Here is a 55459-nt window from a genome sequence, read left to right as displayed (position 1 = left end):
TCAGTGGTGAGGAGCGTTGCCCGATCACCTGTTCCGTAAGGAGTGCGGCGCATTCTAGCGAATCGCCCGGAATTGTCAATCGATGATTTGGAAGCGGACTTCAAAAACATCAAACAAAACAATCACCTGCAAACCTCTTTCACCGCTGGTAACGCCATGCGTCCCCGGCAGCGGATGCGTACTTTACGCATTCACCGGCCTGATTTCAAGGCCCTGTGGATAAAAGATTCATCCACATGCCCTCCAGGACGACTCCCCTTCTGACCCCGTGACAAAACTGGCCACCTTGCAGCCGCCTCGGCGCGGCTGATCTTGTCAGGCGACACGCGCTTCGCGCTCTGAGGAATGTGCCATGGCCGCAGCCATCACGAGGTCTCGCCCCGCTGCCATCTCGCATACGCTGCCCACGATGATCAGGCAGGGTGTCGGCAGCGGGCATTCTGCCAGACGAGCCACCATGTCACCCAGGGTGCCGTGCAAGGCCTGCTGCTCGGGGAGGCTCGCATTGGCCACCAGCATCATCGGCCAGTCTGACGGCAGACCATGGCGCTGCAGCTCATCACAGATGGTGTCGAGGCGATTCAGCCCCATATAGAAGAGCAACGTTTCATCCCGGCGTGCCAGCTGCTGCCATTCGGGCTGGTCATTCCGGTTGCACAGCTGGGCGGTCACGAATCGCAGCCGCTGAGCATGAGTCCTGTCGGTGAGCGGCATGCCCAGCGAAGCTGCCGCACCGGCGGCCGCGGTGATGCCGGGAACGACATGACGGGTGATGCCAGCCTCATCAAGTGCCGCCAGCTCTTCTCCCATGCGACCGAAGATACCGGGATCCCCGCCCTTGAGCCTGACCACACGCATACCCTCCTTGGCCAGACGCACCATCAGCGCGCCGATCTCGTCCTGGGGTACGCTGTGATTGCCGCAGGCCTTGCCGACGTAATAGCGCTCACAGTGCATCGGGAGCTGAGCCAGAATCTCGTCACCGACCAGGCGATCATAGACCACGGCATCCGCTGCATTGAGCATTCTCCAGGCCTTGAGCGTCATCAGATCCGGATCCCCCGGCCCGGCTCCGACCAACGCGACCTGCCCCGGAAGAAGCCCGTCCCAGGCAGGCGTGATGGCCCCGGCATCAGCCCGTGATGGTGCCTGTCCGCCAATGGCACGCCACTCGCGACGCGACAGCAAGCCTTCCGTCAGCCGTGCCATGGAGATGCCGAGGGTTGCTGAATTGATGCTCGACGCCATCAGGTCACGCCATTTCCAACGAATCAGTCCGCTCATCGGATCGCTCCTCTTCCACAAGACGTTTGAGTTCAGGCAGGCAGGAGCCACAGCGAGTGCCGCAGGCCAATCGCGCCCCCAATGCTTCCACGCAACGGTCACCCGACTGGATGGCCTGCCGAATCGTGAGTTCGCCGACCTGATGGCAGGCGCATACCATCGTCCCGACATCCGCCTGACCAGAGAGGCGTCCGGCGAGGAGACTGCGACGCTCAAGTGCAGAAAGCTGGTCAGAGGCGAAACATTCCCCCAGCCAGGCAATGTTGGGCTGTCGGTCGGAGCGTGCCGCGCCAGCGGTGACCCTCAACCACCAGATCAGCCGTCCCTCACGAAAACCTGCGGCACTGATGCCTCCCTGTGCCATATCCTGTGCCCAGAGCCCCGCCTGAACACTCAGATGCCTTTCACACCAGAGCGCCCAATCCGGCTGCCCTTCTCCTGCCAGCTGACAGCGCACCAATGTCGCCTGCGGGATGCGCGCCCAATAGCATCCCTCGAGCTCTGTCATCGCGCCTGCAAGATCTTCATGCCCACCCCATATGCCAGGGGCGATCAGCAAGGTGGCCTGCCATTCACAGGGCAATGGCATGACATCGACCGCGCCATGCTTGGATTCCGGCTGACCGGAGAAAGGATCGACCAGGCCGGCCAGCAACGCCCCGGCACGCCCGTGACTGGCGAAGTGATCATTCCAGTGCATGGGGATGAACACCTCACCCTGACGCTGGCCATGACTGATACGCACACGCGCACGATAGTCGCCACGCACGCTCCCCTGCTCATCACGCCCTGCAAGCTGCGCCAGAGCCCCGTCCTGCAGGCCGCGAGCCGCGGCATCCTGCGGGTGAAGCTCCACGAAGGGTTCGGCGCGATGATTCATCAGGCGCGCGCTGCGCGCAGTCCGTGTCATGGTGTGCCACTGATCACGAATGCGACCGGTATTGAGGCGCAGCGGTGTCGCATCACTCAGCGCCTGATGCGGCAATTGCGGGGTCACGGGCACCAGCCGTGCGCGACCATTGGGCGTATTGAAGGTGGCATCCTCGAACAACCGCAATGTGCCGATGAGCTCCCCCTTCTCACCACGCCGTACCGGCCATTGAATCGGTCTGAGCGCGTCATAGCCCTCGCGATCCAGCTCGGCCAGCGGCGCGATGTTGAACAGCCGCCTGATCGAGGAAGCCGCCAGAGGCTTGCTGCCCGCCTTGTGACGTGGCGCGACGTTGCGGAAGCCGGACAACCTGGCGTGCTCACGGAAGATCGCGTGGGGCCCCGAGTAGCCAAATGCCGCCTGGTACCCCATGCGCTTGCCGACCTCCGCCAGCTGCCACCAGTCGTGACGTGCCTCGCCCGGCGGTGCGAGCAACCCACGCTGACGCGAGATGCAGCGCTCGGAATTGGTGACGGTGCCATCCTTCTCGCTCCAGCTGCTGGCCGGCAACACCACATCGGCATACGCCAGGGTGTCGCTGTCCGCCATGCACTCGGAGACGATCACCAGCGGACAGGCCGCCAGCGCCGCACGTACGCGCGTACTGTCCGGCAGACTGACCGCCGGATTGGTCGCCATGATCCATAGCGCCTGTATCTCTCCACGCTCGATCGCCGCGAACAGTTCGACTGCCTTGTGCCCCGGCCCCTGAGGGATATTTGGGGCGTTCCAGAATTCACCGACCAGCTCCCGCGCGCCCGGCGTCTCGTAGTCCATGTGTGCCGCCAGCTGATTGGCCAGCCCACCGACTTCCCGGCCGCCCATCGCGTTGGGCTGTCCGGTGATCGAGAACGGTCCCGCCCCCGGCAGCCCGAGCTTGCCCCCGGCCAGATGGCAATTGATGATCGCATTGCCCTTGTCGGTACCGCTGGTCGATTGGTTCACGCCCTGGGAGAACAGCGTCACCACATGCAACTGGGTCGCGAACCAGTAATAGAAAGTCTCGAGACGCTCCACATCGACATCACAGTCACGCGCGATTGCCGCCAGCGAGCAGTCTTCCCGCCTTGCCGCCTTGAGCGCCGCATCGAAGCCCTGGGTGTGCGCTTTCAGATAGAGGCGATCCAGGCGTCCGCGATCTGCCATGTAGGCCAGCAGACCATTGAAGAGACGCGCATCACTGCCGGGACGCAGGCCAAGATAGAGATCGGCGATCTCGCAGCTGTCGGTCACCCGGGGGTCGATCACCACGATTCGCAGCAATGGATTGTCGATACGCGCCTGCTTGAGCCGCTGAAACAGCACCGGATGGTTCCAGGCCAGATTGCTGCCGACCAGCACGACCAGCTCGGCACGCTCGAGGTCCTCGTAACTGCAGGGCACGGCGTCCGCTCCGAAGGCACGCTTGTGAGCCACGACGGCCGAGGCCATGCACAGTCGCGAATTGGTATCCAGATGAGGGGTACCGATGAAGCCCTTGAACAGCTTGTTGGCGACGTAATAGTCCTCGGTCAGCAGCTGCCCCGAGAGATAGGCGGCGATGCTTTCTCCGCCATGCGTCCTGCTCAGATCAGCAAAGCGTGCGGCGATCAGGTCCAGTGCCGTCTCCCAGCTCACCTCTCGCAATACCCCGGCCTCATCACGCACCTGCGGCATCGTCAGACGCCCATCGGCCGACAGCGTCTCGGCAAGCGCGGAGCCCTTGACGCAGAGCCGGCCATGATTGGCCGGATGCGCGACATCACCACTCAACGACACGATGCGCACACTGTCCTGGTCCTGCTCAAGCTCGACCGCCACACCACATCCGACACCGCAATACGGGCAGGTGGTGGTGGCACGACATCTAGCAGGTTGCGGGGCGTCTGGGGGATTCCTGACTTGCATCGACATCACTCCCTGGTGCATTGAGCACAGAACGTTGACCACGAAAAAGGCGCCTGACGACCGAGCACGAAGCGTGCGGTCATCAGGCGCCTTTGCCTGTTGCTGATATCTGTTCACTGACTAGGTATCTGACCCGGTTCGGGTCATCGCGCGGACTGACTGATCAAGCCGCCATTGGCCGGATGTAATGCCCGACGTCATTGCTGACGCGAACATGGATCCCTCAGTCATGTCTGCACATGAATGCGGTAAAAGAGGCAGATACCAGACCAATCATTTCTCTTTCTCTTTGATAACAGCAACTTGCACCATTCATCCTCACCAGTCTGTCGACAGGAGCCGCAAGACCCTGCCGCTCACTCCGCCTTGTCGCACCAGCCCTGTGCATCCTTGAGACTTCCTGCACCATTCCCTCACGACAGGCGGCTCCCATGGCGCCTCAAGCCACTCGAAAACACCTGACCCTCGACATCGAAATACTCACAAACCAATGAAAGTTGGTGGTTTTTCCTCAGACGGCACCAAATTCGCTGTATTCCTGACAGGTTGGGTCAATGACGACCCCGAATCGCAGGTCTCGCCGCGCATCCATGCGGATGCACGGCAGCCAACGGTCCGCCAGACCTGCCGCAGTCCCGAGTGACAGCCGTATCGTCGCGCAGCACTGCAACTCGCTATCCAATGCTTAGCCCTCATCTTCCAGGCAAAGGCGCCTGCTTGACGTCGTGAACTTCACGGCGGCAAGCAGGCGCTTTTTTTTGCACTCGATATCCCATCGCAAGGAGGCAGCATGCATCCGTCATCTTCCACCGGCGACACGACCCCGCCCCTGATCATCATCGGTCATGGCATGGCGGCGCAGAAGCTGCTGGAGCAACTGGTCGCGCTGTCACCTGATCGCCAGCTCCCCTGGGCAGTCACGGTGATCGGTGAAGAGCCTCACCTGCCCTACAACCGCATTCAGCTCTCCCCACTATTGGCGGGCGAGACGCAAGCCGATGACCTGATCAGCCAGCAGGCCGACTGGTTCTCGCTGCATGGCATCACACGGATCAGCGGTGATCCCGCCTGTCAGATCGACCGCGCCGCCCGCTGTGTCGAGACCGTCAGCGGTCGCCGCATTCCCTATCAGCGTCTGGTGATCGCCACGGGGTCACGCCCGGCGCTGCCACTGCCGCTCCCCGCTCACCTGCCTCAGGCACTGGATGCCAATGACTGGCCACCGGGACTGATGGGCTTTCGTGACCTCAGGGATGTCGAGCAGATGCAGGCCGCCTGTCGCACCGGAGCCGGTCACGACGGCAATGCCCTGGTGATCGGCGGCGGCCTGCTGGGGCTCGAAGCCGCCGAGGGCCTGCGCAAGGGTGGCCTTGAGGTGACGCTACTACAGCGCAGCGAGCGCCTGATGAACCGTCAGCTGGATGACGTGGCCGCTGGCTTGCTGGAGCAGGAGCTGAGCGAGCGCGGCCTCGAGATCATCACCGACGCGCATCTTGAGCAATGGCTCGAGACGCCGGCGGGCCGCATCACTGGCGTGCGTCTCAAGGATGGCCGTGAACTGCACGCCGGACTGACCATCGCCGCCACTGGCATCCGCCCCGAGATCACGCTTGCGCGTGCTGCCGGCCTGGCCTGCCAGCGCGCTGTCCAGGTCGATGGCCACCTGCTCACGAGCGATCCGCACATTCACGCGCTGGGCGAATGCTGTGAGGTGGAGGGCGAGACCTTCGGTCTGATCGAGCCCATCTGGGCACAGATCGAGGTGCTCGCACGCCATCTTCTTGAGCAAGCGACCCCGCCCTATCGCAATGCCCCCCTGGCGACGCGTCTCAAGGTCAGCGGTATCGACCTCTACAGCTGCGGCGAGCTGATGCCACATCCCACTGACGAGGTGCTGGTCTATCAGGACCACGCCCTGGGTGACTACCGCCGCCTGCTGCTGCGCGATGAGCGTCTGGTCGGGGTGGTGCTCTACGGCGATGTCAGTGCCGGCAACGCGCTGTTCGAAGCCCTCAAGGCAGGCACACCACTGACAGCGATTCGTGACGACCTGCTGCTTATGCCCGCACAAGCGCTGGCACAACTGGACGAGACACCCTCTGGCCCACCGAATGACCCCGGCGGCAGAGCGACCCACCAGAACACTGCATCTCAACATCCTGATCGCGACACCACCCCTGACACCTTCGAGGAGGCCGCATGAAACACCTGATCATCATCGGCAATGGCATGGTAGGCCATCATTGCGTCGAGCAGCTGATCGCGCTGGGCGCCACCGCGCACTACCAGATTCATGTCTTCGGCGAAGAGCGCCACATCGCCTACGACCGCGTACATCTCTCGGAGTACTTCACCGGACGCGATGCCGATTCTCTCGCGCTCGGCAGCGTGGAGGATTACGCCAGCGCCGGTATCACGCTGCACCTCGACGAGTGCGTCACGGCGATCGATCGCGACGGCGGCCATGTCACCACTCCCCAAGGGCGCTATCCCTACGACAGCCTGGTGCTGGCCACCGGCTCCACGCCTTTCGTGCCGCCCATCCAGGGCCTTGGCGAGTCAGGCAGCGAGGCTGCCGCCAGCAATCGGCTGGTCTACCGCACCCTGGAAGACCTCGACCAGATACGCGCCGCTGCCGACGGCAAGACACGAGGCGTGGTGGTCGGTGGCGGCCTGCTGGGACTTGAGGCCGCCAACGCCCTCAAGTCACTCGGTCTGGAGGCGCATGTGGTCGAATTCGCGCCGCGCCTGATGCCGGTGCAGCTGGATGAGGATGGCGGCCTGGCACTCAAGCAACACATCACTGCGCTGGGCGTGGGAGTGCACCTCAATCGCGCCACCACCGACATCGTGCCCGGCGAGGAGTACCAGTGGCGGATGAATTTCTCCGACGGTGAGCATCTGGAAGCGGATCTGATCGTGTTTTCCGCCGGCATCCGTCCTCAGGATGCACTGGCACGCAGCGCCAGCCTCGAGATCGGCGAGCGCGGCGGCATCATCATCGATGACGAATGCCGCACCTCGGACCCGGAAATCTTCGCCATCGGCGAGTGCGCCCTGTGGCAATCGCGCATCTTCGGGCTGGTCGCGCCCGGCTATCAGATGGCACGCGGCGTGGCGTCCCTGCTGGCCGCCAGCACAGGCGATGCCACAAGCGATGCGCAGGAGCGCTTCCGCTTCCAGGGCGCCGACATGTCCACCAAGCTCAAGCTGCTGGGGGTGGATGTCGGCTCCATCGGTGACGCCCACGGCAAGAGCGAAGGCGCGATCAGCTATCGTTACTGCGATGAAGCCGAAGGTGTCTATCGACGCCTTGTCGTCTCGCAGGACCGCAAGCAGGTACTGGGCGCGGTGCTGATCGGTGACAACTCGCGCTATGACACCCTACTGCAGTACGTCACCAATGGCATCGCGGCGCCCAAGGACCCGGCGGCACTCATCCTGCCGAATGCCAGTGGCGAGTCCATCACCCTGGGCGCGGATGCCCTGCCTGACAGCGCCACCCTGTGCTCCTGCCACAACGTTTCCAAGGGGGATGTGTGCAGCGCCATCGACGCCGGCAACAGCGATCTGGGCGCCATCAAGGCCTGCACCAAGGCCAGTACCGGCTGCGGGGGCTGTGCGGCGCTGCTCAAGAAGGTGGTGGATGCCGAGCTGGAAAGTCGTGGCGTCGAGGTCGATCGCTCGCTGTGCGAGCACTTCGCGCATACCCGTCAGGAGCTCTACTCGCTGGTGCGCGTCGAAGGCATCCAGACCTTCGCCGAGCTGATGGCCAGCCACGGTCGCCATCCCGATGCCCTGGGCTGCGAGGTCTGCAAGCCCGCGGTGGGCTCGATTCTGGCCTCGTGCTGGAATGCGCCGATCACCGAGGCCTCGCACATTCCGCTGCAGGACACCAATGACACCTTCATGGCCAACATGCAGAAGAACGGCACCTACTCCGTGGTGCCACGCATTCCCGGCGGCGAGATCACGCCGGACAAGCTGATCGCCATCGGCGAGATCGGCAAGCGCTACAATCTCTATACCAAGATCACCGGCGGGCAACGCATCGACCTCTTCGGCGCCCAGCTGCATGAACTGCCGGATATCTGGGGTGAATTGATCGCCGCCGGCTTCGAGACCGGCCACGCCTACGGCAAGTCCACCCGTACGGTGAAATCCTGCATCGGCAGCACCTGGTGTCGCTATGGCGTGCAGGACAGCATGGCGATGGCGCTGACGCTGGAAGACCGCTACAAGGGCCTGCGTTCACCGCACAAGCTCAAGTTCGCCGTCTCCGGCTGTACCCGCGAATGCGCCGAGGCCCAGAGCAAGGATGTCGGCGTGATCGCCACCGAGAACGGCTGGAACCTCTACGTCTGCGGCAACGGCGGCATGCGCCCGCGTCACGCGGAGCTGTTCGCGACCGATCTGGATGACGAGACACTGATCCGCACCATCGACCGCTTCCTGATGTTCTACATTCGCACCGCCGATCGCCTGCAGCGCACCTCTGTCTGGCGCGAGGGCCTCGAAGGCGGGCTCGACTATCTGAAGGAGGTGATTCTCGAGGACAGTCTGGGGCTTGGCGAGACCCTCGAGGAGCAGATGCAACAGGTGGTGGACCGCTACGAGTGCGAATGGGCCAATGCCCTCAAGAGTCCCGAGAAGCTCAAGCGCTTCCGCCACTACGTGAATGACCAGCGACCCGACCCGGCCGTGGTCAACATCATCGAGCGTGACCAGATACGCCCGGCAAGCCGCGGCGAGCTGATCACCAGTGACGGCGGCTCTCTCGATGAGGGAACGGACTCAGGCATCAGCCTGGCAACAGAACTGACGGCCAACCTGGCCACGGAGGTGCGCTCATGACATCGCCTGCACTCGCTTCCACACCGCTCTCCACAGCGTGCCACACGGCACAGGACACGGCACCTGACACCTCAACCAAGGAGGAGTCGCCACTTCGCTGGGTGACACTCTGTCAGCGCGGGGACCTGGTGCCGGGCTCCGGGGTGGCCGCCTGGCTGGAACAGGCCGGCCAGAACTTCCAGATCGCGCTGTTCACGCTACCCTCCAGCGCGGACAGCAACGCCCTCACGCTGTTCGCCATCGACCATCATGATCCGGTATCCGGCGCCAACGTGATCGCCCGCGGTCTGCTGGGCGATCATGCCGGTGAGCCACTGGTGATCTCGCCGCTCTACAAGCAGCGCTATCGACTCAAAGATGGCCAATGCCTGGATGACGAGACGCTCTCGCTTCAGGTGTGGCCGGTTCGCCTCGAGGGGGATGCCGTGCAGATACAGTGCTAGCGGACAGGCCGATGCCTGAAAAGCACATAAGCTATTGATGACGTACGGATATGCTCGAAAAATGGCACATATTTGGTGCACAACCATGCTGCAACGCACCATGATCCGCCCGGCAATGCGCATGCCTCGACTCGCCTGACCGCTACCTGGCAGGCATCTGGCGAAGAGAAAACACTCAAGCTATTGTTTTTGAATGACTTGATAGAAAGCTGGCACCAGGTATGCAATCTATAAAGCGAGATGGCAAATGGCGGCTATCTCGCATGGCGTGCTCATTGCTGAGTCGAGGATCCGGGACCGGCGTATCCCCCTCGATATACAATGGCATTTAAGTCCACCCACTTGGGTGGACTTTTTTTATGCCTGAAGTCATCGGCAAGCCATTGATTTTCTTTGCTTAAGAGCAAAACGCGCCACCCGCACCTTCTTGCTGACCTCGCTTCTCATCCCCACCCTCGCCGCTCATTTTTCTTCCCGCTGCTGACGACGCGCGATCCAGCGTTGGCATTCCCCGATGATGCCGCTGCGGAAGCTGAGCACGCAGACCACGAAGATGGCGCCCAGTATCACGCTGACCCAATCCCCCAGCGCGGACTGCGCCAGCTGATGCTGAAGCCCGATGACCAGCCCGGAACCCACCAGCGGCCCGAGCAGCGTGCCGACACCGCCCAGCAGTGTCATCAGGATCACCTCCCCCGACATGTGCCAGCTGGCATCGCCCAGCGAGGCGAGCTGGAACACCAGCGTCTTGGTCGCTCCCGCAAGGCCCGCCAGCCCCGCCGACAGCACGAAGGCGACCAGCTTGTAGGCATCGGTGTGATAGCCCAGCGAGATGGCACGCGGCTCGTTCTCGCGAATCGCCTTCAGCACCTGACCGAAGGGGGAATGCACCACACGGCGGATCAGGGCAAAGGCCGCCACGAAGATCGCGAACACGACGTAATAGAGCGTGTGGTTGTCCGCCAGATCGAACACGCCGAACAGCTCACCGCGCGGCACGCCATGCAGGCCATCTTCCCCATGGGTGAACGGCGCCTGGATGAAGAAGAAGAACATCATCTGTGCCAGGGCCAGCGTGATCATCGCGAAGTAGATGCCCTGCCGCCGGATGGCCAGCGCGCCGAACAGCGTGCCGAGCACCACGGCCCCCAAGGTGCCGGCCACGATGCCCAGCGCGGGACTCAGGCCCGGATACTCCGCGAGCAGAAAGCCGGTGATGTAGGCACCCGTGGCCAGGAAGGCGGCATGCCCGAAGGACAGTAGCCCCACGAAGCCGAGCAGCAGATTGAAGGCGCTCGCGAACAGCGCGAAGCACAGAATCTTCATCAGAAAGACGGGATAGGCGACCCAGGGCGCCAGCAACCCGAGCAGGAACAGCACGAGATACAGCACGCCCAGCGGGGTGATTCTGCGCGGCGCGCTGCCTGCACGCGCGGCCTGGTGGTCCTGTTGCAGTACGGCCATGTCAGGCCTCCTTTCCGAACAGCCCGGCGGGGCGAAGCATCAAGACCATCACCATCACCACGAAGATCACGGTATTGGCGGCCTCGGGATAGAACACCTTGGTCAGCCCCTCGATCAGCCCCATCGCGAGCCCGGTGAGGATGGCACCGAGAATCGAGCCCATTCCACCGATGACCACCACCGCGAACACCACGATCAGCAGGCTCGAGCCCATGGTCGGCGAGACGGGATACAAGGGTGCGGCCAGCACGCCGGCGAAGGCGGCCAGCGCCACGCCCAGTCCGTAGGTCAGTGACACCATCAAGGGCACATTGATGCCGAAGGCCTGCACCAGCTCAGGATTCTCGGTTCCCGCGCGCAGATAGGCACCGAGACGCGTGCGCTCGATCAGGAACCAGACTCCGAAGCAGACCACCAGTGCCGCCACCAGCACCCAGGCGCGATAGGTGGGCAGGAACATGAAGCTCAGCTTGAAGCCGCCACTCAGCGCCTCGGGAATCGGGTAGCTCGACCCCGAGACACCGAACAGATTCACCAGCGTGCCCTCGAGGATCAGCGCCAGCCCGAAGGTCAGCAGCAGGCCATAGAGGTGATCAAGATGCTGGATGCGGCGCAGCAGGAAGCGCTCGACAACAATGCCCAGCGCACCCACCACCAGCGGCACCACGATCAGCGCCGTCCAGTAATTGAGCCCCAGATACTGCGCCCCCAGCAGCGCCGCGAAGGCCCCCAGCATGTACTGGGCACCATGCGCGAAGTTGATGATGCGCAACAGACCGAAGATCACCGCCAGCCCCAGACTCAGCAATGCATAGAAGGCACCATTGATCAGCCCCAGCATCAGCTGGCCGAACAGTACCATCAGGGGTATTCCAAGAATCATCGTCATCCGCTCAGTCCTTTTCAGCGCCCACTTGCGTCAGCCGTTCGGCGCTGCCGATCCCGTGATCAGCAGCGCCATGCAACGCGTTTCGCGGCTCGACTGACGTTCGCCTTCAGCCCTTGACCAGCTCGCACTGGCTGTCCGCCAGCGGTCGGTAGGCCTCAGCGCCGGGAATGGTGCGGATCACGTCATAGACGTCCCACTCGCCTTGGGACTCGGCGGGCGTCTTGACCTTGACCAGGTACATGTCGTGCACCATGCGCCCATCGGCACGGATGGTGCCGTTGTTGGCGAACATGTCATTGACCGGCGTCTCGCCCATCTTCGCCCGCACGGTGGCGGTGTCATCACTGCCGGTGGCTGCCACCGCATTCAGGTAATGCAGGGTGCTTGAGTAGATGCCGGCCTGGACCATGGTCGGCATGCGCGCATTGCGCTCGTGATAGCGCTGGGACCAGGCACGCGTCTCGTCATTGAGGTCCCAGTACCAGCCGGTGGTGAGCTGCAGCCCCTGCGCGACCTCAAGCCCCAGCGCGTGCACGTCGTTGAGGAAGATCAACAGCCCGGCCAGCGACTGCCCCGACTGCACCACGCCGAACTGACTCGCCGTGGTCAACGCATTGACGGTGTCCGCCCCGGCGTTGGCCAGCCCGACGATCTTGGCGCCGGAACCCTGCGCCTGCAGGATGTAGGAGGAGAAATCACTGGTCGGGAACGGATGACGCACCTTGCCGACGATGCTCCCGCCGTTCTCGGTCACCACCTTTTCCACATCCCCTTCCAGGGCATGACCGAAGGCATAATCCGCAGTCAGCAGGAACCAGCTGTCGCCGCCTTCATCGACGATGGCCTTGGCCGTGCCATGCGCCAGCGGATAAGTGTCATACACCCAGTGGACATGATTGGGCGTGCAATGCTCATTGGTGATGCTGGAGGCCGCCGAGCCGGAGACGATTCCCAGCGTGTCCTGTTCGGCGAGAATCCGCGTCACCGCGATGCTCACCGATGAGGCCACCAGGCCTGCGACCATGTCGACATTCTGCTGATCGATCCAGCCGCGCACCGTATTGGCACCGACATCGGCGCTGTTGCGGTCATCGGCACTCAATACCTCGATCGGCATGCCGTTGACGCTGCCGCCGAAGTCCTCGACCGCCATCTTGAGCGCATCCAGGCCGCCCGGGCCTGCCAGGTCACGATAGGTACCCGACATGTCGGCCAGATAGCCGATCTTGATCACGCCGTCACTGATATCGGCCTGCGCGATTCCCGCCGACAGCAGTGACCCCATCATGAGCGCGGACAGCGGCCACAGGCGCCGGCGTGTGGCCGCCGTGATGCGGCGTGACAACGGTGATGCGACAGGGGTGGCGTTGGATGAAACGGTGGCGTGCATGACATCTCCAGACCGGTTTACCCGGCAATATTGTGATTGTTGTGGTGAGACGTACGGACTTCAGATTGGCGAATGCAACGGCGGTGCATGGCGGCAAGCGCGGTGCAGCTCACCCCGACCGGGAGTTCAGACCCCCAGTACCTTGTGCAGATATTCGTGGCGTGCCGGCAGCTCAGCGGCGGTGATCTCCTCAAGAATGGTGCCGTGCTCCATCAGGTAATGGCGGTCGGCCAGCGGTGCGGCAAAGCGGAAATTCTGCTCGACCAGCACGATGGTCATGCCGCGCGCCTTCAGCAGCATCAGCACCTCACCCAGCTTCTGATTGATGACCGGCGCGAGACCCTCGGTGATCTCATCCAGCAACAGCAGGTCGGCCCCGGTTCTCAGGATGCGCGCCAGCGCCAGCATCTGCTGCTCGCCACCGGAGAGGCGCGTGCCCTGGCTGTTGCGCCGCTCATGCAGATTGGGAAACAGCGCGTAGAGCTCATCCAGCGACATGCCCTGATTCTGACCCTGACCCTGACCCTGACCCTGACCTTGACGCTGGCTCTGGCTCTGGCCATGCCCTGCGCCCTTGACCATCGGTGGCAACAGCAGGTTTTCCTCGACGCTCAGACTCGAGAAGATGCCACGCTCCTCGGGGCAGTAGCCCACACCGAGATGGGCGATGTGATGCGGGGCCAGCTTCATGGTGTCGCGACCCTTGAGAAAGATCCCGCCACTGCGCCGGCCGACCATGTTCATGATCGCGCGCAGCGTGCTGCTGCGGCCGGCACCATTGCGACCCAGCAAGGTCACCAGCTCGCCGCGCCGCACCGTCATGTTGACGCCATGCAGCACATGGGACTCGCCATACCAGGCGTTCAGCTCGCGCAGACAGAGCTGCTCTTGCGGCGTGGCGGAGTCACTCGCAGAGGCCTGACGCTTGGCCGGGCTTTCCAGAATCTGGGTCATGAAACTTCCTCGCGCTGATCCGCTGTGACATCGGTCACCTCGCTGCCCAGATACGCCTCGCGCACCTCGGGGTCGGCCGATACGCTGGCGTAGTCGCCTTCCGCCAGCACGCGTCCGCGCGCCAGCACACTGATGCGGTCACACAGACGACTGACCACGCTCAGGTTGTGCTCGACCATCAGCACCGTGCGCCCACGTGCCGCGACGCGAATCAGCTCGACCACGCGGTCTACATCCTCGGCGCCCATGCCCTGGGTCGGCTCATCCAGCAGCATCACCGTCGGCTCCAGTGCCAGCGTGGTGGCGAGCTCCAGCGCACGCTTGCGGCCATAGGGCAGACTGGCCGTCACTCGGTTGGCGTCCTCGCGCAGCCCCACCTCTTCCAGCAGATGCAGCGCCTGCTCATTGAGGCTGTCGAGGCTGCGCTCGGACTTCCAGAAGTGAAACGAGGTGCCCTGTGAGCGCTGCAGTGCCACCCGCACATTCTCGAGTACCGTCATCTGCGCGAAGACTGCGGATATCTGGAAGGAACGCACCAGCCCGAGACGCGCGATCTCATGCGAGCGCATGCGGGTGATCGACTTGCCACGATAGAGAATCTCGCCACGGGTCGCGGGCAGGAACCGGGTCAGCAGGTTGAAGACCGTGGTCTTGCCTGCGCCATTCGGTCCGATGAGCGCATGGATGTGGCCTTCCTGAATCTGCAGATCGACATCATCGACGGCGGTGAAACCACGAAAATCCTTGCTCAGGCCACGTGTCTCGAGAATGGGCGCCGTGGCAGAGACACCTCCACTGGCGCGCGGTCCCTGAATGGGAGGTGATGGCATGTCGGGTCTCCGTCCCTGTCCGGCAAGCCGGCAGTGTCTATGCGACAAGGCTGAGTGAAGAGGCGCTGGCGCCGCCCGACAGGGGCGTTGCACTCAGCGCAATTAACGTTAACGTAAACTAGAACACTGCCACTCACGCTGCCAGCCTCATCCCACGTCACTCGACCAATAGCCGATATATCAGTTTCTGCTTGATCATCGACAGGCGCGAAATATCGGGCATGGCGATGCCAGTGGCAGGTGATTGCCGCCAGGGCACGCGCAAGAGGACGATTCCTTGCCAGATATCAGGCGTCGGGTGGTGACGGTCGGTGAAAGAGACGCACAAAAAAAGACGCCACCCCGGTCACGGAAATCCGTGCCGAGAGGCGTCAATGAGGGTTGCCGAGCACATGATCTCTGGCCGGAGACCATGCGTTAGCCTCCGAAGATGGCAAGACTTCAGAAGAGAAAAGGGAGCGTCGGAACAGGGAGCCGCATCAGCACTCGATGGCGTTGACGGCGAGCCCGCCCTTGGAGGTTTCCTTGTACTTGTCCTGCATGTCGCGGCCGGTGTCGCGCATGGTGCGGATCGCCTTGTCCAGCGAGACGAAATGATCCCCATCGCCACACATCGCCATCTGGGCGGCGTTGATCGCCTTGACCGAGGCAATCGCATTGCGCTCGATGCAGGGAATCTGCACCAGGCCGCCGATCGGGTCACAGGTCAGCCCCAGGTTATGCTCGAGACCGATTTCCGCGGCGTTCTCAACCTGCTCCGGCGTCGCGCCCATCAGCTCGGCAAGGCCGGCCGCCGCCATCGCGCAGGCGGAGCCCACCTCGCCCTGACAGCCGACTTCCGCCCCGGAGATGGACGCGTTCTTCTTGCACAGGATGCCCACCGAGGCCGCCGTGAGCAGGAAATCGACCACATCCTCCTCGCGCGCATCCTCCTGGAATTTCATGTAATAGCTGAGCACCGCCGGAATGATGCCCGCCGCGCCATTGGTCGGCGCGGTGACCATGCGCCCACCAGCGGCATTCTCTTCATTGACCGCCAGCGCGAACAGGTTGACCCAATCCATCGCCGAGAAGGTCGAGGTGATGATCGACTTGCTGGATTCCACATCCAGAAGGCGCGCGTGCAGCCGCTTGGCACGCCGCTTGACGTTGAGCCCGCCGGGCAGAATGCCCTCATGGCTGAGGCCGTTGTCGATGCATTCATTCATCACCTCCCAGATGCGCCACAGACCGCGACGCACCTGAGCTTCGCTGCGCAACGAGCACTCATTGGCCATCATCAGCTCACTGATGCGCATCTTGTGCATGCGACACAGCGCCAGCAGCTCATTGGCGGTATTGAACTCATAGGGAAGGCGCAGGGTTTCGTCTTCCAGCAACGGATCACGCGCCGCTTCCACCTCATCGACCACGAAGCCGCCGCCTACCGAGTAGTAGACATTGCGGTACAGCTCCTCACGGTAGCCATGCGCCACCAGACGCATGGCATTCGGGTGATAGGGCAAGGGCTCGTCGTGCCATTGCATGTCGCGCACCCACACGAAGGGCACCGCGATGCGGTTGTCGAGCAGCAGCGTCTGGGATTCCAGCAGCTCCTCGACGCAGGGCTCGATGATGGTCGGGTCGATGGTCTCGGGCAGCTCGCCCATCAACCCGAGGATGGCAGCCTTGTCGGTGCCATGCCCGACACCGGTCGCGGACAGCGAGCCATGCAACTGCACCTCGATGCGCGCCACACGCTCGAGCAGATCCCTTGCGCGCAGCGTTTCCACGAATTGTGCGGCAGCGCGCATCGGGCCGACGGTATGCGAGCTGGACGGACCGACACCGACCTTGAAGAGATCAAATACGCTGATGGACATGACGACACCTCATCTCGAGTTCCCGCCGAGCCAGTGGCCGTGCGAGTGAATGACGCCATGATGAGGGAGGGGCACCACAGTCACAAACCATAAAAATTGCCCATGGCTTTAGTTTTACTAAACTATACGAGACAAAAACGGCGTAGACTGTGTCATAAGCGTCACCCCTGTTCAGTCAGCATCCATCTGTCGTTTCTTGCCAGCACGAGTTCCAGCATGCCCAAGCCCTCCGACTCGCCACTCGCCACGCCTCACCCCATCAGCCCACGCCATCTCAATGGCCAGACCCACGCCTGGCTTCAGGTATTCGCCTGTGCGGCGCGCCACGCTTCCTTCACGCGTGCCGCCGAGGAACTGCATGTCACCACCGGTGCAGTCAGCCAGCAGATCAAGCAGCTGGAGGAGCGGCTGGGCTTCAAGCTGTTTCTACGCCGTTCACGCGGGCTGGAACTGACGGGGGAAGGTGCGCGTCTGGCACGCGTGGTGGAGCAGTCCTACGGCGCAGTGGGGCTGGAGGTCAAGCGGCTGCGCAGCGGCCTGATGAGCGGCGTGCTGCGCTTGCGCTCGGTGCCGTCTTTCCTCTCGAAATGGCTGGCACCACGCCTGCCCCGCCTGCAGGCACGCTTCCCGGACATCGAGCTGCACGTACGTGCCGAGGACAGTGACTCACCCTTGCGCGAGGGGGATTTCGAGCTGGCGGTCGACCTCAACGATGGCCACTACCCCGGCATGCAGGTCACGGAGCTGATGGAAGAAGAGATCTTCCCCGTCTGCCACCCCGGCCTGATGCGCGGCCGCCCCCCACTGCGCAATGCTCAGGATCTCGCCTGGTACCCCCTCCTGCATGACGTCACTGCGTGGCGCGGCAGCCACGACCATGCCGAATGGGAATTCTACCTGGCGAGCATCGGCGCACCGGAGGTCAACGTTCAGCGTGGCTATACCTTCAATCGCAATCATCTCTCGATGGAAGCGGCCATCGCCGGCATGGGCGTCGCCATGGCAAGACGCACCCTGATCACCCATGAACTGAACAGCGGCATCCTGATTGCCCCGTTCGCGGAGCGCGTGCTGACCGGCAAGCGTTACGTCATCGTCCATCCCCACGGCACTCTGGACGATGGCCGTATCCAGGCCGTGCATGACTGGATCGTCGAAGAGGCCGAGCGCGACCGCCTGAGACAGGGATGAGTGATTGATGACGCGACATCGATGCTCAAATGGCACCTCACAGTTTTCTTAAGGCAATATTAACCCGCCACCTTTGCATCGTTATAATGAGCAGGCAAACGACACCCTCACCCTGACAGGCAGTCCATGGACTGTCCGGAGAGTCCCTTGTCTCGCCTGACCTCACAGACACGACACCACCATACCGTCCCGCTGCCCATCAACGCCGAACAGCCTCTTTATGGTCGCAAGCCGACCTCGCTGTTCATGCAGGCCTGCCTGCGCCTGGCCATCTATGCCCCCGTGGTGGCAGCGATGATGTCGCTGGTAATGCATGATGCCCATCACTTCGGCGATGTCGGCTTCAGCGAAGCCAGCTGGACGGAACACATGCAGAGCACCCTGCTGGCGCTGAGTGCCGCCACCATGTGGCTGGTACATTCACGCCTGCCGGATCTGCGCACCGTCAGCCTGCTGCTGTTCGGCCTGTTCGCAGCGTCATTGATCCGTGAACAGGACGCCATGCTCGATGGCATGCTCGGTGATGGCAGCTGGCAGATCCTGGTCAGCGTGGTCGCGATTCCGGTCATCATCGGCGTATGGCGCCATCGCACCCGCTTCGTGGCCGAGTTCGAACACTTCGGTCGCAGCTTCGCCTTCGGATTGTTTGGCGCCGGCTTCCTGGCCACCTATGTCTTCTCGCGCCTCTATGGTCGCTCGGAGTTCTGGGAAACCCTGATGGGCAGCGCCTACCTGCGCTCGGTCAAGAATGCTGCCGAGGAAGTCACCGAACTGTTCGGCTACACCTTGATGGCGATCGCCGTGGCCGAAATCGTGCTGCTGGCCATTCGCATGGGTCGCCAGCGCCGTGCCCGACTGCGCGAACTCGACGCCGCACTCTGACGCACATCGCTTGAGTCCCTCTCCAGCGCCGCTGGAACCCCGAGAATCCCGCACGTTCGTGATACCGAAGAAGCCGCTGCTCACCATGAGCCGCGGCTTTTTTTCGGCCCTTGCCCGGCACCATCCCTTCGTCCGGGGATGAGAATGCCTGGACATCAAATGAGAATGATTATATTTTACTAAGCAGTGGATACCCTACAACTATCACCACTGCTCAGGAAAGACACCGACAAGACCCCGACCGTGTCATGCCCTCACCTTCAAGGAGCCTCACATGCGCTGGTTCAACAGCTACCGCCTGCACGGTCATAGTCTTGCCCCCCGCCTCCCGCAGCACAGTCTGGTCATCAGCATGCGCTGGCCTGGACACTGGCCCTTGGCACCGGGTACCACCATCGTGGTGGAACACCCGACGCTGGGACGGCTGATCAAGCATGTAGATCGCATCGACCACCACGGCCGCCTCTGGCTGTACGGAGAGCACCCCGATGGCTTGAGCAGTGAGCAGATGGGCCCGGTGTCCCGCCAGTGCGTCAAGGGGCGCGTCATCTTCAGCGTGGCCGCGACCTCATCCTCGCATCAGCTGGGGCATGGAGCCTGACGGCACCACCACTCAGCGCATCGCAAGACGATCATGTCCGCCTGCTATCCACGCCATTCACTCGCGTCCAGAAACGACAACGCCCGCCTCCCATTCGCATGGGGGCGGGCGTTGTGCTGTCAGCGGGGCCAGCGGCTGAACCGTGGCCCCGAACGCTTCAGATCACTCTTCCATGAAGGAACGCAGTGACTCGGAGCGTGACGGGTGACGCAGCTTGCGCAGCGCTTTCGCTTCGATCTGACGGATACGCTCACGGGTGACATCGAACTGCTTGCCGACTTCCTCAAGGGTGTGGTCGGTGTTCATGTCGATACCGAAACGCATGCGCAGCACCTTGGCTTCACGTGCGGTCAGACCGGACAGGATGCCGCGGGTCGCTTCGATCAGACCTTCGCCGGTGGCGGAGTCGATCGGCGAGACCATGGTGCCGTCCTCGATGAAGTCACCCAGGTGCGAATCATCGTCGTCACCGATCGGCGTCTCCATGGAGATGGGCTCCTTGGCGATCTTGAGCACGCGACGCACCTTGTCTTCCGGCATCTCGAGGCGTTCACCCAGCTCTTCCGGCGTCGGCTCGCGACCCATTTCCTGCAGCATCTGACGCGAGACACGGTTCAACTTGTTGATGGTCTCGATCATGTGCACCGGAATACGGATGGTGCGCGCCTGATCCGCGATGGAGCGCGTGATCGCCTGACGGATCCACCAGGTGGCGTAGGTCGAGAACTTGTAACCACGACGGTACTCGAACTTGTCCACGGCCTTCATCAGGCCGATGTTGCCTTCCTGGATGAGATCCAGGAACTGCAGGCCACGATTGGTGTACTTCTTGGCGATGGAGATGACCAGACGCAGGTTGGCCTCGACCATTTCCTTCTTGGCACGCCGCGCCTTGGCTTCACCGATCGACAGGCGACGATTGACTTCCTTGAGCTCGCTGACCGGCAGCTGGACCATGTCCTGCTCGAAGGCGATCTTGCGCTGGGCACGCAGCACGTCGGCACGGAACGGCTCGAGCTTGTCGGCGTACTTCTTGCTGCCGCCGATGAAGCCGTCGAACCAGTCCATGTCGGACTCGTGGCCCGGGAATGCCTTGATGAAGCTCTTGCGAGGCACCTTGCCGCGCTTGACGAAGATCTGCAGGATGACCTTTTCCTGCTCGCGCACCTGCTCGACGGACACGCGAACCTGACCGACCAGGCGCTCGAAGTGCTTAGGCACCAGCTTGATCGGCGAGAACAGCTCGGCAAGACGCTCCTGCTCGGCCTTGGCCTCAGGAGAACCTGAACCGTACTTCTCGATGGCGGCCTTGGTCAGATCATTCTGCTCGCGAATCTGTTCGAAGCGCACGCGTGCAAGCTCAGGATCCGGACCACCCTCGGAAGCGGAGTCGTCCTCGTCGTCGTCCTCGCCTTCAGACTCCTCGCCTTCCTCGACTTCCTCAACTTCCTCGACCTCGACTTCAGCGACACCCGGTACGCCTTCATCCGGATCGATGAAACCGGAGAACAGGTCGGACAGACGTCCGCCGTCCTCGCCGAGCGTGCCATCGTAGGCTTCGAGAATGGAGTCGACCGCTCCCGGCAGGAAGGCCAGAGACGACATGACCTCACGCGTGCCTTCCTCGATCCGCTTGGCGATCTTGATCTCGCCTTCACGGGTCAGGAGTTCGACGGTACCCATTTCACGCATGTACATGCGGACCGGGTCGGTCGTGCGTCCCACATCGCTTTCCACCGCGGCGAGAGCAGCGACGGCTTCTTCGGCGGCGGACTCGTCAGTGGAGGAATCAGACATCATCAAGGTATCGGCATCAGGCGCTTCTTCAGCGACCTTGATGCCCATATCGTTGATCATGCTGATGATGTCTTCCACCTGTTCTGGATCAGCGATATCCTCGGGCAGGTGATCGTTGACCTCGGCATAGGTCAGGTAACCCTGTTCCTTGCCGCGCGCGATCAACTCCTTGAGACGCGACTGCTGCTGCGCATTACCAGCCATAGAACCCCTAATCTCGACGAAGAAGAATGAAGCACCTGGACGCGACGCTGCTCAGCGAGTAAGCGCCGGTTAGGGACGAAGAGAGCATCAAGCGCACCAGTATAGCGTGCCATCGGGAGATGCTGCCAGCGGCGTATTTGCCGGACCATCCAGGTGTGTTAGCGTTATCGGTTACGTTGCGGCAGTCCGCATCGGGAACTACCCCATTAGATAGTGTGTGTGAGAGCGTCTTTCAAGGTCAGCCAACGCTTTTTCATCCGCGAGGACGGCCCATCTCCCACATGCGGTCACCGAAAGGCTCCGTGAGCTTCAGCGCCGCGTTGCCAGCTGCATCAGCAGGGCCATCAGCCGCTGCTTCTCCTCAGCCGACAGCTTCTCGCCCTGCTTTTCCTTGGCCAGCAAGGCCTGGTATTCCGCCTCGGGTGACGTGCGCGCCAGCTGATGCTGGCAATGCTCCACCAGCCCCTTCAGCTCCTCGCTGCGCACTTCACGCGGGATGAGCAGCTCACGCGCGGCCAACTGCTCGAGGCGCGGCCCCTGAGCAGTGCCCAGAAAGTGCGCCAGCAGCACCTGAGGCGAACGATACTGGCCAGCCTTGAGCAATCTCACCACCTCGACCAGCAGACGGACATCCTCACTGTCTGCCGGCTCGCCGGCGCCTTCGATCCATTCATCGCTGGCCGGCAGCTCCGCCACCAGCTGCGGCTCATGCACCAGAAGGTGCAGCAGGCGCGTCAGCATGCTGACCGAGTGACGCGGTGACGTCTTGCGCGCCGCGCCATGCGAGGCAGCGGCCGGACGAGACCGCCCACCCGAGGCACCACCAGCCTCCGGGGGTGGCGCCCAGTCCTCCGGCTGCCAGCCCTCTGCATCCTGCTCACCGAAGCCGGCATCTGCCATCGCATCCAGCGATGACCAGTCGCCACCCTGCGGTTCATTCAGACTGCCACCTTCCAGGCGATTCCCCGCCGGAGCGGCGGAGTGCGACTGGCGCAGCTGCTGATGCTGCCGGAGACGCGCCTGCTGGGCATCACGCGCCGCGGCACGCTCCACCAGCATGGCATCCAGCCGCTCACGCTCCAGGCCACTGCGGCGCTCCAGCTCCTTGAGCAGCAGTGAACGCAGCACCCCCTCGGGCACCCGGGATATCCATTCCAGTGCCTGGGTCACGAAGCGCTCCAGCTGCTCCATGCGCTTGAGGTCGCGCCCTTCCGCCGCCTGCTCGAACAGGAACTCGGAGAGCCCCGAGGCGCAGGTCACCCGCTTCTCGAAGGCTTCCTGCCCTTCACTGCGCACCAGCGAATCCGGGTCTTCACCCTCAGGCAGGAACAGGAAACGTGCCTGGCGGCCATCGATCATGACGTCCAGCACCGTCTCCAGTGCCCGGCGCGCGGCCTGACGGCCAGCCTTGTCACCGTCGAAGCAGAACACCACTTCATCGACCAGCCGATAGAGGCGCTTGAGGTGTTCCTCACTGGTCGCGGTGCCCAGGGTGGCGCAGGCATTGCGAATGCCATACTGCGCCAGCGCCACGACGTCCATGTAGCCCTCGACGATCAGCATGCGCTCAAGCTTGCGATTCGCCTCGCGGGCCTCATACAGGCCGTAGAGCTCACGCCCCTTGTGGAAGACAGGCGTCTCGGGGGAATTCAGGTATTTGGGTTTCGCATCGCCCATCACGCGACCACCGAAGGCGATGGTGCGCCCCTTCCAGTCACGGATCGGGAACATCACGCGATCGCGGAAGCGGTCATAGCGCCGCCCACTCTCCTCGTGATGGATCAGCAGGCCGTACTCGATCTGCACCTCTTCGCTGACACCCAGCTTGCTCAGATGGTGCTTGAGATGTTCCCAGCCCTGGGGCGCAAAGCCGATACCGAAATCGCGCATCACCTCACGCGACAGCCCACGCCCCTCAAGATACTCACGGGCGGGCTGTGCGGCAGGTTCCGTCAGGCGCTGGCGATAGAAGTCAGCCGCCGCCTCAAGCAGATTGACACCCTCTTCACGGGCCTGCTCGCGGCGCTGGCGCTCGCGACGTTCATGGGGGCTCTGATTGCCGCCTTCACGGGGCACCTCGAGCGCCAGACGCGAGGCGAGCTGCTCGACCGCTTCCGGAAACGGCAGGCGATCGAATTCCATCAGAAACTTGAGGGCACTGCCGCTCGCCCCGCACCCGAAGCAGTGATAGAACTGCTTGTCCGGAATGACGTTGAACGAGGGAGAGTTTTCCTGATGGAAGGGGCACAGGCCGACATAGCTCTTGCCAGCCTTCTTCAACTGGACACGCTCACCTACCACCTCGACCACATCGGTACGGGCCAGCAGATCGTCTATGAAGCCTTGCGGGATGAGACCAGCCATGGTTCGCCAGAAGTCATGGAAAAACGGACTGACCCCAACGCAGTGAGTCGACATCACGCCAACGGGCGATCACATCGACGACAGCGCTCGGGTCAGGCCATCCCTCGAGAAACAGCAACGTGTGCAGTGAACTGACACACGACTCGGGAACAAACGGATCACCAGAGACAAAAACAAGCGGCCACCGTGAGGCAGCCGCTTGGTGTCCTTCCAGAGAGCAGTGGATCACTCCCCAAAAGTACGGATCAGTAGAGACGCTCGAAACGCTTGCGCTCACGCTGAACCTTCTTGGCGTGGCGCTTTACAGCGGCCGCCTGCTGACGCTTGCGAACAGCGGTCGGCTTCTCGTAGTGCTCACGACGACGCACTTCGGAAAGAACACCGGCTTTTTCGCAGGAGCGCTTGAAACGGCGCAGGGCGACGTCGAACGGCTCGTTGTCACGTACTTTAACTGAAGGCATTAAACACTCACCTACCTTGAGATCATGAGTTCGGTTTGAACGCACATCCGGTGCAGCCACTCCTCAGGAGCCACCAGCCAGCGACGGTAAACCGCCACCTGCAGGTCGATCCAGCATCAATCAGTCGCCTGCGACACCACCGGTGAGGGTAGCCGTCGCTGGCTGGAATCATGATTCGGGGAGCTTTTGCGGGGTGGTCGGATGCACGACCCAGTCTTGCAGAGTGCCATATTCTAGACACCCGTCCCCGCCTTTGCAAACGCGGAAACCGGAAATCGTCTCTCGCATAACGCCAGCTGGCGCGACACCCGTGCTCACAGCCAGTAGAATATCGCGCATTCACGGCACCCTCGCCTCTCGGGCTCGCTCAGGCAGCCTCGCTGGCCGTGCCGCCCTCTACTTCTGATATTTCCTGAGAGTCAGCCATGCGTGTGCTCGGCATCGAGACTTCCTGCGACGAGACCGGCGTCGCCATCTACGACACGGACCAGGGCCTGCTTGCAGACGCCCTCTACAGCCAGATCGCCATGCACGCCGAATTCGGCGGTGTGGTGCCGGAGCTGGCCTCTCGCGATCATACCCGCAAGCTGCTGCCGTTGATCCAGCAGGTGATGGACGAGGCGAATCTGAAAGCCGCTGACATCGATGCCATCACCTATACCGCAGGCCCGGGGCTGGTGGGCGCCTTGATGGTCGGCGCCTCGACGGCCCATGGCCTGGCCAGAGCCTGGCAGATTCCGGTGCTCGGGGTGCATCACATGGAAGGCCATCTGCTGGCCCCGATGCTGGAAGACGACGCACCGGAATTCCCCTTCGTGGCGCTGCTGGTCTCCGGTGGCCACACACAGCTGGTGGCGGTACGCGGGCTGGGCGAGTACGAGCTGCTGGGCGAGTCCGTGGATGATGCCGCAGGCGAGGCCTTCGACAAGGCCGCCAAGATGCTGGAACTGCCCTACCCCGGCGGCCCGCAGGTTGCCAAGCTGGCCGAGCAGGGCGATCCGAAGCGCTACCGCTTCCCGCGCCCGATGACGGATCGCCCCGGACTGGATTTCAGCTTCTCGGGCCTCAAGACCCACACCATGGTCACCCTCAAGAAGGCAAAGGCCAGTGGCGAGCCGGACGAACAGCATCGCGCCGACATCGCGCGCGCCTTCGAGGAAGCCGTGGTCGACACCCTGGTCATCAAGTGCCGCCGCGCGCTGGATCAGACCGGTCTCAAGCGTCTGGTCGTGGCGGGCGGCGTCAGTGCCAATACCCGCCTGCGCGAGCGCCTGAGCCATGAACTGGCCAAGCGCAACGCCCGCGCCTACTATCCGCGCGGTCGCTTCTGTACCGACAATGGCGCCATGATCGCCTACGTGGGTGCACAACGACTGAACGCCGGTGAGCAGGACACTGGCCCGATGAAGGCCGTACCACGCTGGCCTCTCGATAGCCTGTCCGCGCCGCAGGGGCATCACGACTGATCACTGCCGCTCCCGGCGCGTCTCGGCGGCCGTGAAAAGGCGTAGCTGCGATGAAACGGCTACGATGAAAACGGTTCCGATGAAAACAGCAACGCCCTGCCGGGCTACCCGGCAGGGCGTTCGTGCTTCATGTGGCGCAGGTCATGGCGCGAGCGTCATTCAGCGCCGTGATCAGACCGCGCAGAATGCCGCCTCATCACGGCGCGACGCCGGTGCGGGAGATCCTCCGGCAACGCCAGCTGAACTCCACCGGCCACAAGGGCTGCGACTCGGCATGCCCATGCTCGACGAATGACTGCCACAGGCTGGCATAGTCGACCCCACGCACCGGGTGGCGCTGCTCGGCGAAGGCTTCCGCCAGTGGCAGCAGCACGAAGGCATTGCGATCCACTTCCTCGCGCGGCAGCAGGACACCGTCGATCTCGCCGGTCAGCTCACCGACCGTCAGGATGTCGATATCCAGCGTACGCGGACTGAACTTGGGGCTGCCCTCGAGGCGTCCGTTGGCGAACTCGACCTGCTTGCACCAGGCTTGCAGCTCACCGACGCTCCAGTCACTGTGGAATCCCGCCACCAGATTGTAGAAATTGCGCCCGTCGACGAACCCCACCGGCTCGCTTTCGTAGACGGAAGACAGCGTGAGCTCCCCGAAGGTCGCCTCCAGGGCATCCAGGCAGACTCGCACGTGATGATCACGTTCGATGTTGCTGCCGATGGAGACAAGCACCAGAGTCATGCGCTGACATCCACGAGCGTGCCACGCTCGATGCGCACGCCCACCGCTTGCGCCTCCGGGACCGCCCCCGGCTTGCGCACCGTCATCCTGAGCCAGGGAATCCCGAATTCTTCCCGCAGCAGCGCGGCGAGACGCTCCGCGAAGGTCTCCACCAGCTCGAACTGGCTGTCGTCTGCGTAGGTCTGGATCCGAGCGCTGATGGCAGCATAATCAAGGGTATGCGTCAGATCATCCCCGGCCGCGGCAGGACGGATGTCCGTCGCCATCTCCAGATCGATCATCAGACGCTGGCGAATGGTACGCTCCCAGTCATAGACTCCTATCACGGTCTCAACTGCCAGAGCCTCGATCAGCACACGATCCATGGCGTTACCTCTATGCTTGTCGGATGAACCAGTAAAACGACGCCGCCAAAGGCCCCGCCATCATGCCCGAGATTCTACTGCACCCAGCCCCTGCTTGGCCAAACCGAGCCGCGCGATGCGCCTGTCCGCAAGCGACATGGCTGACGGCGCGCAGCGGGTCATGTGCGGGGGAGGCATGCTGAGCGACATCATCGGCTGGGTGGCCACACTGGCACACTGGCAGCAGCTGAGCCTGCTGCTGGCACTGGCCTATGGGGGAGGGTCGGTTCTGGGAGCGGTGTGGATCTGCCAGCGCCTGGGCCTGACCGACCCGCGACTGGCCGGCTCCTTCAATCCGGGCTTCTCGAATGTACTGCGACTGCACGGTGCCATGCCTGCCGCGCTGGTCCTGGCCTTCGATGCCACCAAGGGCATGCCTGCCCTGTGGCTGGGTGGCGAGATCGCCCTGCCCGCCTGGGCGCTGGGACTGATCGGACTGGCGGTGCTGATCGGCCACAGCCTGCCGCTATGGCATCGCGGACATCGAGGCGGCAAGGCTGTCGCTGCCGCCTTCGGCGTGCTGTTGATGCTGGCACCGGGCGTGGCCCTGAGCTGTGCCGCCCTGTGGATCGGACTGGCGTGGCGCCTGCGCACCGCCGCCATTGCCTCACTCGTCTCAGGGCTTGCCGCCCCGCTCTTCAGCCTGTGGCTGGCGCCGGAAATGAGCGGCGTGATACTCGTCTTCGCCAGTCTGATCGTGGTGCGTCACGCGCTCAATCTGCGCCGCCTGAGCGATGGCAGCGAACCGCGCCTGTAGACCCTCACTCCGCAGCCCGACCCTTGCCTCTGCGTGCATCGTCCTCTCAGTGAGCGTGGCCACAACCACAGTGCGGCGCATGGACCTCTGGCGTGGCTCGCCACTCACGCAACGCCTCGGCAATCGCCTGCTGACGCTGCTCGCCCATCGCCCGCCCGATCTCGGCACCCTTGAGCCCCTGAGCGACCAGGGATTGCGGCGAGACCACCGTCGCGGCCTGCCAGGCGGCATTGCCCAGCCGCGCCAGCCCCTTGTCTTCCACTGCCAGCAAGGCCACCAGCACCGACTGACGCTCACCACGACGCCACGCATCGACGCCATCCAGCCAGACCTTGAGATCTTCCGCCTGCACGCCACCCTCACGATGCGACGCATCATTCAGCTCTCGGCACTGACGCGCCTGCTGAGCCGCATCGCGCACGGCACTGGGCAGACGCAGCTCCTGCGCCAGGGTATCGATCTCCTCACGCGACAGGTGCTCCACCAGCCGTGCCATGCGCCAGCAGACCATCTCCGCCTCATCGACCAGCTGTCGCGGCAGTCGATCCAGCCGCTCCAGCGCTGACTCAAGCGCACGGGCCTCCCTCGCCAGCGCCGGCATCAGCACGCTCAGGGCACCCAGCTCATCCAGCAGCTGGAAGTAGGCCTCAGGACTGGCTTCCCCCAGCGCCTTCTCGGTTTCCTTCCAGACACGCTCGGCGACCAGATGCGAGACTTCGCCGCTCTCGACCATCCCCTGCATCAACGCGCGAGTCTCCTCGGCGACCGTGAAACCCAGCCCCTGATAACGTGCCAGGAAGCGTGCCACGCGCAGCACGCGTAGCGGGTCTTCACTGAAGGCGTCGGAGACGTGACGCAACAGTCGTGCCTCGAGATCCGCAAGTCCGCCGTAGGGGTCCACCAGTTCGCCCTCGCCGGGCGGACTGTCCAGCGGCTCGGCCATGGCATTGATGGTCAGATCACGACGCACGAGATCCTCTTCCAGGGTCACGTCGGGGCTGGCATGCACGGTGAAGCCAACGTAGCCATGTCCAGACTTGCGCTCGGTGCGTGCCAGCGCATATTCCTCCTGCGTCTGAGGGTGCAGGAAGACCGGAAAGTCGCGCCCCACCGGGCGGAAACCACGCGCCTGCATGTCCTCGACCGTCGCGCCCACCACCACGAAATCGCACTCATGCCATGGCCAGCCCAGGCGCGCATCGCGCACGGCGCCCCCTACCCGATAGACCTCGAGCCCTTGCAGCAGGCGGTCCGATGACGCATCAAGTCGATGAGGGGCACTACGAGTCATGGGGACTCCTTGGCAGAAGGGAGATGAGACAATCAGGCAAAGGTGGGATCAGCTACCGCTTTCGACATCGTCGCCATGGGTGAGCTGATACTGGGTGAAACCGCCATCGAGAGAGTAGACCTTCTCGAAGCCCTGCCCGGCAAGCCAGGCCGCTGCCTGCTGACTGGAGTGGCCGTGATAGCACACCACTACCAGCGGTGTGTCACGAGGGGTCTCTTCCAGGATCGCCCCTGCACTGGCGTTGTCCAGATGCCGGCTGCCGGGAATGCGCCCCTGGGTGAAGCTGAGCGGATCACGGATGTCCAGCAGCACGAAGGGTTGTTCGCCGTCGCGCCATTGCGCCAGTGACGCCAGATCAAGATGTTCGAAACTCATGGGAACTCCGCTGAAGATAGGGACAGGAAAATGGACGTGCGCCGCGCAGGGGAGGCGCCTTGCAGAGTCAGTCGCGCGATGTCACCGCCGGTTCGAACACGCGCTGCCCCGTCTCGAGATCGAGCGCTGTCAGCCCGCCACCCCATACACAGCCGGTATCCAGTGCCGCGACATCCTGGCGCGCCGCTGGAGTCTCGCCTTCCAGCGCCGCCCAATGGCCGAACAGCAGGCGCGGAGAGTCATCCCAGGCTCCCTCGGGACGCGGAAACTGGAACCAGGGACGATAGCCCTCGGGCGCGGAATCCAGCCCCTCCTTGGCCGCAAAGTCCATGCGACCCTCGCGGTCCACGAAACGCATGCGGGTGAAGACATTCACGATGCAACGCAGCCGCGCGATGCCGCTGAGATCCTCCCGCCAGAGATCGGGCGTGTCGCCATACATCTCGCCGAGAAACTCGCGATAGGCGTCCCCCGCCAGTGCAGCTTCCGCCTCGCGGGCCAGCGCTGCCGCCTGATTCAAGGTCCAGCCGGGCAGAACGCCGGCATGCGTCATCACCGTGCGCCGCGCATCGATGGTCTCTTCCACCATCAACGGCTGGCGACGCAGCCAGTCAAGCAGCTCGTCGCGATCCGGCGCGTCCAGAATAGGCTGAAGCGTATCGGAACGCTTGAGGCGCCCGAAGCCATGCGCGACCGCCAGCAGATGCAGATCATGGTTGCCCAGCACGATGCGCGCACTGTCCCCGAGAGCCTTGGCATGGCGCAGGCATTCAAGCGAGCCCGGCCCGCGATTGACCAGATCTCCGGCCAACCACATCACATCACGTCCGGGCGTGAACTCCAGACGCTGCAACAGGCGTTCGAACTCAACGTGACATCCCTGCAGATCGCCAATCGCCCACTGCGTCATGCTGCTCCCCCGGCCGCCTGGCGGCCTGCTACGTGAATGACTTGCTGATGGATTCGTTCAGGACGGCGACAGACCGATGGGCCATGTCCCGACCTGGCCCGAGACTCGGCAGGCATCAATGCACCTGATGCGGCCCGGCCAGACGAAATGGCGCGATGGCGACTTCGAAGGTGCGCGCATGGGTGGCATCGGAGAAGGTATAGGCCCCCTGCATCACGCCGACCGGCATGTCGAGGACGGCCCGCGAGGTATAGCGGAAGCTTTCCCCCGGGGCGATCAGCGGCTGCTTGCCGACCACCCCCTTGCCGCGGACTTCCTGCTCGTTGCCGCTTCCCTGGGTGATCTTCCAGTAACGCGCCAGCAGCTGGATCGTCTCGTCGCTGCCATTGTGCACCGTGATGGTGTAGCGGAACACGAAGCGGTTCTCGCTCGGACGACTCTCGTCGGCGCAGTACTCCGGTACGGCGTCGACATGAATGTCCGCCACGCCGCTCATGCGTCGTGATCGCTGTCAGTGGCGGCCTGCGAGGTCTTGACCTCACCGTGACCGACATTGCTGCGGGGGCGCTTGCGGGGCGCGCTGTCCGCCTGACTGGCGGTCATGCCCTGGGCGCTCAGATGGTTGGTGATCATCACCAGCTCCGCGACCGTCAGCGTCTGCGGGCGACGCGAGGGATCAATGCCCAGCGCCGTCAGCTGTTCGGCATCGATACGCCCCTTGAAGTTGTTGCGCAGGGTCTTGCGACGCTGAGAGAAGGCTTCCCGCACGATGATGGCCAGCAGCTTCTCGTCAGTCGCCGGATGCGGCAGCTCGGCATGCGGCACCAGACGCACGATGGCCGAGTCCACCTTTGGCGCCGGGAAGAAGGCACTGGGCGGCACCAGGAAGAGGTTCTCGACCGCACAGTAATACTGGGTCATCACCGACAGACGGCCCCAGTCCGTACCACCCGGCTCAGCCGCCAGACGCTCGACCACTTCCTTCTGCAGCATGAAGTGCATGTCGGCAATCGCGCCACGCGCTTCCAGCAGGTGGAAGATCAGTGGCGTGGAGATGTTGTACGGCAGGTTGCCGACCACGCGCAGTGCCGGACCATCGCCCACCAGCGCCGGAAAATCGAAGCGCAGGGCATCGCCCTCGTGGATGACGAAATCGGGATAGTTGAAGAACTGCACGCGCAGCCCGGGGATCAGGTCACGGTCCAGCTCGATGACCTCCAGCTTGCCCGCCGCTTCCAGCAACGGACCGGTCAGCGCCCCCTGCCCCGGACCGATCTCGACCAGCCGCTCCCCCTCTGCCGGACGAATGGCCCTGACGATACGGGAGATGACGCCAAGATCCTGCAGGAAGTTCTGGCCGAAACGCTTGCGCGCACGATGCGCCGGGAAATGTTGGGACATGGGACTGACTTTCCTCCGGGGAGCCCTGTGGACTCCCGACAACAAGACGCCATCCTTCACCTGTGGAATCGATGCAGAGGCATCGAGGGACATGGAAAGGACGGCGAGACCATCCTGGATGGTCGAATGACTGGGGTAGCGGCGACGCCTGCTTGAGGTGCGCGCTCGGCGTGCCGCATGGACGGTCACGCCAGATGATGGGGGATTATCTCAGGCTCGCGCGGCGGCTGCCATCTCGATGGCCACCTGCACGGCCTGCACGAGACTTCCGACATCGGCCCGACCCGTGCCCGCGAGATCCAGCGCGGTACCGTGATCGACCGAGGTACGCACGATGGGCAGGCCCAGCGTGATGTTGGCAGCCTGACCGAATCCGGCGTACTTGAGCACCGGCAGCCCCTGATCGTGATACATCGCCAGCACGGCATCCACGCCATCGAGATGACGTGGCGTGAACAGGGTGTCCGCCGGCAGCGGCCCCGCCAGCTGCATGCCCGTGGCGCGCAGTGCCTCGAGCGTCGGTGAGATCACCTCGATCTCCTCGACGCCGAGATGCCCACCTTCGCCGGCATGGGGGTTGAGTCCGCACACCGCGATGCGCGGCGTCTCACGCCCGAAGTAGCGTTTGAGATCTTCCGCCAGGATAGTGAGCACTCGTGTCAGCCCCTGCGGCGTGATGGCGTCGGCCACCTCACGCAGCGGCAGATGGGTGGTGGCCAGCGCGACACGCAGTCCCGGGCACGCCAGCATCATGACCACTTCCTCGACACCGCAGACGTCGCGCAGATACTCGGTATGCCCCGTGAAACCGGCGTGGCCGGCCTCGATCACGGCAGCCTTGGACAGCGGCGCCGTCACCATGGCACTGGCGTGTCCGGCCTGACAGGCGGCGATGGCCACGTCGAGCATCTGCAGGACATGATCACCGTTGCGCGCATCGATCACCCCCGGCTCACTGGGCACCGCCAGCGGCACCGACCATACGGCCAGATGACCATTGCGGGCCGGTGGCAGGGGGTCGCCGGGGCTCAGCTCATGCAATTCAAGCGAAAGCCCCAGCAGGCGGGCACGACTGGCCAGCAGGTCGGGATCGGCGACCGCGACCAGCTGCGCCGGGAAGTCCTCGGCCTGAGCCGCCAGCATCACCAGCAGCTCGGGACCGATGCCCGCCGGCTCCCCGGCGGTCAGCGCGATCACCTTGGACGACATGGCGCGCTCACTGCTCATCAAGGCGGTTGTCGACATAGGCCTCGGCGCGGATCTGCTGCTGCCAGGCTTCCAGTTCGTCATTGAGCTTGCGCTGGAACAGGGTCTTGCGGACCTTGTCACGCTGGCTGGAATTGGTGACATCCTGCTGACGACGATTCTCGACCTCGATGATGTGATAACCGAAGCGCGTCTTGATGGGCTGGCTGACCTCCCCCACCTTCAGGGCGTTCATGGCAGTCTCGAAGGACGACACCGTCTGCCCCGGGCTGACCCACCCCAGCTCGCCACCCTTGAGAGAGCTGCCCTTGTCGTCGCTGAACTCCTGGGCCAGCGCGGCGAAGTCCTCGCCTCCCAGCACGCGACGGCGGATGGACTCGGCACGCTCAAGCGCCTGCTGATCACTCATGTTCGGGTTGGGCTGGATCAGGATGTGACGCGCCTGAGTCTGGGAAATCAATGACTTGCCTGCGCCACGCTTCTCGATCAGCTTGACCAGGTGATAGCCGCTGGCACTGCGCAACGGCTGGGACACCTCACCTGCCTGCATGTCCGGCACCACATCGGCGAATACGCTCGGCAGCTCACCGCCGGCGCGCCAGCCGAGATCCCCGCCACTCAGCGCCTGGCTGCCAGCGGATTCCGCCGCTGCCACCTGGGCGAAGTCCGTCCCATCGGCGATCTGCTGACGCAGACCATCGGCACGCTCGCGCGCCGCCTTGACCTGAGCCGGTGTCGGCTCCTGCGGCAGGGCGACCAGCAGGTGCGCCAGGTGATACTGGATATCACTGCCGACGTCCTGCTGGTTGAGATACCGGTCGATCTCGCGATCGGAGATGCGCACCTTGCTGGCCACGCGACGCTGCTGGATCTGTTGCACCAGCAGTTCACGACGCACCTGATCACGCACATCGGCCAGCGACATGCCATCCTGCTCGAGCTTGTCGGCAAAGGCCTCCAGGCTCAGACCATTGTCCTTGGCGATTCCCCGCAGGGTGGCATTGAGCTGGGTGTCATCGATGCTCAGATTGGCCTGCTCCGCCATCTGCAGCTGAATCTGCTCATTGACCATGCGGTCGAGCACCTGGCGCTCCAGCACATTGCGCGGCGGCAGGTTGATACCGCGACTCTGCAGCTGTTGGCTGGCCTGGGAGACACGCCGCTCCATGTCGCTTTGCATGATGGCGTCCTTGTTGACCACGGCAACCACACGGTCGAGCAACTCGGCGGCACTCACCGGCAGGCTTGCCAGCGCGAATGCCAGCCCCAGCGGGGCAATCAGGGTCTTGCGCATCGGGTGTTCTCTCGACGTAAAAATGTTGATGGCGCCGCCTTGCAGCGGCGCCCTGTCGTCAGCGTGCGTGACGCATCCCGGGGGTCAGAAACCGGCGTTGCGATAGCCCGGCACCGCCTGCTCCAGATAGCTGTCCGCGCTCTGGCCGACGCCACCCAGTCCCTTGAACTCGAAGGTCAGGAAGATACCGTTCTTCTCTTCATCATCCGAGATGGTATTGGCGGTGTCGTTGTCATCCTGCCATTCCCGCCAGGTGACCTGGACGCCATAGCAGCAGTCGTTGTACTGGACACCCAGCACCTTCTCCAGCGAGCGGGAATTGGTGCTGTCGTACTGATAGCGGCCCAGCAGCGACCAGCTTGCGCTGACCGGCGTCGCGAACGAGAAATCCCACTCGTTGCGGGTATAGCCCAGCACGTCTTCATCGTCCTCATCATCGTAAGGCACGAACCCTTCGATCTCACGATTGAAGCCAAAGTTCAGTACCGTGCCCTGTTTGGCGCGATAACGCAGTGATGTCTGGGCGCTTTCGGTGACACCGCGATCGAAGTCCTGGAACACGGCCTGGGTCGCGGTCCACTGGTCGTTGAGGACCACATCGGCCTGGAAGACCACCGGCGAGCGGTCACGCGTCGCCCGATAGTAATCGGAGTAGCTGTCGAAGTCGGAGCGCGACGTCTTGTCCGGATCCCCATCCATGTCGATGTTGCGGTCCGACAGGTAGCTGGACTGGCCAACGCCCAGCTTGAGGCGTTCGCGACCGCTCTCGTCACTGATGAAGCGCGAGGAGACGCCGTAGGAAATCTTGTTGGTGTCGCCCACTCGGTCGCCACCGCTGAAGCGGTAGGGAGACCACAGCTGATTCCAGCTGAAGGCATCCTCGGAGGTGTCGAAGTCCGGGAAGTCGGACTGATCGACCTCAGGGACATAGGCGTAGTACAGACGCGGCTCCAGCGTCTGCTTGTAACCTTCGCCGAACCACTCGGTATCACGGTCGAAGATCAAGCCGCTGTCCAGTGACAGCACCGGAATGGTCGCCGAGGTACTGCTGTCACGATCGGTCTCGCGATCCCCGTAGTCCAGGTCGTAGCTCAGACTGATCAGCTGGGCACGCGGCTCGATGAAGCTCCAGCTCTGATCGCTGCGCCAGCCCACGGCCGGTGCCAGACGCAGACGGGTGCCGTTGGCGGCTTCATCGTCGTCGATGTCCGTGTCGGTCTCGTCCACATCACGCCAGAAGTAGGTGGCGTTGGAATTCCATTCTTCATAGAAGCCGCTGGTCTGGCTCCAGCGCGCGTTGGCAGTCAGGCTCGGCAGGCGATAGAACGGCTTGTCCTCGTCATCCAGCGGAAAGTCCATCCGCTGATACCCCTGCGCCTTGAACTCGAGATCCCAGACGTCGCCACGGTAATTCAGTCGCGCGAGACGCTCGAGGCTGTCCGTCTCGGTCTCGCCGAAGTTGCGCCCGAAGTCATCGAAGTAATTGCCGTCGGATGCCGCGCCATACTTGAGCTGATAGGCCGTGCGCGCGTCATAGCGACCAGAGTGCTGGTAATTGATGTACCAGCGATCCTCGCCGATGAGATCCTCTTCATCGTCATCCGGATCACTGCCGCCATCGTCATCGGCCAACCAGGCGCCTTCCAGCGTGCCTTCGTCGCCACGTGGCAGCAGGTAACGGAACTCACCTTCCAGCATCTCACCGCGCTCTGAAATGTAGCGAGGCGTGATGGTGGCATCGTAATTCGGGGCCAGGTTCAGATAGATGGGCTGGGCATAATCGAAGCCGCTGGAGCTGGTGTAGCTGAGCTGCGGCCACAGCAACCCGGTGTGGCGGCGGTCATCGACCGGGAAACGCACATAGGGCCAATAGAAGACCGGCACGCCGCCCATTTCCATGCGCGCGTGGGTCGCCTCCCCCCAACCGGACTCCCGGTCGATGGTGATATCGCTGCCGACCAGACGCCACAGGCTGTTGCCCGGCTCACAGGAGGTGAAGCTGGCATCCTTCAGGCGATATCGGCCATCTTCCAGACGCGCCAACTGCACCGCATCCCCCCGGATACGCTGCTTGTGGAAGACGTAGTGACCATTGTCGACGCTGGCCGCGTCGCTGTTGAGCGAGACGCGGGCATCATCTCCGCGCAGCAGCACGCCGGGCTGACGGTAGGTCACCGGGCCCTTGGCCGTCGCGGTGTCTCGCGCCTCGTTGACGCTGACCTCAGGCGATTCCAGCTGGGAATCACCCCGTCTGAGCACTACCTCGCCCATCAGGGTCGCGACGCCGTCATTGCCATAATTGGCCTTGTCGGCGGAGGTCGCGACCTGCTCGGGCGTGTCACCCGCATCGATCCGGTAGGCCGGTGTCACGTAGCGACCGCTGCACAGCTGCCCCTGCGGCACCTCATCATAAGGCTGCCAGTCGAGCTGGCTTGCCGACAGCGGCTCCGGCGGGGCGGCTTGCGCCATCAGCGGCGCGCCAGCGGCCAGCGGGGCCAGCGTCCACAGGAGACGCAGCACCAGCGGCTTGAGCCGCCATGTCGCAGGCTGGCTGACGGGGAGACGCGTCGCCGTCGTGGAAGACGCAAGACGACGATGCGGCCGCCCGAGGGCGGACACCGGCTTGCCCGTGTGTATTGAATGGCTGCGCTGGGCCATGGCTGCTCTGTGTCCTTGGCTGGGGGAATCGGTATTATACAGGCCCAGCAACCGGCCTTCCTGCTTGCCGGTTCCGCCTGTCCTGTGGTCACCACACCCCAGCATGCGGGGCCGCGGCACAGGCGTCAACTGACAGCCGGCCCCCGTATCCGCCGACAGGAGCCCCGCCCCATGACATCCGACGCCCGCCGTCAGGCCCTCCACGCCTGGGCTGCCGCACGCCACGACCTCGCCCCCGACACCGTCCGCATGAGCGCGGTGGCCGACGACGCCAGCTTTCGTCGCTACTTCCGCCTGCATCTCGATGAGAGCGCCCCCGGCATGTCGCCCCGCATCCTGATGGATGCACCGCCGGAAAAGGAGGACAGCCATGGCTTCGTCGCCATCGCCCGCCAGTGGCGAGAGGCCGGCCTGCCCCTGCCCGAGGTCTTCGCCTTCGATGACGCCCGAGGCTTTCTGGAGCTTGAGGATCTCGGTGATACGCCATTGATGACGGCCCTGACCAGCACCGAACACGCCGACCACTACTATGGCGAGGCCATCGGCCTGCTCGAGCAGTTGCATGAACTGCCGCTGGCCGACCTGCCCGCCTATGACGATGCGCGCCTCAAGGCCGAGATGGACCTCTTCCCCGAATGGTGTCTGGGGCAGCTGCTCGACATGCCGCATGACCGCCGCTACGCCGCCTGGGAAACGCTCTGCGGACAGCTGCTGACGGCCGCGCGCGCGCAACCTCTCGTCACCGTGCACCGCGACTTCCATGCCCAGAACCTGTTCCTGCATGCCGATGCCGGCCAGTCGCGCGAGACGCTGTGGATCATCGATTTCCAGGATGCCGTCATCGGTCCCGAGAACTACGACCTGATCTCGCTGCTGCGTGACCGCCACTGGCGCTGGCCGGAGCCCGCCATGGCGCGCTGGATCGAACAGGCCCGCCTTGCCGCCCTGCCACGCTATGCCGCCGCTGGCCTGCCGGCCCCCAGCCCGCTCGAGTATCGTCAGAGCGTCGAGCGCATGGGCGTGCAGCGCAATCTCAAGATTCTCGGTATCTTCGCGCGCCTGACCCTGCGCGACGCCAAGCCACGCTATCTGACGCTGATGCCACGCTTCCTCGGCCATCTGCGTGAAGGTCTGGCCTTCTGCCCCGAACTGATCTCCTTCACCCACTGGCTGGATGAGGTGCTGACCCCGGCGCTGTCACTGCGTCTGGCCTCCGAGTGCGAGGCACGAGGCCTGCGACTGGCCAATGGCGAGACGCCGGAGATCAACCTTGACGACTACGATGAGCTGGCTGCACTGGCCGATCGCGCGGCACGCCTGATGCGCAACGCCGAGGCACGTCAGACAGATGTCACGCAGGAGAAAGGCTGATGCGCGCGATGATTCTGGCCGCGGGCTTCGGGACTCGCATGCGTCCATTGACTGACCACACACCCAAGCCGCTGCTGAACGTCGCAGGACGCCCGCTGCTGGAGCATCATCTGCTCAGGCTGGAAGCCGCAGGCGTGGATGACATCGTCATCAACGTCGGCCATCTTGCGCAGAAGATCCTGGAGCATTTCGTCGCTGCTCGCTCTCCCTGCGGCTTGCTGCAGGCGCGCTGGCAGGGCCGCAGGCGCGAACTGACGCTGACGTTCTCCCATGAGACGACGCCACTGGAGACCGGTGGCGGCATCGCACGCGCGCTGACACTGCCCGGCGCTCTGACGGCCGATGACGCCGACGAGACGCCCTTCCTGCTGATCAATGGTGATGTCTGGTGCGATGTGGATCTCGGGGCGCTGATGGCTCAGGCACTGGCCAGCCAGACTCAGTGCCTGCCGCCAAGGCCGTTGGCGGGCCTGGTACTGGTGGACAACCCGCCACACCATCCGAGCGGCGACTTCCTGCTGATGCAGGATGGCGAAGTGCGCGACGACCCCGTGAATGGAACGGACGAGCGCATGGACAACGCAGACCGCCTGACCTTCTCCGGCGTGTCATGGCTGTCCCCACGCCTGATCCGGCGCGCCCTGCACGAGACGCCGGCTCTGCGAGAGGGTGATGGCGTGTTCAAGCTGGCACCGCTGCTGCGCGATGCCATGCAGCGCGGGGAGGCACGCGGACTGCATCACCGTGGCGAATGGATCGACGTCGGAACGCCGGCAAGACTGGACGAGCTGGACAGGCTGCTCAGCGATCGCCCGGCACATCCGGAGGCATGAGCTCGCAGGCATAAGCTCAGCGCCGGACGTTCCTCCGGCCGCGGGCGCGGCAATGCTATTCTGTGCGCCTTCGTGCGGTCCCGCCTGCGCACCGGTGCACCTCACTGACTCATTGATTCACCGAAGGGAGAGAATTCGTCATGGCAATGAACACCAGCATCAAGTGGACCGATGGTCGCCAGTTCCTCGCGGAATCCGGCAGCGGCCACAGCGTCGTCATGGATGGCAATCCGGAAAATGGCGGACGCAACACCGGCCCGCGCCCGATGGAGATGCTGCTGATGGGGCTGGGCGGCTGCACCAGCTTTGACGTCATCCAGATTCTCGAGAAGGCCCGCCAGCAGGTCACGGACTGCCGCGCAGACCTCACAGCCGAGCGCGCCGATGGCGTGCCCAGCGTCTTCACCAGCATTCACGTCAACTTCGTGGTCACGGGCTACAACCTCAAGGAAGCACAGGTAAAACGCGCCGTGGAGCTGTCCGCCGAAAAGTACTGCAGCGCGTCATTGATGCTCAGCGCCGGTGGCGTCGAGATCACCCACTCCTACGAAGTCATCGACAGCGCCGCCTGATCATCTCCCGGCACTCCCCCTCTGCCACCCGCCGCCATGAGCGATCTGACGGCGGGTGGCAGAGGGGGACTCACGCCAGCGAGCGACGCTCGACGGGAATTGACGCTGGCGTGTCAGCCCTGCCTGTGCATAATACGCCCCTCAAACCGGTTGTCTTCCCGGTCGCTCCTCGGCCATCGGCCACGAAACGAGCGCCGCAGGACACCTTCTTCGGCCCGATGTTCACCCCTGGATGGCAACGCCACACGGGCGTGATAGAGGCATCGGATGTCATACCACCCTCCCATCTCAAGGAGGCCTGGACGTGAGCGATCAACTCCGCCTTCACGGGTTCAACAACCTCACCAGTTCGTTGAGCTTCAATATCTACGACATCTGCTACGCGCAGACCGAAGAACAGCGTACGGCGTATATCGATTATATCGATGAACTCTACAACGCCGAGCGCCTGACCCAGATACTCAAGGATGTCACCAACATCATCGGTGCCCACGTGCTGAACATCGCACGTCAGGACTACGAGCCGCATGGTGCCAGCGTGACCATCCTGATCGCCGAGCATGAGCTGGAAGAGACGGACCCCGCCCAGACGGAGCCGGGCCCGGGCCCGCTGCCCGAGACGGTCGTCGGCCATCTGGACAAGTCACACGTCACGGTGCACACCTACCCTGAGTCCCACCCGGACAACGGCATCAGCACCTTCCGTCTGGATATCGATGTCTCGACCTGTGGCATGATCAGCCCGCTGAAGGCGCTGAACTACCTGATCCACAGTTTCGACTCCGACATCGTGACCATGGATTACCGCGTGCGCGGCTTCACCCGCGACGTGGATGGCAAGAAGCTGTTCATCGATCACGACATCACCTCGATCCAGGATTACCTGGCGGAAGACACCAAGTGTGCCTACCAGATGGTCGATGTGAACGTGTATCAGGAAAACATGTTCCACACCAAGATGCTGCTCAAGGACTTCGAGCTGGACAACTACCTCTTCGGCACCTCGCGTCGCGAGCTGACCTTCGAGGAAGCCACCAACATCGAAAGCCGCCTGCGTCGCGAAATGCTCGAGATCTTCTACTCGCGCAACTTCGACTGAGCCGGGCACGCCTCGAGGCATGCAAAAGCCCCTGACACCTTTGGGTGTCAGGGGCTTTTTTCTGGCCCGATCACGGCTCAGCGCTTTCCGTCAGGCCCGGGGTCCGTCTTGCGTTGCGGCGCAGTGGTGCCGGCCTCGTCCAGACGCCGGGCCATCTCGTCATTGACCTCACGCTGGAGCGCCTCACGGCGCTGTTCGCGCTCCGCCAGCGACTCCCCCTGCATCACCGCCACTTCATCAAGCCGGGTGCGCAATTCACGCACCTCGGTCGTCAGCTCGCTGATCTGGTGGTAGAGCGCGCGGGTCATGTCGCGCTGGGCACGCGCCGCGCGCGCCTCCTGCTCACTGTCATCCTCGATGAAGATCGAACTGATGTAGGCCGCGAAGCTCCCGAACAGCCCCACGCCTCCCACCATCAACAGCACGGCCACGACCCGCCCAAGGGTGGTGATGGGATAATAGTCCCCATAGCCGACGGTGGTCACCGTCACGACGGCCCACCACAGCGCCTCCTCGGCAGTGTTGATGGGGCTGTCGGGGTTGGGAGTCTCCACCATCAGCATGGTGAGTGCGCCGAAGACCACCAGCAGCACCGTGGCAGTGGCCGCAGAGGCGAACACCCCCTCGGCGCGATTGCGGAACAGCAGCTTCCAGATCATCTCCATCGACTTGATGGCGCGCAGCACCCGCAGTATCTGCACCACACGAAACAGCCTCGCCCCCTGGAAGAGGCCTGCCGGAATACAGGCCAGCAGGTCGATCCAGCCCCACTTCATGTACTCGCGCTTGCTCTTCGCACTGGCGAACCGCTTGCAGAAATCAACGAAGAAGAACAGGCAGACCACGTAGTCCATGTACTGCAGCAGTCGCTGGACCGGGGGCGACAGTTCGAAGATCAGATCCACGACCATCGCACCGATGACATACAGTGACAGCACCAGAATGAACAGCTGAAAGGGCGTGACGCGTTCCTGCATCCGAGGATCTCCGTGAATGGGGCTCAGGAAAGCCTACCCCATCCTCGACGCCCTGACAGTGTGAAGACACCGCTGTCATGCTTGCGATGATTCATGCGCCTAGTGATTCATGCGTCCGGTAGTTCATGCGTCCGGTAGTTCATGCGTTAGCCTCATGTGCCCGCACTCATGACGCCTTGTCGCGCGACTCGTCGTCACTCGGGGGCTGGAAGGTAGACTGCTCGCTGATGTCTTCCCCACTGATGCGATTCAGAAGCTTGCGCAACTTGTGACGCTGGCGGCGTGATGACAGGCGATTGGAATCCCAGCGCTCCGGTACCAGCGCACATTCTCCATTGGCATCGTGCAGACGGAAGGCACGCTCGACGCCGATCGGGTGGTCCTCACTGCCATAGATGCCGATGATGCTCAGCGTCAGGCGCTGGAATTTCAGCTGCTCATTGCTGGGCCAGTGACCGTCGAGCGAGATGCCATTGCGGCGCGCCATGCGCTCGATGACTTCAGAGAACGTCCCGATATGCAGGAAGTCGCCCGAGCCCAGCGGCCCCTGACGCGTGGTATCGGAGATACGCCATTCACTGCTGCTGGAAGCCTCCTTCGCGGACTGTTCGCTGTCGCCATCCTGCTGATTGTCACTCTGCTCGTCACCTTCCTGATAGCTGCGTTCGAACTCGGTGACATCCATCAGCAGGCTGCCATGACTGGTATCCAGCCGGGCGATGATGTGCTCGATGAAGATCGATTCGGCACTCATGTTGCTGACGATGCACAGGCTGTCGATCCCCTTGGACTTGCCGCGATTGATCAACACGCGCGGGCGCCGCTGGCGACGGAAGTTGTGATACAGCAGCTGTGCGTAGACCAGCCAGATGAAGAACGAGCCGATACTGGCAATCGCCGAGATGGTTTTCGAGTGATTCGCGATCCACTCCATCATGCTGACCTCCCCTGTCAACGTTGTCTGGTGCACCCTTTCTTGGGGATGGCGACAGGGGATTGCGAGCATTGATATGGCGTTTAATCACGCCGCGCGAATCATCGGGACAGGGAATGCCTGAGCTGAACACGAAATGTCTGAGTCAAGATCACTCCCCCAGCAAGGATTGCCAGATGGCGATGACACGCTCGCGGTGCATGGCGATGAGCGGCACCTGTTCGAGATTGATGAGGCTGCCACGCTTTTCCAGCGCGAGGCGGTGGCTGGTATTGCGATAGGCCAGATAGGCCTCGCGCAGCTCACTGGCCTGTTCCCCCGGCAGGCGCCCACAGGCCTCCAGCGTCTCGAGCAGTCGCATGTTGTCACTCCATCTCAGAAGCTCAGGCTCCTGATGGCTCATCGACAACACGCAGTACTGGGCCAGAAACTCGATATCGACGATGCCTCCCGCATCCTGCTTGAGGTGGAACTGGCCTGCATCCCGGTCCTTGGCGGAACTCCCCAGGTGATCCCGCATCTTGTGGCGCATGGCGACGACTTCCTTGCCCAGGGCATCGGCCTCTCGGGCCTGCCCCAGCACCTCCCGACGTGTCTGCTCAAACGCCAGCGCCAGCGCCGGATCCCCCGCCACGGCACGTGCCCGCACCAGCGCCTGATGCTCCCAGGTCCAGGCCTGGGAAAGCTGGTAATCACGGAAGGAAGCCAGGCTCGAGACCAGCAGTCCGGAGTTGCCGGAAGGCCGCAGGCGCATGTCGACTTCGTAGAGGGCACCGGCCGGAGTCACCGCGGTCAGCAGATGAATGATGCGCTGACCCAGCCGGGTGAAGAACAGCGGGTTGTCGAGGGGGCGCGGGCCATCCGTCTGGCCCTTGCTGGCGGCATCGTGCAGGAAGACCAGATCCAGATCCGAGCCATAGCCCAGCTCGATGCCCCCCAGCTTGCCGTAGCCGACGATCACGAAGCAGCCGCTCAGACTGTCCCCGGTGATCGGCTGGCCATCCCGCCCCAGCGGAAAGCCGTGCTTGCGGGTCAGGGTCTTCCAGGCCATCGCCAGTACCTGCTCGAGGATCACCTCAGCGATGAAGGTCAGATAATCGCTCACCTTCATCAGCGGGCGCGCCCCCGCGATGTCGGAGGCCGCGACGTGCAGTACCTGGGCGTGCCGGAAGACGCGCAGCGCCTCGAGCAACGCCTCTTCATCCTCTTCGGGGATGCGTGACAGCGCGATGCGCAGCTCATCGGCCAGACGCACCTTGTCGGCGGGCGAGTAGAGATTGTGCGGGTGCAGCAGCTCGTCCAGCAGCACCGGATAGCGCGCCAGCTGCTCGGCAATCCAGGGGCTCGCCGCACACAGGCGCATCAACTGCGTCAGTGCATCAGGATTCTCGCGCAGCAGCGCCAGGTAGGCCGTGCGACGCAACACGGCCTCGATCAGCGGCAGCACACGCTCCAGTACGCGACTGGCATCATGCTCGCCGGGCTTTTCCGGGTCGCCCGCCGCCGAGCCCAGCGCCTGCAGCAATGAGGGCATCAAGGCATCCAGACGATCAAAACCGATGCGCTGCATCCCCTGCACTGCCCGTGAGCGACGCAGGCTGTTCAGGCGCCGCAGACTCTCGTCGGGTGCCTCGAATCCGCTTTCGGCGAGCAGCTCCCGACCCTCTTCCACCGTCAGCTCATCGCGCCACAGGGCACGCCACTCATCGAGTGCCTGCTGCCCTTCGGGCGGTTCGGTTTCCTCGTCTTCCGGCGCGGCGATCACGTTGTCGAAGTGCAGCCGGATGCGAGCGCGCACCTCTTCGAGTCGCTCGGTGAGCGCCTCCCAGTCCGGCAGCTGCATCGCCAGGGCGAGACGCTCGCGCCCCAGCGGGTCCAGCGGCAATGTCTGGGTCTGGCGGTCGGCCTGCGCCTGCAGGGCATGCTCAAGATCACGCAGGAAGACGTAATCCGGCACCAGCTCATCCACGACCGCCTGTGGCAGCAAGCCAAGCTCGGGCAGTCGCGCGAAGGCTGTCTTGAGTGAGGTGACCTGCAGTTCCGACTCGCGCCCACCGCGGATCAACTGGAAGGCCTGGGCGACGAATTCCACTTCGCGAATGCCACCGGACCCCAGCTTTATGTTGTCAGAGAGCCCGCGGCGCTTGACCTCGCGATTGATCATCCCCTTCATCTCGCGCAGGGATTCGATGGCGCCGAAGTCCAGATACTTGCGGTAGACGAAGGGCCGCAGATGTGCGATCAGTCGCTCGCCCGCGGTGATGCTGCCGGCCACTGGACGCGCCTTGAGCATCGCGTAGCGCTCCCATTCACGCCCCTGATCCTGGTAGTAGCTGGCCAGCATCGAGAAGCTGCCCACCAGTGGGCCGCCGTCCCCCAGCGGCCGCAGGCGCATGTCGACGCGGAACACGAAGCCATCGGCGGTCATCGCATCCAGCGCCGCGATCAACTTCTGGCCCAGCCGCGTGAAATATTCCTGGTGATCCAGCGACTTGCGCCCGCCCGTCGTCTCGCCCTTGTCGGGGAAGGCGAAGATCAAGTCGATATCGGAGGACAGGTTGAGCTCTCCGGCCCCCAGCTTGCCCATGCCGAGCACCACCAACCGCTGTGGCTCTCCGAAGCGATCCGCTGCCGGGCGGCCATAGCGCGGCTCAAGAAAGGCCTCCAGCCATCCCAGCGCACCTTCAAGCGAGACCTCGGCCAGTCGCGAGACCGCGCCCGCCGTGTCCCACATGCCCGTGCCATTGAGGTCACGCCAGATGATGCCCAGCATGCGCAGCTGGCGGAAACGCCGCAGCACCTGCTGCATCGCCTTTTCATTCTCGGCGGCCGACAGTCCCTCCGCCAGCCGTGCGCTCAATTCCCGTGGCGGCAAGGCGCGTTCAAGCTCGCCGCTCTCGATCAGTTCGGCCAGAAGCTCAGGGCGACGGCACAGGGTATCGAGAGCGAAGTCCGACAGCGTGACCAGACGGGCGAGCTCGAGACGTTGCTGCGCCCCCAGCGCCAGAAACGTCGCCACGGGCGAGCTGGCATCGCCGCGCATCTCGCTGAGACTCCGGGCCTGCATCAGGCTCTCGTTCAGACGCTCCCGTGCGGCGCCGGCAGCCTCCTCCAGTGTCTGGCGACTGTGCTCGGATTGCTGGCCGAGCAGCGACTCCAGCGGCAGGAAGTCTGCCGGCAGCGGGAGATCCGCTGACGGGCGGGAAGAGTGGGGTGATGAGGCGGGGGCGTTGTCGGGCATGGTCGTCTCCTTCGATCCGACCTTCAGCATAACGGAGGCAGAGGGGACATGACACGGCCATGCCCCACAGACGATATGCCCTATCCGAACAGCTTGTCGTAGAGCAGCGTGCCCCAGGTCAGGCCCGCGAAGATCAGACCGAGCATCACCGCTGCCGAGCCCATGTCCTTGGCGCGCCCGGACAGTTCATGAAACTCCGGGCCGATGCGATCGATCGCGCACTCCACCGCGGAATTGAGCAGCTCGACCATCAACACGATCAGGATGGAGCCGACCAGCAGCAGCCACTCGATGTGCGATTCCCCGATCCACCAGGCGAACGGCAAGAGTAGCGCGCACAGGATCAACTCCTGCCGGAAGGCTTCTTCATTGCGCCAGGCCGCCTTGAGCCCCTTGAGAGAGTAACGCGCGGAGTGCTTGAGGTGGGTCAGGCCGGTATGCCGTGATTTCATCTTCGGGTCTCGTGCAGACGCAGCACGGTGGCTGCAGAGGCCGATCTTTCAATCGGACGATGACGTTTACCAGAAACACGTCTCGGGAAGAGCTGCCAGCACACCGGCTGGCGACCTCGCAGCGCTAGCTGCGCGGTTTTCACGACCAAAGGCTACCCGAGACCTCATCACCGAGCATGCTCTAATACCGCCAGGCGCTCGATGACGGCGGCGATGATAGCAAAGCCCGCGATGTTGCGGCATTGCCGATACTGTCATCCAACAACAACAAGTCAACGCCCGGGAACTGCCCATGCCTTCCTCATCTCACGACACACGCCAGACACTCGGTCACGGACTGGCGCGCAACTTCCTCGGCCAATCGCCGCGCTGGTACAAGCAGTTGATGTGCCTGTTCCTGATCACCAATCCGCTGCTGCTGTGGTTCAGCGGCCCTCAGGGTGGGGTGATCGTCGGCTGGCTGTTGCTGGGCGAATTCATCTTCACGCTGGCCATGGCGCTCAAGTGCTACCCGCTGCAACCCGGCGGCCTGCTGGCGATCGAGGCCGTCGCCATCGGCATGGCCTCCCCGGATGCCATCATGCAGGAGATGGAGCGCAATCTGCCGGTGATCCTGCTGTTGATGTTCATGGTGGCAGGCATCTACTTCATGAAGCCGTTGCTGCTCTATACCTTCACCAAGATCATTCTCGGCGTCCGCTCCAAGACCTGGCTGTCGCTGATGTTCTGTCTGGCCAGCGCCCTGCTGTCCGCCTTCCTGGATGCCTTGACCGTGACCGCGGTGATCATCGGTATCGCGGTGGGCTTCTACTCCGTGTATCACAAGGTGGCGTCAGGCAAGAATTTCGATACCCAGCATGATCACGCCAACGACATCAGTGTCGAGGCGATCCATAGCGAAGATCTCGAGGACTTCCGCGGCTTCCTGCGCTCGCTGTTGATGCATGGTGCCGTCGGTACCGCGCTGGGGGGCGTCAGCACCATGATCGGCGAGCCGCAGAATCTGGTGATCGCCAAGGCCGCCGAGTGGGATTTCCTGTCCTTCTTCCTGCAGATGGCCCCCGTCACCCTTCCCACCTTCTTCGCCGGACTTGCGCTGTGCGTGCTGCTGGAACGCGGCCGCTGGTTCGGCTATGGCCAACGCCTCCCTGCCAGCGTCCGCCGGATTCTCGAGGACTATGATCGCCATCAGGATGCGCGCCGAACCCCGCGCGAGCGCGCAGCGTTGATCGTGCAGGGGGTGGTGGCCATCCTGCTGGTCCTGTCACTGGCGCTGCATCTGGCCGAGGTCGGGCTGATCGGGCTGGCGGTGATCATCCTGTTGACCGCCGGCAACGGCATCACCGATGAGCATCAGATCGGACGCGCCTTCCAGGAAGCGCTGCCCTTCACGTCACTGCTGGTGGTGTTCTTCACCATCGTCGCCGTCATCCACGAGCAGCATCTGTTCCAGCCCTTCATCCAATGGGTGCTCAGTCTGCCGATGGAGGACCAGGCGGGGGCGCTGTTCCTTGCCAACGGACTGCTGTCCGCCATCTCGGACAATGTCTTCGTGGCGACGGTATACATCACTCAGGTAAAGAACGAGTACCTGGCGGGCAACATCAGTCGTGAGCATTTCCATGCGCTGGCGGTGGCGGTCAACACCGGCACCAACCTGCCAAGCGTGGCGACCCCCAATGGTCAGGCGGCGTTCCTGTTCCTGCTCACCTCGGCCATCGCCCCGCTGGTCCGGCTGTCCTACGGGCGCATGGTATGGATGGCGCTGCCCTATACCGTGCTGATGACCCTTGTCGGCCTGGCCACCGTGCGCAGCTTCATCTGATCAGCGGCCCCGGTTGCGTCAGTCTCATCCCAATGTCGAGGTCTCGGGACTTCCCCGCGGCGTCGCTTGCAGGCACTGTGAGACCGAGCGTCTCACGCCAGACGCCCTGACACCTTCACGCAGGAAGAGCGCCAACACCAACGCCAATCACGAGGAGACTGCCATGTCCCGCGCACTGATGCTGCACGACGAGCCCCCACGCGCCCGAGTCGTCGAACTCTCCGATGATCAGCTACCCGACCTGCCTGTCACGGTGGCCATCGAGCGTTCCGGCCTCAACTACAAGGATGCGCTGGCCATCACCGGCCGTGGCAAGATCGTGCGCGAGCTGCCCTTCGTGCCGGGCATCGATTTCGCGGGTCGTGTCGAGGCCTCCGATTCGCCGGACTTCCAGCCAGGCGACGAGGTCATCCTGACCGGCTGGGGCGTGGGCGAGCGTCATTGGGGCGGACTGGCCGAGCGCATGCGCGTCAAGCCCGAGTGGCTGGTCAAGCGCCCCGCGAACCTGAGCGCCGAACAGGCCATGGCCTTCGGCACGGCGGGCCTGACTGCCATGCTGTGCGTGATGCGTCTCGAAGAGGCCGGCCTGACGCCCCAGCAAGGCCCGGTGATCGTCACCGGTGCCACTGGCGGGGTCGGCAGCTGGGCAGTGCAGATGCTGGCCGGGCAGGGCTTCGAGGTCCACGCGGTCAGCGGCAAGGCCGAGCAGCGTGAGTGGCTCGAGTCACTGGGTGCGAGCGAGGTCCATCTGCGCAGCGATTTCGAGGAGAAGGGCCGTCCGCTGGAGAAGAGCCGCTGGGCCGGTGCCGTGGATACCGCCGGTGGCCAGGTACTGGCCAACCTGCTGGCGCAGATGCATTACGATGGCAAGGTGGCGGCCGTGGGACTCGCGGCGGGCGCCGACCTGCCCACCAGCGTGATGCCATTCATCCTGCGCGGCGTCTCATTGCTCGGCGTCGACAGCGTGATGATCAATGCCGAGCGTCGCCAGCAGGTGTGGCAACGACTGGCCGAGGTCTCCAGCGAGCTGCACGCGCGGATGCAGCTGGAGACGGTGGGACTGGATGACATCGCGGCACGTGCCGAGGCCATGATCGACGGCAACATCAGTGGCCGCGTACTGCTGGATCCCGCCCGCTGACATGCCAGCGCGCACCACGAATCGCAGCCGATCACGGAAAAAATGCGCCATTGCCACGAAAATTGCGCCAAGTCATTGATTGTTGCGGTGCAATACGCTGTTTGAGGTTAGCCAAGGCGGCCTCACGACGCTATGCTCTAGGCATCTCGTTACGCCCTGTCGAGCGTCCCGAGTGCCCTCCCCTCAGCCATGCCGGGCGTGTGGAGGATCACCCCGCCTTCGGGCGGGGTTTTTTGTGCCTGTCACACAGGCCATGAAGACGAAAGCCCCCGCCAGCTGGCGGGGGCTTTCGTGTCATGCAGTCACGGCCGATGGATCAATTGCGCTCGATCATCGCAGTCAGGTCCTCCGCGACCGGATCCAGCACCTGCGGCCAGGAAAGATACGGCACGGCGGCACGCCCGTTGACCATCACGGCAAAGGCTCCCCAGCGGCCTGTCTGGGTGCGGAAGTAGCCCGAGATGGCGCGCACCGGCACAGGATTGTTGAGCGTTCCCGTCTTGACCATCACGTGGTTGCGGAAGGTCTCGCTGCCGCGCCGAATGAAGCGCATCGGACCATTGGCCGGTGCCTGAAGCCCAGCAACGAAAGTGGGGAACAGGGCCGGACGGTGGTACATGCTGTCGAGCAACGCGATCAGACCGTTGACGCTGGTACGGTTCTGCGAGGTCAGACCACTGCCTGAATATAGCGTCAGCGGACCGTGACCCGGAATCGCGCTGGCGAAGGTCTCAAGCTTGGCGCCTCCCTGACGCAGCGTGGCCTGACTGCCACCGACCAGTGCCAATGTCAGCTGGTCGGCCATGAAGTTGTTGGAGTAGTTGAGCATCCGCGTCAACAGCTCCTGCATCGGCTTGCCCTCGACACTCCCCAGCTGTACCGCACTGGAAGGCGGCGCCGTGGTGGTGATATCCACGCCGCCCGTGACCGCGATGCCGGCACGCGCCAGCATGTCGCGCATCAGCTCGCCGGTATACAGCGCCGGATTGGACACGGCACGGTAGATGCTGCGCGGCTGGCTGTCGGCGGCGATGGTGCCACTGACGACCAGCGTATCGCGCCCGTTGCTGGTGGTACGCCGCGCATTGAGGGCATTCTTTCCGCCGGCCGCGACGGTGGTGACCTGATTGTCGAAGATCTCGGTGGGCTGGGTCGTGTCACAGCTGGCAAGTCGCGCCGGCGCCTGACTGCCCGCCCCCGGCATCACCTTCACGCACCAGCTGGCATAGTTGCTGGCCGCGGACGACAGCAGCGCATCATAGGCGTTGCTCGAGCGACGCGAGGCATTGCAGCGATCGGTACTGATGCATGGCACCGGCCCGAAACGCCACTGACTGACCAGCAGGCGTCCCTCGATGCGCCGGATGCCTCTGAAGCGCAGCTCTTCGGTCAGGCGCCACAATTCTTCACTGGTCAATGCCGGGTCACCACTGCCCTCGAGCACCAGATCGCCGGTCAACACGCCGTCATTGATCGAGCCCGTGCTGCGCAGACGTGTGGAGAAGCGATACTGCGGCCCGAAACGGTCCAGCGCCGCGCCAGCGATATAGAGCTTGGACAACGATGCGGGCGTCAATTGCAGGCCGGGATCGACCGAGGCCAGCGTCTCGCCGGTGTCCAGCATGCGAGCCTGGGCACTGACGATGAAGCCCTTGTCAGCCAGGCGAGTGAGGTTGTCGAACCCGGCTGCCTGCGCCGGCCCGGTCGCCACCAGGGTAGCGCCTGCGGCGATGGCCAGTCCGCGCAGCGAGCGCGTGAAGCGCAGCGGCATTCCCGACACCGCGGGGTGTGCCGCTGCCTTGAACGGGCGAAGCAGCGAAGAGAGCAACGTGGGCAGCAACGCAGGTCGCGCAGAGGTTGGTGCAGTGCGAAGTAGAGGCATGAGGCATCCAGTGACGTCGTCGGTGAGCATCCATGTCACAGCCGGATTGGCGCCGTGATGCCTCTAGCTTAATGAGGAGTGGCGCTGGAAAACAGATGCAGGACGGCAACTCCCCCCACGATCATCGCCAGACCCAGGATCGCCGGCAGGTCCGGCATCTCGCGATAGACCACCGCGCCGAACAGGGTGACCAGCACGATCCCCAGTCCAGACCACACCGCATAGGTGACGCCCAGCGGCAGGTCCCGCAGCACCAGCGTCAGAAGATAGAAGGCGATGCCGTACCCCACCACCACGATCAGGCTGGGGCCGAGTCGCGAAAAGGACTCGGAGGCCTTGAGCGCACTGGTCGCGATGACCTCTGCCAGTATTGCCAGCGCCAGAAAGACATAACTCATCGACTCACCTCATGGAATGTGGTGACGGGTGCTTCCGCTCACGGGCTGCCTTGCGTGCCAGCAGGCGGGTCATGACCGCGTCGAACAGTGGATTGAAGATCATGGCCCAGACAAGGAAAAAGGCCACGAAACCAAGGTCCAGCAACAGTGCCTGCCATAGCCCGATCTCCAGCCAGGCCGCGACGAGGAAGACCGTCACCAGCACCAGCCCCAGCTCGAAGCCGAGTGCCTGGGTGATGCGCTGAAGCATATTGCGCTGGCGAGTCGGTACCCAGCGGTCGAACATCCAGTTCCAGACCGTACTCCAGATCACGGCCAGCGTGGACATCACCACGGCCAGGCTCCCCATGCTCGCCAGATCATGCCCCGTCAACATGGCGGACAGCGGGGCCACGATCAGAATGCCGCCCAGCTCCAGCAACCCAGCCTGTGCCAATCGCTCTTTGTTGGAACGCATCACCGAGACTCCTGCTCAGACTTCGCACATGATGCCGTGCGGCTGTGCGAGGTGGATATGTCAGGCATTCTAGAGGTCATGGAGATGGATGAAAGTTAGTATCCATCTAGTATTCAGATGGATCGAGGCAAGAGGAAAGGCAATGAACTGGACACTGGAACAGCTGACGACGCTGCGTTGCGTCGCGGAAACGGGGTCTTTCTCCGCCGCGGCACGTCGTCTGGGCCGTGCGCAGTCCGCCGTCAGCACCGCCATCGCCAATCTGGAGATGGACCTGGGCTGCGAACTGTTCGATCGCACCCCGCGCACCCCCATCCTGACACCTGCAGGCAAGGCACTGCTGCACGAAGCCAATAGCGTACTGGTGCAATGCCAACGCCTGGAGGCTCGTGCACGCACCCTCAGCGAGGGCCTGGAAGCCAGCCTGACACTGGCGATCGATGAAGCGCTGGTGGAGATGCCACCCGTGATGGAAGTACTGGAAAAGATGGCGGTGCAGTATCCGACACTGACACTGAATCTGCTCAATGGGGCTCAGGATGAAGTGGCGCGCTGGGTGGAGCAGCACGAGGCCAACCTCGGCATCCTGTTCTGCCAGCCGCTCTGTGCCATGGCACTGGAGCGGGAGGCACTGGGACGACTGGAGCAGGTGCTGATCGTCGCCCGCGACCATCCCCTGGCACAGCTCGAGAGCCCGACCCACAGCGATCTGGCGGATCACCGTCAATTGATGATCGGTCAGCGTCAGCAGCTGGGCCCCGGCCAGGAAGCTCCTCGTTCACAGCGTTTCTGGCAGCTCAACAGCTTCTATGCCATGGCGGAACTGACGACACGTGGCCTGGGCTGGGCACAGGTGCCACGCCACATCGCCCATTACCCGCCCTTCCAGAAGCGGCTGGCGATACTGGACCTGAGTGCACTGGGCGCCACCGCCGATATCGATATCGAATTGATCTCGCGACGTGACAGCCCCCGCGGCCCTGCCGCCAGCTGGCTGCGCCAATCACTGCGCGACACCTTCCGTGACAGTCACGCCGCCATCGCCAACCAGAACCTGCCGCCGGCATGACACGCCTCACACCTGCAGGGGGTAACGCTCAGGCGTGTGCTCGAGCTGGCATTCAAGGCGCCACAGCGCCTGACCGGACTCATGATACTTGCGCTCGAAGTGGGTCAGATAATCGCCCTGCGGGACAAAGGCCTCTGCCGTCACCTCGACACCGGTGGCATGACCGATGGCCTGAGCGAATTCCAGTGCGTAGATCTGCCAGTTGGTGCGCAACTCGAGCCGACCGCCCAATGCCATGATGATCGGAAATACCGGATGGCCTTGCCAGCGCATCTTGAGGTGACGCGCCTTGGGATAGGGATTGGGATACAACAGGGTGTGATGAGCCGGCGCCCAGCCTGCCGCCAGTGCGAGACGCCAGAAATCAACGAGATCAGCACGTACCAGCAACGCGTTGTCCGGAAGCTCGCCGTGCTTGCGAGTGAGGCGGTCCTCGCTGCGATCGACCCCGATCACCGCATGATCCGGATGGGCCAGTGCCAGCAGGCGGGTCGAGCGCCCGACGCCACAGCCGCTGTCCAGCCACAAGGGCTTGTCCTGTTCCGCCAGCCAGCGTTGCGCCTGTTCAAACGCCTCACGCGTGTGCTCCGCGACTGGCTTGCGAAGCGGATGTGCCATCGCACGGCGTACGCGCCGCTCGATGTCCTCGTGGGGGCCGGACTGGGGAGAGTCGATCTGACGGGAGTTGGCGTACATCGGAATTCCAGTGGCAGGCGAGCAGAAAATGGACGAGGGAATTCTAGCAGATTCCTCTTCCGGGAATCCGCCGCGCCCCGCTCGGTCTGGCGGCAAGCGCCGGCAGGCAATGCACAAAAAAAGGCGCATGCCTCTCGGCACGCGCCTACACCAACTCTAGCGACTCAAACAGCCCCTGAAGCATCTCATCCGTCACGCCCATAATCAAACAAACGATTGATCTTTTTTCGTGACCCAGGACCTCGGTGGAATGGCCTACCCTGCAACGCAGGATATCGCACAGTGTTCGCAGCGAGTCCTCGCTAGCGCCGCAGCCTGAGAGCAGGGTGCATGACGCCTGTATTGAGGGGGTGTTATCATCGCGGCATCATTTGGACGAATGCCCGCAGAGGCGTCGCCCAGACCAACGACTCACAGCATTTTTCACGAGGAAAGCGGCTTGTCACACTTACCGGTGATCGTCGGCATGGGCGGAGTCAACGCCGCCGGCAGGACTTCGGGTCATCAAGCCTTCCGGCGCACGGTGCTCGAGACTCTGTCGGAGACGGACCGCCAGGAGACCCTGCTGGGCCTTGCATCGCTCATGAATCTCGCCCGCTGCGACGAGCAGGGTCAGTGGTTCGATGCCGAAGGCCAGCCCGCCGAGGCACAGGCACTCGCGGCTCGTCTGGAAGAGCAGGTACTGGCACATTCCCTGATTCGTCGCATCGAAGACGAACGCTTCAATGACGCCGGGATTCCCGCCAACCGCCAGTCACGCCTGACGTTGACCGAGGACCTGAGCTTCACCCTGCGCAGCCGCCAGCTGCCGGAGCAGCCACCCGCCGCGTGGCAGATCCGCGAGCTGGACAATCGTCGCGTCGAAGTCACGGTGCCGGCAGGCGAATTCGATGTCCTGCTGCCGGACAACCGCAGGGCACTGGTGCGCGCCGCCGGTCAGCTGCCCAGCGGCTTCGCGCCGGAGCAGCTCTACCGCAGCGTGCATCACCCTCGCGGCCTGTCGATGACCATCTTCGGCGCCAGTGATTGCCTCGGCGACAGCGGACTTGACTGGGACTCGCTGCGCGACAGCCTCGACCCCGACGACATTGCCGTCTATGCCGGCAACTCGATCGGCCAGATGGACACTGAAGGCTGGGGCGGACTGATGAAGTCCTTCGTGGCCGGCGAGCGCGCCACCTCCAAGCAGATGCCGCTGGGCTATGCCCAGATGCCGGCCGACTTCCTGAATGCCTATGTGCTTGGCAATGTCGGGGGAGCCGGTGCCGCGATGGGTGCCTGCGCCAGTTTCCTCTACAACCTGAAGCTGGGCCTGAATGACATCCGCAGCGGACGCCGTCGCGTGGTGATGGTAGGCACGGCGGATGCGCCCATCACGCCGGAAGTCATTGAAGGGTTCCGCAGCATGGGGGCGCTGGCCGATGACGAGAGCCTCAAGGCCCTCGATGCACTGGAAGTCCTCACTGACAGCGATTACCAGAAAGCCTGCCGTCCCTTTGCGCGCAACTGCGGTTTCACCATCGCCGAAGCGACCCAGTTCGTGATTCTGATGGCGGACGAGCTGGCGCTGGAGACCGGCGCTCGCATCCTGGGCAGTGTCCCGGATGTCTTCGTCAATGCGGATGGCTGGAAGCGGTCCATCTCGGCACCTGGCGTCGGCAATTACATCACGCTGAGCAAGGCGGTGGCGCTGGCGCGAGACATCGTCGGTGATGAAGGCGTACGC

45 protein-coding genes (1 of these 45 cut by a window edge) are annotated in these 55459 nt (G+C 63.5%); 16 read left to right on the top strand and 29 right to left on the bottom strand.

Annotation, left to right across the window (positions count from 1 at the left end):
- Positions 1-315: 315 nt before the first annotated feature.
- Together cobA and ACZYGA_RS12665 are read right to left on the bottom strand one after the other, a co-directional pair.
- Positions 316-1284, bottom strand: a complete 969-nt coding sequence (gene cobA / locus ACZYGA_RS12670) for a uroporphyrinogen-III C-methyltransferase (protein WP_240499644.1) — start codon at positions 1282-1284, stop codon at positions 316-318.
- Complete coding sequence (locus ACZYGA_RS12665) at positions 1253-4102, bottom strand: nitrate reductase (RefSeq protein ID WP_404626396.1); 2850 nt, start codon at positions 4100-4102, stop codon at positions 1253-1255. The genes cobA and ACZYGA_RS12665 overlap by 32 nt, the downstream gene beginning before the upstream one ends.
- Before the next feature lie 790 nt (positions 4103-4892).
- Here ACZYGA_RS12665 and ACZYGA_RS12660 point away from each other — a divergent pair.
- Genes ACZYGA_RS12660 through nirD form a run of 3 tightly spaced genes read left to right on the top strand, consistent with a single transcriptional unit; the run spans position 4893 to position 9399 of the window.
- Positions 4893-6305 carry an NAD(P)/FAD-dependent oxidoreductase gene (locus ACZYGA_RS12660; RefSeq protein ID WP_404626394.1) on the top strand — a complete coding sequence of 471 codons (1413 nt, stop codon included), beginning with the start codon at positions 4893-4895 and terminating at the stop codon, positions 6303-6305.
- A complete protein-coding gene (gene nirB / locus ACZYGA_RS12655; RefSeq protein ID WP_404626392.1) occupies positions 6302-8956 on the top strand; it encodes a nitrite reductase large subunit NirB in 2655 nt (884 codons plus the stop codon). The genes ACZYGA_RS12660 and nirB overlap by 4 nt, the downstream gene beginning before the upstream one ends.
- Positions 8953-9399: a nitrite reductase small subunit NirD gene (gene nirD, locus ACZYGA_RS12650; RefSeq protein ID WP_404626390.1), complete on the top strand. Its 447-nt coding sequence runs from the start codon at positions 8953-8955 to the stop codon at positions 9397-9399. Before nirB ends, nirD begins: the two co-directional genes overlap by 4 nt.
- A 462-nt stretch (positions 9400-9861) precedes the next feature.
- Here nirD and ACZYGA_RS12645 read toward each other — a convergent pair whose 3' ends face one another.
- From ACZYGA_RS12645 to ACZYGA_RS12620, 6 genes are all read right to left on the bottom strand, one after another.
- Positions 9862-10863 carry a branched-chain amino acid ABC transporter permease gene (locus ACZYGA_RS12645; RefSeq protein WP_136939562.1) on the bottom strand — a complete coding sequence of 334 codons (1002 nt, stop codon included), beginning with the start codon at positions 10861-10863 and terminating at the stop codon, positions 9862-9864.
- A gap of 1 nt (position 10864) precedes the next feature.
- Entirely contained in the window at positions 10865-11752 is an 888-nt protein-coding gene (locus ACZYGA_RS12640) for a branched-chain amino acid ABC transporter permease (protein WP_077378138.1), read from the bottom strand.
- 106 nt (positions 11753-11858) lie between these two features.
- A complete protein-coding gene (locus ACZYGA_RS12635) occupies positions 11859-13040 on the bottom strand; it encodes an ABC transporter substrate-binding protein (RefSeq protein ID WP_103751461.1) in 1182 nt (393 codons plus the stop codon).
- Between the two features lie 228 nt (positions 13041-13268).
- Positions 13269-14096: an ABC transporter ATP-binding protein gene (locus tag ACZYGA_RS12630; protein WP_271303252.1), complete on the bottom strand. Its 828-nt coding sequence runs from the start codon at positions 14094-14096 to the stop codon at positions 13269-13271.
- Positions 14093-14926, bottom strand: a complete 834-nt coding sequence (locus tag ACZYGA_RS12625; RefSeq protein ID WP_084207867.1) for an ABC transporter ATP-binding protein — start codon at positions 14924-14926, stop codon at positions 14093-14095. The genes ACZYGA_RS12630 and ACZYGA_RS12625 overlap by 4 nt, the downstream gene beginning before the upstream one ends.
- A 479-nt stretch (positions 14927-15405) precedes the next feature.
- Positions 15406-16788, bottom strand: a complete 1383-nt coding sequence (locus tag ACZYGA_RS12620; protein ID WP_077378125.1) for an L-serine ammonia-lyase — start codon at positions 16786-16788, stop codon at positions 15406-15408.
- Between the two features lie 216 nt (positions 16789-17004).
- Here ACZYGA_RS12620 and ACZYGA_RS12615 point away from each other — a divergent pair, with 216 nt between their 5' ends.
- From ACZYGA_RS12615 to ACZYGA_RS12605, 3 genes are all read left to right on the top strand, one after another.
- A complete protein-coding gene (locus tag ACZYGA_RS12615; RefSeq protein ID WP_077378122.1) occupies positions 17005-17979 on the top strand; it encodes a LysR substrate-binding domain-containing protein in 975 nt (324 codons plus the stop codon).
- Positions 17980-18126: 147 nt separating this feature from the next.
- Positions 18127-18861, top strand: a complete 735-nt coding sequence (locus ACZYGA_RS12610; RefSeq protein WP_479399269.1) for a hypothetical protein — start codon at positions 18127-18129, stop codon at positions 18859-18861.
- Positions 18862-19135: 274 nt separating this feature from the next.
- Positions 19136-19462: a S24/S26 family peptidase gene (locus ACZYGA_RS12605; protein WP_077378119.1), complete on the top strand. Its 327-nt coding sequence runs from the start codon at positions 19136-19138 to the stop codon at positions 19460-19462.
- A 162-nt stretch (positions 19463-19624) separates the two neighbouring features.
- Here the strand turns inward: ACZYGA_RS12605 and rpoD are convergent, their stop codons facing one another.
- The 3 genes from rpoD to rpsU all read right to left on the bottom strand — a co-directional run bounded on the left by rpoD (position 19625) and on the right by rpsU (position 24288).
- Entirely contained in the window at positions 19625-21463 is a 1839-nt protein-coding gene (rpoD, locus tag ACZYGA_RS12600; protein WP_084207866.1) for an RNA polymerase sigma factor RpoD, read from the bottom strand.
- A 309-nt stretch (positions 21464-21772) separates the two neighbouring features.
- Positions 21773-23827 (bottom strand): DNA primase, encoded by a 2055-nt coding sequence (gene dnaG, locus ACZYGA_RS12595; RefSeq protein WP_084207865.1) that lies wholly within the window; start codon positions 23825-23827, stop codon positions 21773-21775.
- 245 nt (positions 23828-24072) lie between these two features.
- Positions 24073-24288 (bottom strand): 30S ribosomal protein S21, encoded by a 216-nt coding sequence (gene rpsU / locus ACZYGA_RS12590; protein WP_024951433.1) that lies wholly within the window; start codon positions 24286-24288, stop codon positions 24073-24075.
- Between the two features lie 425 nt (positions 24289-24713).
- Between rpsU and tsaD the strand changes: the two genes are divergently transcribed.
- Positions 24714-25754, top strand: a complete 1041-nt coding sequence (tsaD, locus tag ACZYGA_RS12585) for a tRNA (adenosine(37)-N6)-threonylcarbamoyltransferase complex transferase subunit TsaD (protein ID WP_077378110.1) — start codon at positions 24714-24716, stop codon at positions 25752-25754.
- A 196-nt stretch (positions 25755-25950) separates the two neighbouring features.
- Here tsaD and folK read toward each other — a convergent pair whose 3' ends face one another.
- The gene (gene folK, locus ACZYGA_RS12580; RefSeq protein ID WP_077378107.1) at positions 25951-26490 is read right to left on the bottom strand and encodes a 2-amino-4-hydroxy-6-hydroxymethyldihydropteridine diphosphokinase; all 540 of its coding nucleotides are present in this window, start codon (positions 26488-26490) and stop codon (positions 25951-25953) included.
- A complete protein-coding gene (folB, locus tag ACZYGA_RS12575) occupies positions 26487-26855 on the bottom strand; it encodes a dihydroneopterin aldolase (protein ID WP_404626382.1) in 369 nt (122 codons plus the stop codon). The genes folK and folB overlap by 4 nt, the downstream gene beginning before the upstream one ends.
- Positions 26856-26970: 115 nt before the next feature.
- Here folB and ACZYGA_RS12570 point away from each other — a divergent pair, with 115 nt between their 5' ends.
- A complete protein-coding gene (locus tag ACZYGA_RS12570) occupies positions 26971-27651 on the top strand; it encodes a glycerol-3-phosphate acyltransferase (RefSeq protein WP_240499643.1) in 681 nt (226 codons plus the stop codon).
- A gap of 46 nt (positions 27652-27697) precedes the next feature.
- Here the strand turns inward: ACZYGA_RS12570 and ACZYGA_RS12565 are convergent, their stop codons facing one another.
- From ACZYGA_RS12565 to ACZYGA_RS12530, 8 genes are all read right to left on the bottom strand, one after another.
- Positions 27698-28942, bottom strand: coding sequence for a tRNA nucleotidyltransferase/poly(A) polymerase-related protein (locus ACZYGA_RS12565; RefSeq protein ID WP_084207864.1), 1245 nt, complete (start codon positions 28940-28942; stop codon positions 27698-27700).
- A 48-nt stretch (positions 28943-28990) separates the two neighbouring features.
- Complete coding sequence (gene glpE, locus ACZYGA_RS12560; RefSeq protein WP_077378098.1) at positions 28991-29317, bottom strand: thiosulfate sulfurtransferase GlpE; 327 nt, start codon at positions 29315-29317, stop codon at positions 28991-28993.
- A 67-nt stretch (positions 29318-29384) separates the two neighbouring features.
- Positions 29385-30227: a symmetrical bis(5'-nucleosyl)-tetraphosphatase gene (locus ACZYGA_RS12555; RefSeq protein ID WP_141392525.1), complete on the bottom strand. Its 843-nt coding sequence runs from the start codon at positions 30225-30227 to the stop codon at positions 29385-29387.
- A gap of 115 nt (positions 30228-30342) precedes the next feature.
- Positions 30343-30723 carry a Co2+/Mg2+ efflux protein ApaG gene (gene apaG / locus ACZYGA_RS12550; RefSeq protein ID WP_077378092.1) on the bottom strand — a complete coding sequence of 127 codons (381 nt, stop codon included), beginning with the start codon at positions 30721-30723 and terminating at the stop codon, positions 30343-30345.
- Entirely contained in the window at positions 30720-31628 is a 909-nt protein-coding gene (gene rsmA, locus ACZYGA_RS12545; RefSeq protein WP_176503626.1) for a 16S rRNA (adenine(1518)-N(6)/adenine(1519)-N(6))-dimethyltransferase RsmA, read from the bottom strand. Before rsmA ends, apaG begins: the two co-directional genes overlap by 4 nt.
- A gap of 210 nt (positions 31629-31838) precedes the next feature.
- Positions 31839-32837: a 4-hydroxythreonine-4-phosphate dehydrogenase PdxA gene (pdxA, locus tag ACZYGA_RS12540; RefSeq protein ID WP_417286301.1), complete on the bottom strand. Its 999-nt coding sequence runs from the start codon at positions 32835-32837 to the stop codon at positions 31839-31841.
- 7 nt (positions 32838-32844) lie between these two features.
- Positions 32845-34128, bottom strand: a complete 1284-nt coding sequence (locus tag ACZYGA_RS12535; RefSeq protein WP_077378083.1) for a peptidylprolyl isomerase — start codon at positions 34126-34128, stop codon at positions 32845-32847.
- Between the two features lie 84 nt (positions 34129-34212).
- Positions 34213-36597 (bottom strand): LPS-assembly protein LptD, encoded by a 2385-nt coding sequence (locus tag ACZYGA_RS12530; RefSeq protein ID WP_077378215.1) that lies wholly within the window; start codon positions 36595-36597, stop codon positions 34213-34215.
- 360 nt (positions 36598-36957) lie between these two features.
- On the opposite strand from ACZYGA_RS12530, the gene ACZYGA_RS12525 reads away from it, so the two are divergent.
- The 4 genes from ACZYGA_RS12525 (at position 36958) to speD (ending at position 40661) form a co-directional block, all read left to right on the top strand.
- Entirely contained in the window at positions 36958-38157 is a 1200-nt protein-coding gene (locus tag ACZYGA_RS12525; protein WP_404626375.1) for an aminoglycoside phosphotransferase family protein, read from the top strand.
- Positions 38157-38990: a nucleotidyltransferase family protein gene (locus tag ACZYGA_RS12520; protein WP_404626373.1), complete on the top strand. Its 834-nt coding sequence runs from the start codon at positions 38157-38159 to the stop codon at positions 38988-38990. The genes ACZYGA_RS12525 and ACZYGA_RS12520 overlap by 1 nt, the downstream gene beginning before the upstream one ends.
- Before the next feature lie 146 nt (positions 38991-39136).
- Positions 39137-39562 (top strand): OsmC family protein, encoded by a 426-nt coding sequence (locus tag ACZYGA_RS12515; RefSeq protein WP_077378074.1) that lies wholly within the window; start codon positions 39137-39139, stop codon positions 39560-39562.
- Between the two features lie 304 nt (positions 39563-39866).
- Positions 39867-40661: an adenosylmethionine decarboxylase gene (speD, locus tag ACZYGA_RS12510; RefSeq protein WP_077378071.1), complete on the top strand. Its 795-nt coding sequence runs from the start codon at positions 39867-39869 to the stop codon at positions 40659-40661.
- 77 nt (positions 40662-40738) lie between these two features.
- Here the strand turns inward: speD and ACZYGA_RS12505 are convergent, their stop codons facing one another.
- The 4 genes from ACZYGA_RS12505 to ACZYGA_RS12490 form a co-directional block, all read right to left on the bottom strand.
- Positions 40739-41638: an ion transporter gene (locus ACZYGA_RS12505; protein ID WP_077378068.1), complete on the bottom strand. Its 900-nt coding sequence runs from the start codon at positions 41636-41638 to the stop codon at positions 40739-40741.
- A 166-nt stretch (positions 41639-41804) separates the two neighbouring features.
- On the bottom strand, positions 41805-42575 hold the full coding sequence (locus tag ACZYGA_RS12500; RefSeq protein WP_404626370.1) for a hypothetical protein: 771 nt from the start codon (positions 42573-42575) through the stop codon (positions 41805-41807).
- Positions 42576-42723: 148 nt separating this feature from the next.
- Positions 42724-45813, bottom strand: a complete 3090-nt coding sequence (gene glnE / locus ACZYGA_RS12495; RefSeq protein WP_404626368.1) for a bifunctional [glutamate--ammonia ligase]-adenylyl-L-tyrosine phosphorylase/[glutamate--ammonia-ligase] adenylyltransferase — start codon at positions 45811-45813, stop codon at positions 42724-42726.
- A gap of 80 nt (positions 45814-45893) precedes the next feature.
- Positions 45894-46265, bottom strand: coding sequence for a diacylglycerol kinase (locus tag ACZYGA_RS12490; RefSeq protein WP_077378057.1), 372 nt, complete (start codon positions 46263-46265; stop codon positions 45894-45896).
- Between the two features lie 292 nt (positions 46266-46557).
- On the opposite strand from ACZYGA_RS12490, the gene nhaB reads away from it, so the two are divergent.
- Together nhaB and ACZYGA_RS12480 are read left to right on the top strand one after the other, a co-directional pair.
- Positions 46558-48090 carry a sodium/proton antiporter NhaB gene (gene nhaB, locus ACZYGA_RS12485; protein ID WP_077378054.1) on the top strand — a complete coding sequence of 511 codons (1533 nt, stop codon included), beginning with the start codon at positions 46558-46560 and terminating at the stop codon, positions 48088-48090.
- 163 nt (positions 48091-48253) lie between these two features.
- Positions 48254-49231 (top strand): MDR family oxidoreductase, encoded by a 978-nt coding sequence (locus ACZYGA_RS12480; RefSeq protein WP_404626365.1) that lies wholly within the window; start codon positions 48254-48256, stop codon positions 49229-49231.
- Positions 49232-49547: 316 nt separating this feature from the next.
- On the opposite strand, the gene dacB is transcribed toward ACZYGA_RS12480, so the two are convergent.
- The 3 genes from dacB to ACZYGA_RS12465 all read right to left on the bottom strand — a co-directional run bounded on the left by dacB (position 49548) and on the right by ACZYGA_RS12465 (position 51968).
- A complete protein-coding gene (gene dacB / locus ACZYGA_RS12475) occupies positions 49548-51002 on the bottom strand; it encodes a D-alanyl-D-alanine carboxypeptidase/D-alanyl-D-alanine endopeptidase (RefSeq protein ID WP_176494267.1) in 1455 nt (484 codons plus the stop codon).
- A gap of 179 nt (positions 51003-51181) precedes the next feature.
- A complete protein-coding gene (locus ACZYGA_RS12470; RefSeq protein WP_077378046.1) occupies positions 51182-51511 on the bottom strand; it encodes a DMT family transporter in 330 nt (109 codons plus the stop codon).
- A 4-nt stretch (positions 51512-51515) separates the two neighbouring features.
- The gene (locus ACZYGA_RS12465) at positions 51516-51968 is read right to left on the bottom strand and encodes a PACE efflux transporter (RefSeq protein ID WP_077378043.1); all 453 of its coding nucleotides are present in this window, start codon (positions 51966-51968) and stop codon (positions 51516-51518) included.
- 142 nt (positions 51969-52110) lie between these two features.
- Here ACZYGA_RS12465 and ACZYGA_RS12460 point away from each other — a divergent pair, with 142 nt between their 5' ends.
- Positions 52111-53037, top strand: a complete 927-nt coding sequence (locus tag ACZYGA_RS12460; RefSeq protein ID WP_084207855.1) for a LysR family transcriptional regulator — start codon at positions 52111-52113, stop codon at positions 53035-53037.
- A gap of 6 nt (positions 53038-53043) precedes the next feature.
- Here ACZYGA_RS12460 and trmB read toward each other — a convergent pair whose 3' ends face one another.
- Positions 53044-53733: a tRNA (guanine(46)-N(7))-methyltransferase TrmB gene (gene trmB, locus ACZYGA_RS12455; RefSeq protein WP_404626361.1), complete on the bottom strand. Its 690-nt coding sequence runs from the start codon at positions 53731-53733 to the stop codon at positions 53044-53046.
- 466 nt (positions 53734-54199) lie between these two features.
- Here trmB and ACZYGA_RS12450 point away from each other — a divergent pair, with 466 nt between their 5' ends.
- Positions 54200-55459 carry the 5' portion of a beta-ketoacyl synthase gene (locus ACZYGA_RS12450; RefSeq protein WP_176494288.1) on the top strand. Its footprint extends 615 nt past the window's final position, so only the first 1260 of its 1875 coding nucleotides appear in the window; the start codon lies at positions 54200-54202; the stop codon falls past the right edge of the window.

The organism is Cobetia sp. BL01, assembly GCF_056493605.1.
Note: the sequence above shows the minus strand (reverse complement) of the source record. Positions and strands in the feature narration are given on the sequence as shown.

Coding starts and splice junctions, on each gene's coding strand:
- cobA (WP_240499644.1), bottom strand. CDS start 1,284: ATGAGCGGACTGATTCGTTGGAAATGGCGTGACCTGATGGCGTCGAGC.
- ACZYGA_RS12665 (WP_404626396.1), bottom strand. CDS start 4,102: ATGCAAGTCAGGAATCCCCCAGACGCCCCGCAACCTGCTAGATGTCGT.
- ACZYGA_RS12660 (WP_404626394.1), top strand. CDS start 4,893: ATGCATCCGTCATCTTCCACCGGCGACACGACCCCGCCCCTGATCATC.
- nirB (WP_404626392.1), top strand. CDS start 6,302: ATGAAACACCTGATCATCATCGGCAATGGCATGGTAGGCCATCATTGC.
- nirD (WP_404626390.1), top strand. CDS start 8,953: ATGACATCGCCTGCACTCGCTTCCACACCGCTCTCCACAGCGTGCCAC.
- ACZYGA_RS12645 (WP_136939562.1), bottom strand. CDS start 10,863: ATGGCCGTACTGCAACAGGACCACCAGGCCGCGCGTGCAGGCAGCGCG.
- ACZYGA_RS12640 (WP_077378138.1), bottom strand. CDS start 11,752: ATGACGATGATTCTTGGAATACCCCTGATGGTACTGTTCGGCCAGCTG.
- ACZYGA_RS12635 (WP_103751461.1), bottom strand. CDS start 13,040: ATGATGGGGTCACTGCTGTCGGCGGGAATCGCGCAGGCCGATATCAGT.
- ACZYGA_RS12630 (WP_271303252.1), bottom strand. CDS start 14,096: ATGACCCAGATTCTGGAAAGCCCGGCCAAGCGTCAGGCCTCTGCGAGT.
- ACZYGA_RS12625 (WP_084207867.1), bottom strand. CDS start 14,926: ATGCCATCACCTCCCATTCAGGGACCGCGCGCCAGTGGAGGTGTCTCT.
- ACZYGA_RS12620 (WP_077378125.1), bottom strand. CDS start 16,788: ATGTCCATCAGCGTATTTGATCTCTTCAAGGTCGGTGTCGGTCCGTCC.
- ACZYGA_RS12615 (WP_077378122.1), top strand. CDS start 17,005: ATGCCCAAGCCCTCCGACTCGCCACTCGCCACGCCTCACCCCATCAGC.
- ACZYGA_RS12605 (WP_077378119.1), top strand. CDS start 19,136: ATGCGCTGGTTCAACAGCTACCGCCTGCACGGTCATAGTCTTGCCCCC.
- rpoD (WP_084207866.1), bottom strand. CDS start 21,463: ATGGCTGGTAATGCGCAGCAGCAGTCGCGTCTCAAGGAGTTGATCGCG.
- dnaG (WP_084207865.1), bottom strand. CDS start 23,827: ATGGCTGGTCTCATCCCGCAAGGCTTCATAGACGATCTGCTGGCCCGT.
- rpsU (WP_024951433.1), bottom strand. CDS start 24,288: ATGCCTTCAGTTAAAGTACGTGACAACGAGCCGTTCGACGTCGCCCTG.
- tsaD (WP_077378110.1), top strand. CDS start 24,714: ATGCGTGTGCTCGGCATCGAGACTTCCTGCGACGAGACCGGCGTCGCC.
- folK (WP_077378107.1), bottom strand. CDS start 26,490: ATGACTCTGGTGCTTGTCTCCATCGGCAGCAACATCGAACGTGATCAT.
- folB (WP_404626382.1), bottom strand. CDS start 26,855: ATGGATCGTGTGCTGATCGAGGCTCTGGCAGTTGAGACCGTGATAGGA.
- ACZYGA_RS12570 (WP_240499643.1), top strand. CDS start 26,971: ATGCGCCTGTCCGCAAGCGACATGGCTGACGGCGCGCAGCGGGTCATG.
- ACZYGA_RS12565 (WP_084207864.1), bottom strand. CDS start 28,942: ATGACTCGTAGTGCCCCTCATCGACTTGATGCGTCATCGGACCGCCTG.
- glpE (WP_077378098.1), bottom strand. CDS start 29,317: ATGAGTTTCGAACATCTTGATCTGGCGTCACTGGCGCAATGGCGCGAC.
- ACZYGA_RS12555 (WP_141392525.1), bottom strand. CDS start 30,227: ATGACGCAGTGGGCGATTGGCGATCTGCAGGGATGTCACGTTGAGTTC.
- apaG (WP_077378092.1), bottom strand. CDS start 30,723: ATGAGCGGCGTGGCGGACATTCATGTCGACGCCGTACCGGAGTACTGC.
- rsmA (WP_176503626.1), bottom strand. CDS start 31,628: ATGTCCCAACATTTCCCGGCGCATCGTGCGCGCAAGCGTTTCGGCCAG.
- pdxA (WP_417286301.1), bottom strand. CDS start 32,837: ATGTCGTCCAAGGTGATCGCGCTGACCGCCGGGGAGCCGGCGGGCATC.
- ACZYGA_RS12535 (WP_077378083.1), bottom strand. CDS start 34,128: ATGCGCAAGACCCTGATTGCCCCGCTGGGGCTGGCATTCGCGCTGGCA.
- ACZYGA_RS12530 (WP_077378215.1), bottom strand. CDS start 36,597: ATGGCGCAAGCCGCCCCGCCGGAGCCGCTGTCGGCAAGCCAGCTCGAC.
- ACZYGA_RS12525 (WP_404626375.1), top strand. CDS start 36,958: ATGACATCCGACGCCCGCCGTCAGGCCCTCCACGCCTGGGCTGCCGCA.
- ACZYGA_RS12520 (WP_404626373.1), top strand. CDS start 38,157: ATGCGCGCGATGATTCTGGCCGCGGGCTTCGGGACTCGCATGCGTCCA.
- ACZYGA_RS12515 (WP_077378074.1), top strand. CDS start 39,137: ATGAACACCAGCATCAAGTGGACCGATGGTCGCCAGTTCCTCGCGGAA.
- ACZYGA_RS12505 (WP_077378068.1), bottom strand. CDS start 41,638: ATGCAGGAACGCGTCACGCCCTTTCAGCTGTTCATTCTGGTGCTGTCA.
- ACZYGA_RS12500 (WP_404626370.1), bottom strand. CDS start 42,575: ATGATGGAGTGGATCGCGAATCACTCGAAAACCATCTCGGCGATTGCC.
- glnE (WP_404626368.1), bottom strand. CDS start 45,813: ATGCCCGACAACGCCCCCGCCTCATCACCCCACTCTTCCCGCCCGTCA.
- ACZYGA_RS12490 (WP_077378057.1), bottom strand. CDS start 46,265: ATGAAATCACGGCATACCGGCCTGACCCACCTCAAGCACTCCGCGCGT.
- nhaB (WP_077378054.1), top strand. CDS start 46,558: ATGCCTTCCTCATCTCACGACACACGCCAGACACTCGGTCACGGACTG.
- ACZYGA_RS12480 (WP_404626365.1), top strand. CDS start 48,254: ATGTCCCGCGCACTGATGCTGCACGACGAGCCCCCACGCGCCCGAGTC.
- dacB (WP_176494267.1), bottom strand. CDS start 51,002: ATGCCGCTGCGCTTCACGCGCTCGCTGCGCGGACTGGCCATCGCCGCA.
- ACZYGA_RS12470 (WP_077378046.1), bottom strand. CDS start 51,511: ATGAGTTATGTCTTTCTGGCGCTGGCAATACTGGCAGAGGTCATCGCG.
- ACZYGA_RS12465 (WP_077378043.1), bottom strand. CDS start 51,968: ATGCGTTCCAACAAAGAGCGATTGGCACAGGCTGGGTTGCTGGAGCTG.
- ACZYGA_RS12460 (WP_084207855.1), top strand. CDS start 52,111: ATGAACTGGACACTGGAACAGCTGACGACGCTGCGTTGCGTCGCGGAA.
- trmB (WP_404626361.1), bottom strand. CDS start 53,733: ATGTACGCCAACTCCCGTCAGATCGACTCTCCCCAGTCCGGCCCCCAC.